Here is a 57,671-nt window from a genome sequence, read left to right as displayed (position 1 = left end):
TAGGAGAGCCGAAGCTCAGGCGACAATTCTCGGGTGCCCACCAGACGAGCACCAAGGTTCCGGTTCTGCAGCCGATAGCCCTGCACCGCGGGATCGTCCTGATCGATGAGATAGACGAAGCCGGTCAGCGCTCCGATCGGCGTGGCATACCCGAGTAGCGCGAAGACATTGTCCCCCGGGATCGACTCAGGTCGCGCGCCGTGGCCCTTGCGACCCATCGGAGTCCGAACGCTCCAGGCGTAGGTTACGTCGACCGAAAGGCGCGGTGTCGGCTTCGCCTGCAGCCGAACGGAGTCGAACGTCTGTTGGTTCTGGCGGAAGCTCGACGATCCCACGAAACGCTGGTCGGCCAGTTCGATCAGTTGCCGGCCAGCAGTGATGGAACCGTATGCGCCGTCGTAGCGGAGCGCGAGACGATTCAGCTCGAAGTTATCGGCATCCGGTATGAGCGGGAGGTTCGAACGGCCGTTGAAGCCGTCGTTGAAGCGCCGGTCGAGAGCGATGGTGGCTTCTCCCTCGACCACCGCGCTGACCGCGTCTCGCTTGACTATGACGCCCGGACGGGCGCGCACCGTAAGCGCATCGGCGTTCCTAGGGATGCCGTCCTGACTGATCGCTTCGAAGCGCAGACGGACGTTGGCGATCGGCGTGACGCTGGTTTCCTGCGCCCAGGCTGCGCCCGCAGGGGTCAGCATCAGGGCGCAGAACAGGCTGCCCCTGCCGACCATGCGGCGGGGATCGGCGATAGTCGGCACGGGATGGTCCTTTCTTGGTGCGGATCAAGCCGCGCGGGCGACGTCCGGGAGGACGAGCGCATCCTCTTCCGCCAAGAAGATGCCGTCGGTCGCAAGTAGCACCACGAACCCGTCGAGGCGGCGTACGACGCCCCGTATGTATTCGGATCGCCAGCGCACGCCGATGTCGGGCGGCGCCTCGATCTCGGCGGCGGGGAAGCTGCTGACATCGAGGACCCGATCCACGACCAACCCCAGAGTCAGGTTCCTTCCGCAGATGGGCACGTCGACCACCAGTATGCGGGTGGCGGGTGTGGCGTCCGCGCCGGCGAGGCCGAGGCGGACCCGAAGGTCCACCAGCGGCACCGCCCGATCGCGCACGTCGGTCAACCCGACCAGCCACGACGGTCCGTTGGGAATGGCTGAGGCGTGACGATGATCGAGAATCTCCCGCACCGATCCGGCCGGCAAAGCGAACTTCTCTCGTCCCAAGCCGAACACGACCGCCTGGACGTCTCCGGCAACGCTCATGCCACCCGTCCAAACTCAGCGTCCTCGCTATCCGGCCCGCCGGTGGCGAGGTCGAGAGCGAAACCGCGCACGCGCGATTGCTGATCTGCGACCGAGCCAGGCTTGGCCCTCTTGATCGTCGCCTTGGGCCGAGGCGCGCGCACCTTGATGTTGGGCGCAGTCCTGCTTCCGGCTGCGGGGGCGGGGCGGACGGACGGGCGGACGGCGTCGATCTGGAAGAACGCCATGCCCTCCTGCAACTCCTCAGCCTGGTTCGCCAGCTCTTCGGACGTCGACAAAATCTGCTCGGATGCCGATGCGTTCTGCTGAGTCACGGTGTCCAGCTGCTGGATCGCCTCGTTGATCTGGCTGGCGCCGATGTCCTGCTCGCGGCATGCAGCGCTGATCTCCGTCACCAGTTCTGCGGTACGGCGGATGTCCGGGACCAGTCTCGACAGCATCTCGCCGGCCTGCGCCGCCGCGGCGACGGTGTCGGACGAGACCGCACTTATCTCCGCTGCCGCGCTCTGGCTGCGTTCGGCCAGCTTGCGCACCTCCGAAGCGACAACCGCGAAGCCCTTGCCGTGCTCGCCGGCACGCGCCGCTTCGACCGCGGCGTTCAGCGCTAGCAGATCGGTCTGACGCGCGATCTCCTGCACGATGCCGATCTTCTCGGCGATCGTTCGCATCGCGCCGACCGCCTTTTCGACCGCGATGCCGCTTGCCTCGGCGTCCTTCGACGACTGGCGAGCGATCTTCTCGGTCTGCGCCGCGTTGTCGGCGTTCTGCTTTATGTTTGCGGCCATCTGCTCCATCGAAGCGGACGCCTCCTCGGCTGCGGCCGCTTGCTCGGTCGCGCCCTGCGACATCTGATCGGCGGTGGAGGAAAGCTGTTGCGTTCCCGAAGCGACGTTCTGTGCGGCGAGCGCAGCATCGCCGACAACGCCGCGCAGAGGATCAGCTGAATCAGCCAGAGGTGGGCGTCCGCGACCGCGGATACGTCGAGCTCCACTTCCGCCTGCGGCATGATCGCCGATCGCAATCGATCGGCGAAGTCAGTCAAACTCTGCGTCTCGGCGACGTCGCTGACTGACAGGGAGCATTTCGCCATGGCCGTCTTCCTAAAATAGTATTGGAGGCGCGCTTTTTCGGTCGCCGACAAAAGAGTCGTCGGGAATCAAATGCGAGCACGTTGAGAACTCGGATGGTTGACTTAGCCTTGCTCGTGGAGCAAGGGCCGTTGAATCTTGTGTATTTCGTAAATGTGAAAATAACACTAGGGCGTGTGGGGATTCACTCTAGTCGGATGTAGTTTGCAGTGATGGCAATCGCGGGCTCTAGGCTGCGATCGGCGATGCAGTTGCGGAAGGCGACGCGTTTGCATCCGTTTGGCTTGAGAAGCCGCTTTCCATAACGTGCTGCAATGTGAAGATTGCCGTGCCGGGTTCGCGTTCCTGTGAACGGGCAGGTTGCCGCGAGATGACGGTCCTCGCATCAGGGTTCTATCGTTCGGTGAATTGCGGTTCTACAGTTCGGCAACTAGGATGTTGATTTCCGACGCATCTTCAATCATCGATCCCGCGATCGCCTGGCCGCACCTCGACGCCATCGCAGCGCAAGCTCCTACTCCGCCAGGGCATCTCCGACGCGGCAACGGGTTAGGCAAAACGTCGGTTTAAACTGCAGTTTCGTCTTCATGCCGCATGTGAATTGCTCGAGGGCCTAGCTCTCAGCCCCCTATGAGCGCCCTGTCCGTAGCGGCGGACCTTGACGATCGCGTCATCGACCATGGCATATTCGAGTTCGAGCTCTTCCGACAGCGCGTCGAAGATCCGCCTGAAAACATCGGCTTCGCGCCAGTCCCGAAAGCGCCTGAACGCCGTGTTCCAGTTTCCGAACCGCTCCGGCAGATCACGCCATGGTCTGCCCGTCCGCACGATCCACAACACCGCCTCGACGAAGAGCCGGTTGTTCCTGCCGCTGCGTCCGGGATCAGAGCGTCTGCCCAGGCAATAGGGCTCGATCTTTGCCCATTGGGCGTCCGTCAAAACGTCCCGGTCCAATTACGTCCTCACAATTTTGTGAGCGCCCACGGGCTCCAATATTTGAATCAAGCGTGCGTAAGTAACAAGATTCGTGGGCTACGTATTTGCATCGGCAAAGCTAATAATACCCATCCGCACAACCAGCCTGCTGCTGTAGCGCTCGATTCTCATCGATTTAACCGATTTAAGCCGGCCTCACATGCCCCTTACAAGGTCATGTTGCAGGTGGCGGCGGAGCTGACATCGGCGCGTTGCTGTAGAGACTTGTAGATCGATCCAGCAGTACGAGTTATCCGGCCACGAAAGCGGACTTTACCGTTCACGGTCACCGTCACCGACTTGTCCAAATTCATCAGGTCGTCGGTAAGTCTGAGCGTTGTGCCATCCGGGATGGCGCCTTGGAGATCAACGTTCTGTCCCCGGATGACGGCGTCGATCCGGTCGCCAGGTTTAACGTTTGCTCGCGACGGGATTTCCAACCAGTAGAAGCGACGTTCCGGTACGTCGTCCTGTACCCAAACGACCCGCTTGGGCCACGTGTGACGAGTGAAATGGGCCATCCAAGGGATCGCCTCCGCATCTCGTCGATCCATCCAGTGCGGAAGACCGGGATAGATGCGGCTAATGTGCACGTATCCGGACGGATCAGCGCGTTCGAGCTCGTCGAGCACACGGGTCTTGGTGGCTGCCAAGACGTTCCGGTCGTAGGCCGTATCTCGGCCGCCCATGAAGATCGCGAAGGGTAGATTTCTCAGGGACGGTAGTGCCGCGTCACCTGGATGCCCCGCCATCGTGGCGGCCGCAGCGAACCGGTCGGCCATGCGGGGCGCCAGTTGCCAGACGCCGTCACCTCCCGCCGAATAACCCAGTATGTAGACCTTCTCCGGGTCGACGCGCTTGGTTGCGACTTGAACATCGATCAGGGTCTGCAGCAGACCGTCCATGTGGGCCTCGTGCCAGAGGTTCCACGTGTCGGTCGGTGCTCGAGGTGCGATGTAGACACCTTCCTCGGGCGTATAGAGGCGGATCTGGTTCTGCCACTGCTGATCGTTGACCTCTGACGGAGCGTTTCCTCCCCCGTGCAGCGAGATCCAAAGGCTGCGGCCGGTCTTCGGCTCGCTCCCGTATACGCGCTCCTCCCATCGCATCGTCCTGTCGCCGATGCTCAGACGCTTCGCCGACACATCGCTGGCATGGGCACGGATGAGCTGTTTCATCCGATCCGCAGCCAGCAGACGAACGGCCGCTTCAGCTGTCGGTCTGTCGAGGGGCGTCCTTAGGACTGAGTCATCGGGGCCACGCTGATCCTGCGGAAGGGTGAGCCAAAGCCTAAGAGACGTGAGTGTGCGCTCGTCACCTTGGTTTTGCACCGAGGCATTCGCGGCGCGGGGCGCAAACGCATGCAGTGCGGCAAGCATGGGCAAGCCCGCGAACATTCTACGGCTGACGAACATTCATTGATCTCCAGGCGTCCCACATGCCCCGCCCAGCGGGGCTAGCATTGCAGGTTACGCCGGTATGTACGGGTGCTCGGCGGCCGGATGGCAGCCGCCGAGCAATTAGGACGTCACAGCCGGAGCGAGACGCCCGCCACGATCTGTCGCCCGAGCAGGTCGTAGCCCATGATCGTGTTCGTTCGAAGCAGTCCGATGCGCTCGCGGCTGTTCGGCACCAGCGGCGGATCACGATCGAGGATGTTGTTCGCAATGATGCGGAACGTCATCTCCTTGGTCACGTCGACGCTGAGCGAGAGATCGAACCAGTTGAACGCACCGATCCCGGGGTAGTCGGTCCACTTCGTGTCGTCGGGTTGTGCGGGTACGCCGCGATCCGCCGGAGCATAGACGGCCAAAGGCATGCCGCCGCGATGGCGCCAGTTCAGCGAGAGATTCGTCTTGCGGTCCGGCGAGGTCCAGGTCGTACGGAACTGGTGCGCCCAGCGAGGCATGCTCTCACCGCAACCATAGCCGAAATAACCTACGCAGTTGCGCGGTGTCGCCGTCGGAGTGGATTGACCGCCGACATACGTCATCAGCGAGCCGTTCAGGTTGAAGTTCAGCTTTCCGACGTTGCCCAGCCCGAGGTCGTATTGCGCTTGGATGTCGATCCCCTCCGAGCGCGACCGGTAGGCGTTGCGAACGCCGCGGACGACGTAGCCCGTGGTGACGTTGCGACCGAATGCGCTGAACAGCGTCCCAGTGCCCGGATTGCGCACCACGCCCTGGCAGAAGTAATCCAGGCCGGAAGTGAGACACTCGTTCAGATAGTCGGTGGGCTGCACGAAGGCGAGTTCGTCGCGCACCTCGATCTTCCAGCGATCCGCCGACAGGACGAAACCCTTCAGGAAGCGCGGCCGCAGGACTACACCATAGGTGGTGGTGTAGCCGGTTTCCGGTTTGAGGGCGTATCCGTTCTGCCGGACGGTGCAGGTATCGTTCGCGCCCGGGCATAGAAGCGTGGCGCTGCCGTATAGATTATCGGCTAGGCCAGTGTTGCGACACTGTTCGACGGTATAGATGGGAGCCAGACGCGGTGCGTTCGGATTGCTCGGGTTGGCGCGCGGGGCGCACGGATCGGTGAAGAAGCCCTGCTCGGTGTAGATGTCCTGCGCTTCCGTCACCGTGCGCGCATCCGGCGCGCGCTGCGACTTGTTGTACGAGCCGCGGAAGGAGATGTCGTCGAGGGGCGACCACAGTCCCTCGACCTTCCACGTGTCGAACCTGCCTTGCAGTCGGTTGTACTTGGACAGGCGATAGCCTGCATTGACCTGAAGGAGGCGCGTCCACGACTTGTCCTCGACGAGCGGCGCCTGCACCTCGACGTTGGACTCGAGGATGTTCTGGGTGAAGCGCGATTCCGACCCAACCGCGGCCTGCGCCGCGGCGGCATTGCGGGTCGTGCGATCGAGTTCGGACCGGAACTCCGCGCCCAAGGCGACGGCCACACCTTGCTCGGCCAGCGGCGACGTGATTCCGTATTTGCCGAGGTCGCCGCTGATCGTCCCCAGGAATTGGAGCAGGCGCGGGGTTCTTATCGTGGCTGCTTGGTTGAAGTCGTTGAAGAGATAAGCCGACAACGCCCGATCGCTGCTGTACGGAACGAAGGCGTTGAAGGGCACGCATGAGCCACCGACACGGCAGGTCGGAACGCCGTTCACGTTCACAACGTCGAGAGTGTTGTTGAGCTGCGCATAGTCGACGTATGAAGTGCCGTAGTTTTCGATCTGCGAGCGCGATATCATCCCGGCGATGTCGTAATGCCAGATATTGTCCTTGGTGTTCCCACGAAGACCGGCGGAAATGCGATAGCTGGCGTTGACATATTTGGTGGTGACGGGATCAAGCCCGTCAAAACGATATCGCAGATCGATTGGCACGTAGGCGCCGGCTACGCCCGCCGATCCGCCGCACAGGTCACGAGATTGGGATCCCGACAGGAATGGGTTGTCGCAGTTCACGCGGTACGGGTTGGTGCCGTACGCGCCGAAGTTGAACGTCCTGTTGAGCGATGTGTTGCTGGAGGTGTCGCGGTAGGCGAGTACGCTCGCGTACAACTCGACCTCATCACTGACCTCCGCCGTGAGGAAGCCTCCCGTGTTCCAGCGCTCGAATTGGCGTTGGTACGAGAAGTCGTCATACGGGTTCGCCGAGGTGCCCGGTGCCGAGTTGATCGGGATGAAGGTGCGGGAGCCGTCGGGATTGTTGACGAGGAACTGGCCGGCGCGTGGCCCCGAAAGCGGAATGATCGTACCCGCACCCGTGAAGGTCGCCCGAAGGCACGTTGGGGCAGCCGTTCGGCTCGATTTCGAGATCTCGCACGCCGAATGCGACCGATTGGCGAATGGCAGCACGTCGGAATGGGCGTAGTTTAGATAGGTGGTGATGTTCACCCGGTCGTCGAAGAGACCCACGCCGGCGGCAAGGCTGATGTTGGCGCGTGCCCCGTCGTTCGCCCAGCCCTTGTTATAGGTGAAGCCCGCCGCGTCGGCTGCGTCCGCAACGACTCCATCGCGGTTGTGGTGGTTGAAGAAGCTGTAGTTGGCGTCCAGGCGAACACCCTTGAAATTCTTCTTCATGATGAAGTTGACGACGCCCGAAACCGCGTCCGAGCCGTAGACCGACGAGGCGCCGCCCGACAGCACGTCGACCCGTTCGGTAAGCATGGTCGGCACGATGCCGACGTCGATCGTGTTCGGCAGCCCGAAGCGCAGCCCATCGATCAGCATCAGCGTCCGCTCGTACCCCAGACTGCGCAGCTTGATGCGCTGACGCCCTTCGGACGAGTCGAGATTCTGTTCGACGTTGACCTGCACCTGGGGAAGCCGGTTCAGGACTTCCTCGACCGTCGTGGCTCCCTGCGCCGCGATCTCGGCCGCCGTCGTCGTAACGATCGGCGCCGCGGACTTGTTGTTCGGACGGACGATGCGCGTTCCGGTCACGATGACGTCGTTTCCAGCGGCTTCTCCGCCGATAGCGACAGACTTCAAGCGCGAGATCGAATCCAGTGATTCCGCCTCGCTGTCCGAAGCTTTGACATCCTGCGGCTGAATTTGCTGCGCGATTGCAGGCGACGTTGCGACCGCTACAAGGCATGAACCCGTCAACAGAACAATCGTACTTTTCCTCATCTCGTCCCCCGCTTGGCTTCTGTTTGTTGTTTATTGAATGTGAAGTCGCGCACCGGCACTGCGACACACCCAATTCCAACCCCTTTGATCGCTGGAATTAGGCGTTAACCCGATTGATGAAGCCAGCCGTCGGCAGCCGCCGACACTGTCACCCTCATCGTCATGCCCCTACCCAGCGCTCAAGGACGAAGACGGAGCCGTCGGCGGTTTGCCTCAAAGCTCTTGTCAGTTTTTACGGGATGGCGGGCAGAGAGTGCGGTGGGTGGTGATCGGTACCCAAGTACGGCATCATCACGTTGTGCGAACCCGCATTGCCTTTTTGCGCTTGCGCAGTCTGCCGATCATTCGGGATCTCGCTCTAAGGCGGTAGTTGCGGGTAGCAAAAGGAGGTTTAAACTCGAGTCTGTGCCAAGAAGCGACCTGCGCCCGACAACGGGCTAGATACACGTTGTGAGGTGACGACTCACGAATAATTCGCGTAAGAACGCCTTCGACGTCGCAATATACTTGAGAATCTATTGTATGCTCGGGTAAATTATATAAAAAAAGACCTTTAAATTGCAATATTCGATTTTTTTAGTAGGTGTTGCAGCTTCGGCTGTCTTTGCGATGTTCGGACCTGAGCATCGTCTGCAGGAGAGGGTGGTGTCTGCTCCAGAGTGGGCCGGATTGCAGCAATATGTACCACCGGGGCGCACGTGCCGTATTGCCAGGAAAATCAGTGATGGACATTATCCCGGCGCACGGAGCGGGTGGGAAAGTGACCAAAGTCGGGGCAGAAGGTGGGCAATTGACGGAAATCGAGGGCGCGTTTCTCGCGTTGCGACCAGTCCTCCTCAATTTCGTTCGCCGTCTTGGCGCGTTGGATTGTGCCGACGACATCCTGCAGGAGATGTGGATCCGGCTGCCGCGTGAAGAGGGAGTGGTCCGCACCGTCGAACCGTACTTGTACCGAATGGCGCACTCGCTGGTGATCGACTGGAAGCGATCGGCGATCCGGTCGGCGCATCGGGACAAGGCTTGGGCGGACGTCACAGATCAGTCGGAGCAGCCTCGCGCTGATCGCGCGTTGGAAGCTCGCGAGACGGCGACACGGGCGCTTGCGGCGATTTCGCTCCTCGGAGAGCGGGTGGTGCGAACGTTCAAGAGGCACCGGATCGATGGGTTGACGCAGAGGGAAGTCGCTGTCGAACTGGGCGTCAGCATTGGCACCGTGGAGGGTGACCTGAGGCGGGCCTACAGCGCGCTGGATGCCTTGGACGATCGCGGGGAACAGGGTTGAGGATGAGGGATGAAGCGCGTCGTGTCGTCATACAGGCATGAGCATCATGGTTGACCCTAACCGAGCGGACGCCATCGCCTGGGCGGTCCGGGTCGCGGATCCAGACTTTTCCGATTGGGAAGGGCTCGCGCGCTGGCTGGACGGGGATGCGGAGCGCAGTGACGCATACCTTCGTGCCACCGTCATGATAGACGACGCCGTGGCGATGTTGTCCTCCGGCACGGTCGCCGAGCCTGCGGAGATATTGGAGACCGACGCAGAAATCCTGCCGTTTGAACGGCCAGTGCGCAGGTGGCGTCTCTGGGCCATGGCCGGTGCGACTGCGCTGGCTGCCGGCATTTCGGGTATCTTGCTGCTCGCACCCGAGCGCGAGGTGCGCTCGATCCGCGTGATCGATTCAGTGGCCGGGAAGACGCGTCACGTCGTCCTGGGTGACGGCAGCCACGTGGAGTTGGCGGGAGGGACACGCCTGTCCTTCGATCCGCTTCATCCCCGCCAAGTGACGTTGGCGCGAGGGCGGGCTGTCTTCACGGTCAGGCATGACGATGCCGAACCGTTCTCCGTCGATGCAGGTGGGTACCGCATCGTCGACGTGGGAACCGCTTTCGAGGTCGTCCAGACTGCCGGAAAGACCGATGTCGCGGTGGCCGAAGGCGAGGTGATGGTCAGGTCCGACGCAAGGCCGGTCATGGTGAAGGCAGGGCGGGGCGTGCTCCTGCAGGCGGGGAGCGCGCCTCGCCTCTTTGACGTCGCGCCCTCTTCAATCGGTCAGTGGCGCAAAGCCCAGATGACCTACAGATCCGCTTCGCTCGCCCTCATCGCATCGGATCTATCTGCGGCTCTTGGCCATCCGGTCGCGGTAGGGGCAGGTCTGGAGGCCAGGCGCTTCACGGGGTCGCTGCTGGTGTCAACGGTGCGGAACCGGCCCGAAGAACTGGGTGATGCTCTGGACGTAAAGGTCACCGAAATAGGAGACGGTTGGACGCTCTCCGCCCGATGACTAAGCGCGTGCCGGCCTGCTTGGGAGGTTTGGCGATCGCGATCACGACGCCGCCTGCCTGGGCGACCGACCGTGCCGTATCCCTGCCGGCGGGACCGCTGGGGCGAGCGGCCGAGCTTCTCTCACAGCAGGCGGCCACGAACATCGTCTTGGACGGCGACGCCTTGTGGTCGCGGCCCGTAGTGGCCATCCGCGGCCGGATGACGGCGGACGCGGCAATTCGCGCGCTGGCGCGAGCGGCCGGTGTGCGTGCGATCCGCAATGGGCGTGCGACATGGCGGCTCGCGGCCCAGACCGTAAAGCGTTCGGCTCTTGCGGGCCAGACGGTCTCCCCAACGATCCAACGATCGGTCAGCGAACCGCCGCCGCCCGACGTGATCGTGATGGCCAGCAAACGCGGAACCCCTGCACGATACCTCGCCGGCAGTGTGGAGATCCTTAAGGCGCCTTCGATCGACTTTGAGGCGGGGACGCAGGCGCTCGTCACGCGCTCGACCATCATCTCCTCCACCTATCGTGGCGCAGGACGCGAAAAGCTGTTCATACGCGGGCTGTCGGACTCGAGTTTCTCCGGGCGTTTGCAATCGCTGACCGGACTCTACTTCGGCGACGTGCGACTGACCTACAGCGCCTCCGACCCCGACCTGCAACTGTACGACATTGAGTCGATAGAGGTGGCGCAGGGGTCGCAGGGGACGCTTTACGGCTCCGGGTCACTGGCCGGCATCATCCGTCTCCAACCCGTCATGCCCAAGCGGGGCGTTGCGTCGGCGACGATGGGCATTGGCGTATCCACGATCTCGCACGGAGGCTCGGGGTCCGACCTCGACGCGACCGTCAACGTTCCCATTGCGAACAATCTGTCGATCCGCGCCGTCGGCTTCGTCCGCAGCGAACCCGGCTACATCGACAAGCCAGCAGTCGGCACGGACGTCAACTCGGTGCGCATCGACGGCGCGCGCGCCATCGCGCGGTGGTGGCCTGGCCAAGGCTGGACGGTCGATGCCATCGCCATCGTCCAATCAAGCCATAGCGGCGACATCCAGTATGAAACGATCGGCGCGCGCCGGCTGACTGAGCTCGGTCCGGTTGCCGAGCCCTTCGGCAGCGATTATGCCGCGGGGCACCTCGTCCTCAACGGACATGTCGGCTCGGCCGCCCTCGTTTCCGCCACGGGCCTTTCGTCACAGCACTTCCAGGAACGTTTCGCCGGACAGACGCCGCTGGGGGCGACGGTGAACGATGTGATCCGTCGAAATTCGATGCTGACGCATGAAACCCGGATCAGCCGGACGGGGGAGAGCGGCGCGGGATGGGTCGTCGGCCTTTCCTATGTCGAGACGACCGGCAGGACGAGCAGTGTCCTTGTTGACGATCTGGTGCCCTTGGAACTCAGCGTGCATGACGAACTGCAGGAAGGCGCGGCTTTCGGGGAAGCGTCCGTTCGCCTGACGCCATTTTTGATGGCCAGCGCAGGCGCACGAGCGGTCCTGGCTCGTAGCAGGACCCGCTTCTTCTTCCCGTTCTATGGCGCGCGCGCAGGAAGACGCAGCGAACATTGGCTTCTGCCGACGGCCTCGATCGTCATCAATCCCTCGTCCACTCTCTCCGCCTACGTCCGCTACCAGCAGGGAAAGCGTCCCAGCGTCGCGCCATTGTCATTGAACGGCGAAGCCGACGCTCGTCGGGACGAGCGGATCGAAACGGTCGATGTGGGAGCTCGGTGGTATCCAGCCGGCGGCTGGGTGGCGAGCGCATCGGTGGAGGGCAGTCGCTGGCGGGATCTCCAGATCGACACCCTCGAGGCCTTCGTAGGTCTCGACGCCAGTGCCATCGGCGAGTGGCGGACACTGTCGGGCCATGTCACCATTGGCGGACCGTTGTCTCGTGCCCTTCGGATAGATCTCGCCGCAACTCTCAACAAGACGCGTGCCGCTCCAGGCAATGCCTTCGTCCAGATCGTTCGTCCACCCGACATCGCCGGGGTCGTCGCCCGCGCGGACATCAACTGGACGCGCGGGCTTGGACCGGCGGGCTCCCTCAACGTCAACCTATGGGCACGCTATGAAGGACGGTCCTACGGAACCTTTCAGCTGTTCTCGCCCTTGCCGCAGGGCGATTACACGCGCCTCGGTTTGCAGAGCCAGGTTCAACGCGGCGCCGACAAGTGGCTTCTGTCGATCGACAACCTCCTGAATGTGAGCGACACCCGATATGCCTTCGGTAGCATCTTCCGTGCCGGTTCGGTGCGCACGCCGGTGAGGCCGCGATCCATTTGGGTCGGATACCGGCGCTCATTCTGAGCGGCAGGGAAATCGGACGACAGCTCGCCGTAGATGCGGGTCCCGGGTCACCGGCGAAAAATAATTGAAATTCCCTTAAGGCGCGCGGTGATCAGCGACGTCTTGTTTATCGGAAGGCATGTAAGAACGCTGATCAAAGAGGTTCGTTCCTCACATCGACGTTGCCATGTCGCTCCAGACAGTTTCCGCAAGCCGGCCAAGGTCGGCGCTCCAGGGAGAGACCAACGTGGCGACCGATCTGCCTCTTCGCCGTGCCTACGAGTTCAAGACGGGCAAGCTCGTCACTACGGCATTCAATCTCTACGATCCGCTAAGCGTCGCAGGTGACTCGCTCACGGCAAAGCAGTGGCACCTGACGCGATTGGGTGACATGGATTCGGTCTGGGCCGATTTCACCGGCAAGGGCGTGCACGTCGGCATGTATGACAGCGGCGTCGACGTGAAGCATTGGGATCTCGCGGGCAATTACGATTCGTCGCTCGAGGTCACCATTGGTGGCCAGCAGATCAGCGGCGCGGCCGACGGCGACTCCCATGGCACCGCCACTTCGGGTCTCGTGGCGGCCGAGAAAAACGGAAAAGGCGGTGTCGGTGTCGCCTACGAGGCATCGATCACCAGTGCCGCCATCCTGACCCTCGGCGGCAACGCCATCTCGATTAATGGGAACGCGCAGGGGTATCTGGACGCCTTCCGGCAGGCCGCCGATCTCTTCGACGTCACGAACAACAGCTACGGTCCGTCGGTTCTGTTTCTGCCGCTCGCGAGCATGAATTCTCGCGGCACGGCGGGCAACGGGGCATCGATCACCGCCGAGATCATGGATTATCACGCCAAGTACGGCCGGGACGGCCTCGGCACGGTCGACGTATGGGCGGCCGGCAACTCCGGCAGCCTGGGTCAGGCCATCGGCTATTCCTCGGATCGACACGCGGTAACGGTCTCGGCCTATCGCGAGGTCGACGGGTCGTCTTCCTATTACAGCGAATACGGGCCGCACATCCTCGTCTCGGCGCCGTCCAACGACTTCGGCGTCCTCGGTGGAACCGGTCAGGTCACGACCGTTCCGACGAACGGCGTGAGCTACGAGGAGGGCGGCGCGTCCTCCGGCTACACCGACCAATTCGGCGGCACATCGGGCGCGGCGCCGATCGTCGCCGGCACGATCGCGCTCATGCTCGATGCAAACGAGAATCTCGGATGGCGTGACGTGCGCAACATCCTGGCCGCTTCCGCCAAGATGCCCGTCGCCTTTGAGACGGGTCAGACTGCGGTCAGGTATGAGGCCCCAGACGGCAGCATAAACAACACCGCGCTGAACGAGGACGTGTTCCACTTGAACGGCAAGAGCGCCGGCTGGAACGGCGGAGCCATGCACTACAGCAACGATTACGGCTATGGCGCCGTCGACGCCTACAATGCAGTGCGCATGGCCGAGGTGTGGTCGCTGTTCGGTGCTGCGAAGACGTCCGCAAACGAGCAGCATCTGACCTTTCGAAGCGATCTGAACCTCCGCATCGATTCCGCCAGCTTGTCGGACCCGTACAACGGACTGTTCTCCACGATGCGGGACTTCATCAATGCGCCGGTAAAGGTTTCCTTTGAACTTGGGGAGAACATCGACATCGAGCATCTCGATCTCTCGTTTAATTTCGATGCCTTGACGACATCGAATTACGCATATGCTGCGCCGGATGAGATTTCGAAGGTCCGCATGGGGCTGACTTCGACGCAATTCAAATTGACCGCCCCCGACGGCACATCCTCCTTCGTCACCGCGCGGGCAGGTGTTCCCGATGGGGAACTTAAGACGGTCGACGATGAGTTCACGTTCGGCTTCACCGGCTTCCACGGCGTGGAAAGCAAGGGAACGTGGACGCTGGAATTCGCCGGGTTCAAAGACCGTCTTCTGGTCGGCAACTTCTTCCCGTTCAACATCGTGGCCGATGTCCTGATCCAGAGCATGAAGATGGACGTCTACGGTGCATCGGCGACGAGCGACGACGTGTACACCTATACGAACGAGTTCTTCACAATGGCCTCGATCGCGGGCGAGACCAGCCGCACGACGTTGAGCGATACCAACGGCGGGGTCGACTGGATCAACGCGGCGGCGGTTTCGTCGGACATCAAGCTGTCGTTGGTGGCCGGTCAGGCGACATCGTTCGATGGTGAGCGTGCGTTCGCTCTCTCTCGCGACAGCGTCATCGAGGGTGCAGTTACGGGCGATGGAAACGACACCCTGATAGGCAACCGTTTCGACAACAAGCTGTTCGGCATGCGTGGTGACGACACGCTGAATGGCGGTGCTGGCGACGACATGCTGTTCGGCGGAACCGGCAACGATCGCTTCCTGTTCGACAACCGTGGCACCAGCGGTCGCGACACGGTCCTCGACTGGAGTCGCGGCGATCTGATCGGCACGCAGACGGCGCTTCGCGGAATGGGTACCGATGGCACCGTCAAGGTCGCTAGCAACGCGCAACTGCTGCTGGATGGCACGGCGTCCGGAGACAAGCTGAAGCTGAGCGAGAATGGCGGGGCGGTTCTGCAGCAGATGGGGCAGAGTGGCGGCTACTTCTGGTATGCATACATCTCGGGTGCCGATCTCGACAGCAACGACGTGATCCACGAGGCGGGCTATCAGCCGTCGAGGGTCGCAGCTGGCGCAGTGGCGGCGTTCGCCGCCAGCGTGGACTTCGACCATGCTCTTGGAAATGCCGGTGTCAGCACTACGGGAACGACCGGCGCCCAGGAATCCTTCTACCTCTACGACGCCATGGCAAGCACGATGTCCGGCGGCGTGCAGCTCTACGCCTGATCAAATCCCTCCCCTCTGCCCGGGCGGTTCTCCCACCGCCCGGGCTTTTTTCGCAGCTCGCATCTCGTCCTAATTCGAGACGATTTCTGACGAAGCAGCGAAGAAACGACAGCGCGACCTTGAGGTCTTCGAGGGTCGTCTCCGCCTCTAAGATGTGAGGGAGAGCAGAGCGGAGCTTCGCAACCCTGACGCAAGTGACGATCGTCGATCCTTCGGCGAGCCATGAAGATGGATGGCCCATTGGGCTGCAAAGAGAGGTGAAAGTGTTTCGCTTTGCCGGTGCGATCGCGATGCTTCTTGCCAGTGCCGCTCCGGCCAGCGGCGAGACGCTGGTTGATGCGATCGCCGAGGCATACCGACACAATCCAGCGCTTCAAGCTCAGCGTGCCGAGCTCCGCGAGTTGGACGAAAGCGTGGTGCAGGCTGGCGCACCCTATCGGATGAGCGCCGACGCGACCGCCACGATCGGCTACAATGACCGGCTTCAGCGAAGCGCGTTCGACGCCGGTTTCGCACGCTTCGAACAGCGTTCAATGGGCGCTTCGCTATCGGTGTCACAGCTCCTCAGCAGCGGAGGACGCACCGCTGCGCAGATTTCGGCGGCGGAAGCCGATGTGCTGGTCGGTCGCGAACGGCTTCGGGAAGCGGAGAATCGCACGATCTATCAGGTGGTCGACGCCTACATTTCCGTTCGACGCGACACCGAACTGGCCGCGATTCAGGCCCGAGCAGCTGCATCCTACGAGCGGCAGGTGTCGCAGGCGCGCGCGCGCGAGGGGGAGGGCGACCTCACTCGCATCGACATCGCCCAAGCCGAAGCGCAGTTGATGATCATTCGCGCCGCCTTGCTGCAGACGCAGGCGAGCCTTGAACAAAGTCGCTCGCGCTTCGCGGCCGTGGTCGGGCGCAATCCGGGCGATCTGGAGCCACCACCGCCGCTCCCCGGTCTGCCGCGTTCGGTCGACGTCGGCTATCTCATCGCAGGTCAGGAGAGCCCGAGTCTATGGCAGGCCATCCTCGGCGAGAAGGCAAGTCGTCACCGCATCGCGGCAGAGCGTGCCGAGCGACACCCGGTGATCAGCGCTCAGGGCAGCTTCGGCTACGTCAACCCGCTCGGCTACCAGGTACGCGATCTCGGGCGCACGGTTTCGGGGGGCATCACTGTGACCGTGCCTATCCTGACGCAAGGCGTAGTCGGCTCGCGCGTTCGTGCAGCCATCGCCGCGCAGCAATCCGCCGAGTTCCTCGTCGAGGATGCACGTCGCAGCGTCGATGCCGCCGTTCTCAACGCTTGGAACCAGTCGGTAACCGCTCGTCGTCAGATCGAGAGCGGTGAGGCTGCGGTAATCGCCGCGCGGACTGCGCTCGACGGCGTGAAGCTCGGCTTCGCCGAAGGCTTTCGTTCCAATTTCGAACTGATCGATTCCGAACAGCGCCTGTTGAATGCCCAGGTGATCGTCGCCAACGCGCGTTACGGGCTGTACGCGGGGCAGGCGACGATGCTCGCGCTGCTCGGCCGCCTCCAACTCGCGGCGCTCGTTCCGAGCACCCAGCTCTACGATCCAACACGCGAGTTGCGGCGTAACCGCGCACGGCAGATCGGCCCCTTCGAGCCGCTCGTTCACCTGATCGACCGAGCGCAGGTCCCTAGCGACCGTTCGCGGCCGTCGCCCGTCGTCACCATCAATAACGATCCCGAATTCGCGCCGGCAGGGTCCGCCGGCATCGATGGCCCACTCGCGCGGGAACTGCCGTTCCCGGTGGTCGGCAGCGTCCCAGGACCAATCACGCCGAAGATCAAACAAGGGAGATAGAAGTTGAAGATCATCACGCTGCTTGCCGCCGCCACTGCCGCGGTCACCGCCTTGCCTGCTTCCGCCGCGACGCTTTTCTACACTCTGGCTGGCCCCGCCGGCGGGTACACAGCCCAGTGGCAGCTGTCCGAAATGCCCACTCCCGATACCTTCAACATCGGCCAGGGTTTCGCTCTGGAGCGCGTTGCCGGGGTCTTTCCGGGATCGACGGCGGGTGATGCCTACATAGACTTCTTCGAAGCCTCGAACGGCGGCGGTTTGTCCATCTCGGATGCGGACGGGCCGAGTCTGCTGGTCTCACTTTCGGGCGCGCAGTTGTACCAAGGCGCCGAAGACATGCCGCGGCTGCTTCTTGGCACCTTCAACCTGACGGACACCGGTGGTCGCGGTGGCTACACGCTGACCGTCGCAGATGCCGCGGTGCCTGAACCCGCAACGTGGGCACTCATGATCCTCGGCTTTGGAATGGTGGGAGGCGCGATGCGTCTGCGCACCAACCGCATGAGCGTCCGCTTCTCCTAAGTTGACGACGGGTGTGGGTTTCCTCCCGCACCCGTCCGATCCGTCATCGCACGGGTCGATTGAAGGCTTGAACCTGATGCTTTCCTCCGGTCATGCTAATCCAGTGGCTGCCGCCCTTGGCTCGGCCCGACAGCATTTCGTCTTCGCCGCTCTGTTCAGCGGCCTGGTGAATGTTCTCTACCTGGCGCCTTCGATCTTCATGCTGCAGGTCTACGATCGCGTCGTTCCCACGCGCGGTGGAACGACACTGCTCTTCCTCATCATAATCCTAGCGGTTTCGCTCGCGGTGCTGTCGCTACTCGACATGGCACGCATGCGGCTGCTGCTTCGGGCGAGTGTTCGGCTCGAGAAGCGTGCGGCGCCTCCGCTGCTCGATCGCATCTTAGGAGCGACCAACGCCTCCGTCCCCGAACGAAGCGCGGCGATCCGCAATCTCGACACGCTCCGCGGGGTTCTCACGGGCCCGGCGATCCTTGCCCTCTTCGACGTGCCGTGGGCGCCCATCTACGTCGCCGTCTGCTTTCTGCTGCATCCCTGGATCGGTGCCTTCGCGCTGCTGTCGTCCGCGCTCCTGATCGCAATTGCGCTCGCGGGTGAGCGCTCGACGAAGCGCGGCGCAAGCGAGGCGCAGGCCATTGCTTCGACCCAAGCCCGGATGCAGGACTACTCGGTCCAAGCCGCCGAGGTCGCTCGCGTGCTCGGCATGCGTCGTGCGATTGTTCGCGTCCGACTGGAGGAACGTGCCGATCTCGTGGAGCGTCAAGGTTCGCTCGCGCAGACCTCCGGCGCCTTCCTTGCGACGACAAAATTCCTCCGCCAACTGTTCCAGTCACTCGCGCTCGCCTTGGGAGCGCTTCTCGCGATCCATCAGTCGATTTCCATGGGCTCGATCTTCGCCGCCTCCCTGCTGATAGGTCGTGCCCTGGCTCCCGTGGAGCAGATCCTGAGTTCCTGGAAGAACGTCCTCGCCGCCCGCGCGGCTTACTCCGGCTTGGCGACCTTCCTGCGATCGCCGGACGAAACCGTGGACCGCACGCAGCTGCCCCGACCACGGGGTGTCGTTGAGCTGACCAATGTGACCGTGAAGGCGGCGCACAGCGACCGGCGTCTGCTCGACAAGGTGAGTTTGAGCGTAACGCCGGGGCAGATCGTAGCGTTGGTCGGCCCAAGTGGTGCGGGAAAGTCCACGCTGCTGCGCACCATCGCCGGCGCAATCACTCCCGACGAGGGGGAGGTTCGGATCGACGGTACCAGTCTCAGGGATTGGGACCGCGAATTACTTGGTCAGGCAATCGGGTATACTCCTCAAGCACCTACGCTCTTCCCCGCCACCGTGAAGGCGAACATCTCGCGGTTCGCGGCGGCGAACGGTGCCGATCCACGGTCACTCGACGCTTTGGTGGTGGACGCCGCGAGGCGTGCGGGCGCCCACGAAGTGATCCAGCGCTTCGCGCAGGGCTACGACACGGTGCTGAGCGTTCGCGAGGCGGGAGGCATCTCCGCTGGGCAGCGCCAGCTGGTCTCTCTGTCGCGAGCCATGTTCGGCAATCCGGCTCTCGTTCTTCTGGACGAACCGAACGCTCACCTCGACGTGAACAGCGAGGCGGCCCTGATGAACACCCTCAAGACCCTGCGCGCGGAAGGAGTGACGATCATCGTCTCGACCCATCGCAACGGCCTCCTCCAAGCCGCGGACCGGATGCTTCTGGTACGTGACGGTCGGGTCACGGAGATCGAACGGAATGACGGGCCTTTGAGCTCGGTCGCACCTGTTCAGAAGGGAGGGCGGGCAACATAGTCGGCGAGCGCGCCGAACGCATCTACGTCGAGTTCGCCGAGGAGCGGCTTTCGAATCTCGGGGTGTCGCCGAGGAACATCTTCGACGCTCTGGCTAAGCAGAATCTTATCACTCCCGCCGGATCGATCGAGGCGAAGGGGCAGTCGATCGTCGTTCGAATCGACGGCGGTTTCGACGAACTTCAGCGGATCCGTGACGTTCCCGTGGTCGCCGGCGGCAAGACGTTCCGGCTGGCCGAGATCGCGAAGGTCGAACGCGGCTACGAGGATCCTGCGACCTTCCTCGTGCGAAGCCAGGGCGAGCCCGCGCTGTTGCTGGACATCGTCATGCGCGAGGGTTGGAACGGCCTCGATCTTGGCGAGGCGCTGAAGGCGGAGGTCGAGAAGATCAATGCCGGCCTCCCGCTCGGCATGTCGCTGACGCGCGTGACGGACCAATCCGTCAACATTGATGAAGCCGTCAGCCAGTTCATGCATACCTTCTTCGAGGCTTTGGCGATCGTCCTCATCGTGAGCCTCGTCAGTCTGGGCTGGCGCGTCGGGATCGTGGTCGCGGGCGCGGTGCCGCTCACGCTCGCCATAACGCTGATCGTCATGTGGGCGACAGGCCGCGCTTTGGACCGCATCACGCTCGGCGCCCTAATTCTTGCGCTTGGCCTCCTGGTCGACGACGCGATCATTGCGATCGAAATGATGGTCGTGAAGATGGAGGAGGGCTACGACCGCATTCGCGCTTCGGCCTACGCGTGGAGCCATACCGCCTCACCGATGCTGGCGGGTACGCTGGTCACGGTCATCGGATTGATGCCAGTCGGCTTCGCGCAGTCGACCGCCGGCGAATACGCCGGCAACATCTTCTGGGTCGTCGGCTTTGCGCTGATCGCGTCATGGTTCGTGGCGGTCATCTTCACGCCGTACATGGGCGTCAAGCTGCTGCCGAACATCAAGCCCATCGAGGGTGGGCACGAGGCGATCTATCAGACCGAGCGATACCAGCGGGTGCGCAGCGTCATCGCCTGGGCGGTCAGGCGCAAGGTGCTGGTGACGTTGGTCGTATTCGGCACGTTCCTGACCGCCGGCGCCGGTATGGCACTCGTCAAGAAACAGTTCTTCCCCGCATCCGATCGGCCCGAAGTCCTGGTCGAGGTGCAGATGCCGAAGGGCACCGCGATCGACCGAACCGCGAGCGCCGCGCGACAAGTCGAGGACTGGCTTCGCAAGCAGCCAGAGGCGAAGATCGTGACAAGCTACGTCGGACGCGGCGCACCGCGCTTCTTCCTGTCCTTGTCTCCTGAGCTAGAGATCGTCCTCATGATCGATATCGAGCTCACCGAGGACGGTGACGCGCTCGATGAGATTATCCTGTTGGCCGGCAGATCCCGCCTTCTCGCGCACCAGATGCTCTAGCCCGCGCAGCCGAATGCGGGTCTGCGGATCACCGGGAGCGCTCCAGTTGGCGATTTCTCGCCGTAGCCCCTGACGTGCCTCCTTCAGGCTGCCTAGCCGCCCGAGAGCAACAAAGCGTTGGAAGAACGCGCGGGCATCCACACCCGCAGCGGCGAGCGTTTCCCGCAGTTGCTCGGCCTGCGTACCCGCATCCCCCGTGACGACTGTCTCTAACGCCAGCGCTGCTAGGGCGAGCATCAGGTTCTCGTGAATCGGCCGATTGGTCGCGAACTCATAATGCGCGCGTCGAGCGATCTCCTCGCCGAAATTATCAATCCGCTCGGCCTCGCCTTTCGCGAACTTTGCCACGGTTGCCCGTAGATCGCTGGCGCGAAGCGGTATCTCGGCACTGGCGATTGAGTATTTGAATTGGACGACCTCGATACGGTCGGCTTCAGCGACCGTGCGCCCGCCATAATATCGCACCAAATCCGCGACTTCTGTTGCCGTCTGGCTGTGGGCGCCATCATCTTCGCGGCTGAACCCCTCCATCGCGATCGCAACGAGATTGGTGTCTGGCGGCAAGAGCGCCAGGGCACTGCGGGCAGCCCAAGCCTCGTGGAACTGATGCCCGTCGCGTGATGCACGAACCGGATCGACCCGAGCAGCGCCGCGCGCGCTGACGTCCATCGGCCCCGTCCAATCCCTCAAGCCTACCTCACTACCCCGCTCTGCTCTCCGACGATATCAATTCGTTGTTAGCTGTTCAATCTTTGTTCTCGTCGACGATGCGACTTCCTCCGGCGTGCCGTTATACTGGCCATCTGCAAAGACATCTCGAAGCGAACACCGTCGCGTCCGCTTTTCGCCGGCTCAATCCCCCCCGTCAGCCAAGTACTGCGCGGACCTAGCCGTGAAATGCTCATCCATGTCTATCAACGGCCTGCCAACGACGACAAGATGTGGCGGCGAGCCCAGTTCAGCCCAGAACTGCATGAAGACGACGATCAGACCGCCCGCGTCGCCGAGTTCTGGCGGGGTCTGCCCAAGAGTGATTTTGAAGCTGTGCCCGGTTGGGCCTTCGAGATTGGCGACACGCGGCATGTCGCCCACGAAGTGCGCAATGTCGTCGGAGGTGTTGAGGATAACGTCCCTTAGGAAGGGCTCGAACGAATCGACCCCCAGTTCGGCAACGGCATAGGCGTGGGCGGTCTTCGCCAACGAGCGAAGATAGTCGAGGCGGTTCACAGGTGGCAGGACGATTCCGACCCGCTCGACACCTTGCTCGTCAGCCACCGCCTGTAGGATCGGGTCTGCCCTGGACGATTCGATGAACCGCCAGGGGCCACCATCGGCATTCGCGGGATCGATCGTTTCGCCAAGGATGGACGGCGGCGGAGACTGCCACAGATTGAGAATCAACGGTCCTTGGGCAATGGGAACCTCGCGCATTCCCAGATCCCGTCCAGCGGTGCCGCTCGCTACGATTTCCACAAGCGGAAGCCGGATCACCTTCGGCCGATCCTTTTTGTTCCGCGTCGGGGCTTCGACCATTGCGCGGAACACGCCCAGCTGATGCCTGAGAACGCGCTGCTCATAAGGCTGGATAATCTTCTGGCAGTTCTCGCAGCAGGCCTCTTCGAGGATCGTCGCATTCTTGCCGATGGCGAAGGGAATGACATGCTCCTCGTTGAGCTTCACCCCAGTCGCGCCGCAGTAGATGCATCTGCCAGGCGACGGCAGCCGGCGCGCCGGGCTTTCGTCGATGTCATATTCCAAAAGTATCATGGTCCAGCACGCTCGGCCTGAAAGTCAAAACTAGAGCTACCCTTTTCCGATCTCCGACTGCTCACTCGCTCCCGTTCGCAAGCTCGGTTGCGATCAGCTGATACCGCGCCTTCAGATCGCCTCCGGTGGCAAACACCAATAAATCTTCTTTTGACAGTATGCCGTCGCTGAGGAATTTGGCCAGGTAGGACCGGCAGAACTCAATGGACAGCATCGACTGATCGATCCGCCCGAGGACTTCCTCGCAGTTCTTGATATTGCGTTCGATCAGCTTCCGGATGTCCAACAGGCGGTTGATTTCGCTGACTACCCTGCCGATCAGCAGGTCGAGAATATTAGTGTCGAGATCAACCTGTCGATCAGCGACCGCAAGGTCTCGCGCTACCAGATAGGCGAGACCGAGATTAGAAAAATCGCCGTGCAGCATGTCGATCACGACGATGAACCCGAAGCCGGCGCGATACGCGACATTATCGACGCGCTTTAGCAATGAAGGATTGATCGAGGACCGATCGAAAACGATGATCGCTTGCGCACTCCTGCGATTGACCTGCGCTTCCAGTAGCTGATTGAGCGCCGTATCAATATTCTTCCCGTACCAATCGCGCTCGTTGGGATCGCCCAGACTGATCGTCTTGTCGAATTTGCATTCGATGACGATGGACCGATCATCGCCGTCGTCGATGGAGCATAGAATATCGCCTGTCTTGTTCTTTGCCAGCGCGCCGGCAACGTTTCCGGTCGGCGAGATCGTATCGCGGATGTCCTTCGCAGCGAGAAATTCGCCGAGATATTCCGCTACTGCAATCTCGCCGGCGATACCCTTCATCGAACTTTTCGAGAAAATCTCAGTGCTCATGTCGAATCGGATTTTCAACGATTCCAGTTCGGTGCCGAGCTCGTTCTCTGTGCGGGCGAGAAACGCCGAAAGGCGTTCCTGGCTTAGCGCAAGCACACCGATATGAAGCGCCTTCGCGAACACGCTGTCACGCTGATCGGCGGGAATCCGGTCGAAGTAGTCGAAAATTAGATTATTCTCCAGCTCGATACCGGAGACTTCTAGCCTGCGAAGGCCGTGATTGAGCTTGATGGAAGGCATGACAGTCCTGAATTCTATCCATTAGACCTTACTGTAACGATAGGTGCCCTTGACCTCGGCATTCAGGAATACACCTTTCGACTCCGCAAGTTTGAAAGCCTCCCAGATGTGCTGCGGGATATCGAAATACTGATAGTCTGAGCCATTGTGGAACGACACCTGCAGCGTCAAGGTGTCAGCATCATACTTCAGCGATGCAATGTTCGAGGATTCGAACGCGTCATAAGTTTCCATTTGTTATCCTTGCGCTTCATCGAGATTGACCAATGCGGATGTGAACGGGGTCTGCTGCCGCCACAACGCAACGACTTCCTCATAGTTAGGATCTGCCTCCATCGGGATACCCCAGCCACCGGGAACCATCGAGTCTTCGGGGCTTGTTTCGTCACACACCACCGGGTCGGCGCTGTCGGGTCGCTTGTCCTTCGGCGGTGGCTCAATCATCGTGCGCATTGGGATGCCGACGCCTTCGCCAAGAATGATCGCCTCACCCGTACGCAGGATGGGCAACATACTAGTGAGACCTTCGAGATTCTCGGAAATTGCGCCCGTGATCTTCGACCGGTCGTTGCCGTTGGACAGGCGCAACGCAAAGAAGGTGCCGCATTGCGACAGAATCGTCGAATTGATCTCGGAGGGGCGCTGGCTGACGATCATCGCACCAATCCCGTATTTTCTTCCTTCCTTGACGATGCGCTGCACCACGGTTGAAGCACGCCCGCCGATGTCACCATTGAGGTAGGTATGGGCCTCCTCGAGCACCAGCAGCAGCGGGCGCTCGCGGCCGCCCTGCGACAGGTGACGCGCCCAGAACAGGCAGTCGTATATCAGCCGAAGGAGAATACCGATCACGTCGTTGGTGATTGCGCTCGGAACGCCTGACAGGTCGAGAATGGTGACCGGCCGGTCCGACCCGATCCACCCTTTGATCAGCCTTGCCAACGTCTCATCGGTCTTTCCCTCCGGATCGGGATCCCATGCGCCAGGTCGCAGAAAGAAATTATACCGGGGGATACGAAGCTTAGCACCAAACGCCTCGAGCTGCGCACGTATGTTTAAGGCCTCGGGCAGATAGTTGATCTTCTCGTCGTCGCCCGCCACGCTTTTGACCTCGCGAAAGCGCGGAGGGAGGCCCTTTGACGCGTCACCCTTGATCGGCTGGCCCTGTGCATCAAGCTTGTATGCCCAGTTTTCCTCGACCGGGAGTTTGCCCTTACCGGAGAAATAGGTGCCGAACTCCTGGCAATACAGATCGTACCACAGCTTCTTGATATCGAACGGAATGGGCGAATCGGCGTTCACCGCCTCTGGATCGATGTCGCTGTCCTCATCCGCTTCGACCGTCGCGACCTTCGCTGCGATGATGCGCTCCATGATGAGATTTCTGGCCTTCGAATCCGCCGGAAAGGATCCGAAGGTGAGGCTCATCAGTTCATCAAATTCCATCGCCCAGAACGGCAGGCACAGCCGTTCCTGATCTGTCTTGCTGGCGTCAATGTTGACCTTGTAGACATGAGCACGATCCGCAAACGCGGCTTGATATTCGCCATGGATGTCGAGGATCAAGATACGCGACGACGGATAGTTTTTCGACGACGACAGGCATCGTACGACGCTGGCTACGGTGGTTGATTTTCCCGAGCCCGTCGTCCCCACCACCGCGCTGTGCCGAGTGACTAGTTTGTTGATATCCACGAGCGCGTCGATCGACTGAGATCCCGCGATGTGGCCGACCTTCACGAGGTGATGCTGCTTACCGCGCCGTCCGTAGATCCGCTCGAGATCGCGTTGCGACACCAGATGGACGTCGTCATCGATAGTTGGATATTGCGAGACACCTCGCCGGAACTGACCACCGGCCGAACCCTCTCCGATGAGCTGGACCTTGAGCCAGCGATATCCGGCGCCTCCGTTGTCCGCCAAAGTCTCGGGAATGGCGCTTGCGCCGACTTGCGAAACAATGCCGAACAGATCGGCATAGCCGACCGGGATGCGTACGAAGCTACCGATCTGGCCGATTCGATATCCCTGACCATCAACGAAGGTCAGGCCCGAAAGCTGTGCGCCGGTAAACGCGACACTGACCGAAGTGCCATTAACATCCTGAACAGTTCCGATGAGGGTTGGCGACATGCTATTCATGAGCTGTGCTTTGCAGTTCGTCGCGGCTCAGCGAACGCAGCAGCAAGCCCAGATTCGCAAAATCGCCAAGGTTGAGCTGACAGGGAATTCGGCCCTCATTCTCGTCGGTTTCCACGCCAAGAAGGTGAATGACCTCCTGCGCCAGCCCACCTGGCTCCGACACGCCGACGCTAATCCAGCCCGCTCGCCGGCGGCCGATGATCGCCTCGTCCTGCGCAGCGATCACGAGATTGGGGGTCTGCTGCCCGCATGTGATGGCCTTGGCATAGCCTGCGCCTCCCAACGAGCCGAAGAGAAAGGCGTGCACCATCGCGGTCGGATTGTTCTTGAGGCTGCTCACGATGATATCGTTGATATGATCGTCGCTGAACGAGTATCCAGACATGAATAGAATCGAAGAGGGGCAGCTGATAAAATCCTTCAATCGATCCATCAGAGCCAGATACGGCATCTTCCGGCTCTGATCGAACTTCAGATGCGACGGATAGATCAAGTGCTTCTGTCCAGGCTCGATCTTTTCTGAACGGATGACTGATCCAGCCGCGGCATTCTGCGAGGGCTTCAGTTTCCAGTTAATCGACCCATGTATCTTCCAGAGCCTGAGCCAGCGCGGACCAATCAGTTTTTCGTTCTCGACCGCGCCGAGATCGAAGAACGCATTTCGTGATCCGATGAACCCGTCGAAATAGGGTGCGCTCGCGTCCTCGAGCGCTTCTTCCATCAGCAAATCGTAGTTGGTGGTGAAAATGTGCACGGGTTTGTCGCGGGACAGCGACCGCGCCCATATCGCCAGGTCGTGATAAGGACCTTCTTTGGTCGGAAGATTTCTGTCGACAATGTCGGAGATGATCTCGCAGATCGACCGGTCGAGCTGTTCAAGCTCCGCTGCGTTGAATCCGCGCACCGAGCCCTTGCCTGCGACTTGCGACATTGAGCGGATCATCGATAACGCATCTTCGATATTAAACTGCGCCTTTTCGTCCTCAACAAACAGCTTTGCCAGGCGGTCGTACAGGCTCTCTTTAGCGCCGGCCGGTGTTTTGAGCTTCGCGGCAATCATGTTGGTGAGGCCGGCAACGTCCGGAATGATCGGTTCGTTGACGGTTTGCCCACCTTCGAGCTGGCGCTCGACACGGACGGCCAGCGGGCACCCTGCGCCGATGAAGAAACCAACATGTTTCTTGTTCTGCGACAGCGACTGGCGAATGTAGTCGAGTTGCCTCGACGCGTCGTGATAGGTCACAATACCCCCCTGGTGTCGACTTCCTATTCATCATGCATGGGGTCAAAAGTCGAGAAGCGCCCGCTAAATTCCACCGTTCCGGTTCCGAATCCAGCCTCGTTGGTCTAACCGATCGCCGCTGGCTCGCGCAGGTCATTCGAAACGGTCTGCTTGACCTTGGCACGGTCGAACCGGTGGGCGGTCCGTTCGCGATCAACGAAGCGGCCAGTCTGCTCCGTGGCCCTCTTATGTCGTTTTGCGATACCGGTCGGGAGAGCGTTGAACGATAGCTACCGATAACAGCTGCCATTCAAATTGCTGCATGTGAACGGCAGCACTTTCTTACGCTTCACCGTTCCGCGTCGTCGACACGTCTCTCACGGCCACCAGACAGTCAACATGAATGGGCGACCGAAGCGGAGAGTCGAGCGGGGCGGCCAGAACGTCCGATTCTGGGTCTTCCTCTCGGAGAAGCTGCCGAGTTGGTGACGACCCAGTTGGGTCATCCGCCTTTCGGTCGTGGCAGACGACCGGCCAGCAGCTCGGCCATTTTGCCCATCGTCTCGGCCATACCGGCGTTGACCTCTTCAATCGCTTCGAGGCCGCCCGGGTTTGCGGCGCGCACTGCCTCCACGTGGGCGCGCCAAGTCTTCAGGTCGTGCATGATGAAGCCCGAATCGGCGACGCGGCTTTTATGGAATCCGCGGGCCGAGGTGCTGAGATGTTGCGCGGTGCGATACGCCTGAAGCCGCGTCATGCGATCCCGCCTGAACATTTGGCGGGCCCGCGCGCGACCTTCGGCCATCGTCGCGTTGATAAGCACCGCCCCATAAAAAGGTACGTCGGATGTCGGCGTTTCACCATGGTCGGCCCACGACAAACGAGAATGCGGGTACCACAAGCCGTCTGGCATCTCGTAAAATTCGACGGGCTTGAGCAAGAAATCGTCGGGCGAGGCGCGGACCTCGACGTCGAAGCTAGTCTCATGGCTGTCGAGCCAAGAGATGGTGAGCGCTTGTACCTGCGTGTCGTCAAACATGATCCCGTCGGGACCGCGCAGACCGTCGAGCACCGCCTTGGCGTAATTGTCGACGTCAGCGGTGTCCGAGGTTTCGAGGATCGTCTGCACGTCCATGAACAGGGTTATGGTGAGCTGAATCTCACCGGAGAAGAAGAAGCGATTTGTCACCTCGCCCCGGATTTGCTCGCGAAACGCACGCAGCTTCGCACCGCCGTCGCGGTACGGCACGGGCGCGAAAGCAAAGCGATGCTGCCAGTCGCCGAACATCGGATTGATACCAGCGTCTGCGCCGCGCCGCTCGAAGGCCAAAGCATCATCATCCATCATCGGTGCTTCCTAAGGGGTCGGCCCCAGCGTCGGCAACTGTTGGCTGAGGCTCGCCGAAGCTGTCGTTCTGCTCATGTGAATCGGCGGCAGGTCGCGGGGAGCGGCAGGGGCGGCTGGGATTTGGTCTCGGTCGCCGTAGGTGGTTATGTGCCACGCTTTGGTTTCCGCGGCTTGGGTGGCGGCAGCTCGGCTGCCGTAACGCGCAGCAGCTCGCCTAGCCATTCAGCATCGTCCCATCGATCGGCCGCGATAAGCATCTGCGGTTTGGCCCCTCGATATGGCGGCGCATCCGACACCGGCTCGGCGTGAGCGCGGCCCGATACCGTCGGCTTAACGAAGAGCTGATCGTCGCAAACCGACCCGATCATTTTGCCGTCGACGTAAACGCCGTACTCACCGAACATCGGCTTGGCCGTCACCGCGCCGGCACCGGTCACCTGTTCAAGCAGGAAATCGACTGTGCGTCGCTGCGTGGCCATATGACGAATCTAACGGGCGAACGTCGCTATGGGCAACAGACCGGCTATGGTTTCTGACGCCGGACGCCGTGAACGAACGGCCGCTTTCGGGCACGGTCAAGGCGCCGCTGAATGGCCGAAAGTGGGTCTTGGCTCAGATTACGATGCTCGAAGGTGTCCATTGCGGCACCTGTTGATCCTGCCACAGCCGGAGCCGCCGCCATTCCAGTGCATCATACACTACTGCGCTGTTCTGAGCGCTGCTCAAGGGTAGTGCAGCGGCGGCCTCACGTAGGAAGCGGGGCCGTAGGGCATCATCGTCCAGATAGGCGGCGTCCCACCATCGAATAATCCGATCGCGTGCGTTGGCCATGGCTGCGGCCGAGGGCAGCCGATCACGCTTCTCATGTTGGTTGACGCGAGTGAGGGCCGGCATAAGGTTCCAAAGGTCGGCGCACGGCCAGACCGACCACGGTAAACAATGGTCTATGTCGAAACAGTTCGGTTTGAGCGGTCGTCCTGTCCAGACGCACGTCATCGGTAATCCACGATCAAGCAAGCGTCCTGCGATGTCGCGTCCAAGAGACGTGGACCTAGCCGGTTCAACCCAGGCCAGTGCCGTTTCAGCGACTCCCGGGGGAACAGCCAGGCCCATGCGATCGGCATAGGTGCGCATGAGGCGGGACCATTCCGCGACAAGCATTGGTTCGATCCAGGAACCGAAACGGGACATGGCACGCCACAGGTGGCCCGGCACTTCGATTAAACCCCAGCCACGTAGCGTCTCGATGTCGAGGACGGTCACGAGTGCAACCGTCCGTCGTGGACGGGTAACCCCGAACACCTGCGCGTCGCTGTTGGGATAACGGGTAAAGGTTGCGGGCATCCTGGCAATGATATGCGCTGCCCTCGAAATGGCGGAGGTGACTGCTCGGGCCTGCTCCCCGGCGAATGAACTACCGACCCGCAGTTCAATTGGCGCTGTACCGAAGGCCAGCAACGCTTCGAAACCGTCCTTGGCAAAAGCCAACCGCTCGGTGCCGACGTTGCCGGGCATCTGCGGAAGCCTTGCCCGTACCAGCGGTAGATACATTCTCAGCCAGTTCAGGGCGACAAGGCCGAGCGGTACCTCAACCGCGTCGCGACCGTCAGGTACTAGCGTAGCTGCGGCCGGCGCATATTCGGCAATGCGGGCAACGGCGCGAAGCAACGCGAGTTTGTAAGTGGACGACTTTTCGTCCGACAGGACGATCCCGCGAACCAGCGGAAGCGCGCCGGTGCCGTCATCAGGCATGCGCAGCGCCATGATGTGCCACGTTACGTCGGCGCGGCCGCCCTGATCTTCAGAGGCAGTCACCCGAAGCACTTCCAGTCCGTGCGCCCGAGCCAAGCCTTCGATCTCGCCGGTCGAGGTAGGATGCATCTGCATGCCGGATGGAGCAGTGCCGTGACGTAACGTCATCACCAGCACGCCACCGGGCTTCATCAAGGTGGCAAGTTTGCGAAAGGCACGGGGGCGGTCGAGAGGCGCAACATGCTGCCAGACAGCCGACATCAATATGAGATCATAGGCTAGCCCCAGCGCATGAACATGGTCGAGTGAGGGAAGAGCGTCATCGATCCACCGAATGCCGCTGCTTCCATGTGTCTTCGCTGCTATCTGGCGCATACCCCCAGCGGGCTCGGCAGCTACGACGTCATAACCGAGCGAGGACAGCCATGCGGCGTCACGCCCAGTCCCGGCACCAACGTCGAGGGCCATTCTGCCGCTACTGCCAGCAGAGATAATCGGCAGAACTTCCGCCAGCATCCGCTCGGAGGAGACCGCCTCGTATCGCTCGGCCAGCACGTTGGCTTTACCGTCATATGCAGCGATGACATCAAGGTAGCTGCTCAAGCGTCAAGGCCAGCAAAGCGGGCACGATGTCGGGCGACATAGTCGGGCCGGGGATGCAGTCGTGGATTCAACGGTAGGCGGACCCGCTCGCCCGGTTGCGGGAACAGCCGGATGAGCTCGGACGGTACCTTGTTGTGCGACACCAGCAGCCGGCACTCGTCATCCAAGCTGATAAGATGGCGGTCGAACAACCAGTGCGCGGTGGCCGATAAGGCGATGCCGTTCTGCACGGTGTCCGGTCCGCCGTCGGCGACGCTCCAAATATGCGCGGCTTGCGCCTCGGCTTTACCTCCGCCATTGACCATGCGCAGGCCGGTCACGGCGCAGCGATTGTCATAGGCATCGAGGACGTGGCCGCGGAATGCAGCACTGCGGATTTTGCGATTGACCAGTAGCTGCGCGACGCGCCGTTCATCGGGCGGTGAGGCCAGTAGGGCGGCGGTAGGAGCGTCGATATACCGAGGGTCAAGCTCGAGCCGGATCGCATGATCAGGTGACAGGGTGTCGGTGAGACCGCGGTTCACGATCGCTGCAAAGTCGACGTCGTCCATTGCGCGTACCGAGCGGCCGCGTAGCGTTCGACCAACGATAGCCGGGTCGTCTAGTTCGCGAAGCATGCGCTCCAAGAACCGGCCGTCCGGATCACGGTACGGCACCGGACGATCGAACTCGATGAAGTCGCTGATACGAGCATAAAACAGCCTGCGGTCGGCGGGATCAGGGTCGATGCTTTGCACGATACCCGCTGCCACATAGGATTTGCGCCCACCTGCCGAGCCCGTTTCACGATAGACGATCCAGTCGCCAAGGCACGCCTCGGCTGCACGCAGGTAGATGCGCGGGAAATGGTACCGCTCTGCGATCAGGTCGTCGTAGCGCGATGCCCCGCTGATCTCGAAAACGCCCTTCATGCCGCAATCGTGAAGCCGTTCTCAAGCTAGCGCAATCTCGCAGATCGTATTGAGCAGCCATATCTTATGGCTCAGTCTCTTCGTGAACGAATGTCTGGAGTTGGTACGCGGGGAGGGGGCCGGAATGACCGCATGTGGGTCAGGCCGTACCTATCAGCGGTGTGCCTTCAAGCGCGGCGAGCGTGCCGGTAACGCCTCGGTCGATGATGACCAAGAATACACGCTTCGCGGCCTGAACGTCGCCCGTACGGCTGAGCTCGGCGTGCGCGCGAAGGAACGCCGTGCTCCACGCTGAGGCGATCAGCCCAGCGGCTAAATGTGCGAGGGCATTATCGTCCCAGTCATGATGCTCTTCCTGGAAGAGGGCGGCCAGATCTTGAACGAAATGGTCGCGCATCTGGCGTCCGCGCGCCTTCAACGTCTCGCTGGCCAGGGCCGTCTCGACGAAGGCCTGCGTATGTTCAAACAAGGGAAAGGCCTCGGACGGCTGTTCGATCATCTGGTGGGCCAGTGCGCCCAGCGCTTCGATCGGCGAGGTTCCTGACGGGCGCGAACGGATTGTGTCGAACGCCAGATTGCGCGCTTCCTCTTCGCGGTCGAAGAACATGTCCTCCTTGCGCGGAAAGTGATTGAACACCGTCATGCGTCCGACATCGGCAGCGTTCGCGATCTCGTCGATCGTCACCTGATCGAACCCACGATCCATGAAGAGGCGGGTCGCGACGTCGGATATGGCTTGGCGGGTCGCAAGGCGCTTCCGGGTCCGTCGATCCATCCGAGCATCCTTCGCTGTATTGCTCATTATATTATACTCGGTATATACTTATGTCATATCCATTTTGGAGATGCCCTCATGGTTCCGTCAACCCGCGACGTGCTTAACTCTCGTTCCGACCACGGTGCCGTCCTCATCAGCGGTGCAAGCTTTGCCGGTCTAGCCACCGCCTATGGGTTGAGGCGGCTTGGCTATCGGGTCATCATCATTGAGGCGGCACCGGGGTTGCGACGTGGTGGCACACCCGTCGACATCGAAGGTGAGACGATCGATATCCTGAAGAGGATGGGCCTCATCGACCGTGTCAGGGCCAAGGCGCTGCCGTCTCGCCGGTTTGCGTTCAAGAATGCGGATGATTCCATCCTGGGTTCGATGGGAGTTGGAGGCGATCAAGCCTCGGAGGTACGGTACGAAATCCATCGCGATGACCTGCTGGACATCTTGTTCAATGCGGTGGCGGACGATGTCGAGCTGCTGTTCGGCCGGTCGATCACGGGGCTCGTCGAGCGCGCGGACGGGTACCGTCAAACCAAATGCACCGGCTGGTAATTGGGTGATCGTGGGGTAGGGCAGGGCATGCCCCGTCCGCGCAAGCCTGCTTCGCCGTTCCGCTACTTCAACTCGTCGCCAGAGGTGATCCGGCTGGTAGTGTTGATGTACGTGCGGTATCCGTTGAGCCTGCGGAATGTAGAAGACCTGCTGTTCGAGCGTGGGATCGACATCTGTCACGAGACGGTGCGACTGTGGTGGAACAGATTTGGTCCGCTGTTCGCCGGTGACATCCGCCGCCAGCGGGTGAGCCGGATGCGCGGCTTTCGTCACTGGCGCTGGCATCTCGACGAGATGTACGTGAAGCTGGACGGCGAAATGGTTTACCTGTGGCGGGCGGTGGATCACGAGGGTGAGGTGCTGGAAAGCTATATCACGCGCACCCGCGACAAGGCGGCTGCGCTTGCGTTCATGAAGAAGGCGCTGAAGCGCCACGGCTCACCCGAGGTGATCACGACCGATGGTCTGCGCAGCTACCGTGCCGCCATGAACGACCTTGGCAATGCCGAGAAGCAGGAGGTCGGTCGCTGGGCGAACAACCGGGTGGAAAACAGCCACCTGCCGTTCCGACGACGGGAGCGGGCGATGCAGCGGTTCCGGCAGATGAAGACGCTGCAAAAGTTCGCCTCGGTTCATGCCAACGTCCACAACCACTTCAGCCTGGAACGCCACCTCATCGATCGACAGACCTACCGGGAACGACGCTCTGCCGCACTGGCGGAGTGGCAGGCGCTCGTCAGCTGAACGTCGCCGTCAAAGACCTAAATGCATCGTGTAGAGACCGGTTCGCATTAGACTGACAGCACCGGGCGGGCATCACCGACTTCGACGTGATCGGCATCAGTTATTACAAGAAGTGGTCGACCCGCTCCATGAAGCAGCTGGGCGCGACGATCGCGCGGGTGCGCCGCCGCTTTGGCAAGGACGTGATCGTGGTGGAGACCGCCTATCCGTTCACCAACGAGAATGCCGACGCCTCGCCCAATCTACTCGGCCCCGACACGTTGGTCGCCGGCTATCCGGCGACACCGGACGGGCAGCGTCGATACCTGATCGACCTGACGCACACCGTGGTGGACGGCGGCGGCGTGGGCGTGGTCTATTGGGAGCCGAACTGGGTATCGACCCGCTGCGGCACACGGTGGGGCAAAGGCTCTAACTGGGAGAACGCGGCGTGGTTCGACTATCGCCGCACCGAGGCGCTTCCGGCGTTCGATTTCCTAAGCCATCGGTACATGCGTTAAAGGTGGAATTTCATGCCGCCTGAATGCGAGTGAACGCGGCGACACATCGTCAACATCGTTCGCGCGTCAGTAGAGCATGGACGGCGCGACATTCAGCGGCGCTCTTGCTGAATGGAATGAGCGGCAGGTCTGCCGTAGCAGGAATTCGGTCGCTCCTGTCTGGTTGTGGGTCGCCCTTGTCATATGGCCTTCGCCTTTCAACAGGCGGGAGCTTCATCAAACCCGGTGAAATTGAACGCAACGCGATTTCGTCCGCCCGCCTTGGCCCTGTACAGCGCACGATCGGCGTCGCCATACAGGGCAGCGAAGGGTCCGCTGGCAGTGCCATGAGCCACACCGATGCTCACGGTCACCTCCGGGTGAATACCGTCATCGCTGGTTCCGATTTCTGTGCGCACGTGATCAGCGAACCGTTCAAGAGCGTGGGCAGGAATGCCGCTGATGCCGATCAGAAACTCCTCGCCGCCAAGTCGGCCGGCTAAACAGGTGTAGCGATCTTCCAACGCGCGGAGGCGCATACTCATTCTAACCAGTACGGCGTCGCCTACCTCATGGCCGAACTGATCGTTGATGCTCTTGAACCTATCGACATCGATCAGCAGCAAACCAAATGGCGTTCGATGTAATTGGCCGAACGCCTGCTCGCAGCGACGCACGAAACCCCGCCTGTTGAGGAGGCCAGTCAGGGCGTCACGATCCGCCACTTCCGCCAGAATCATCTCTGAGGCGATCGCGGCATCCCGTTCGATCCGCAACACGCCCAGGCGACGCGTCGTCAGCGCAGAAAGACAGATCGCCTGGAAAGCCGATGCGAACAGCACCGCGATCTGGGCACCGCCACCAAAGAGGCTCGTACTAAAGTCGAAGACCTGCGTTGCCGCCAGCATCAGCATAGGGACAGCCCACGCTACGAGGAGATCACGTGCGTCCCGTTCGCCCCGCCGGTAGCCAACGACGAGCCCCGATCCGATCGTCGCCAGGATCGATAGCGTGAGAATCGCAAGCCCAGTACCAATCATGGCTAGATCTGCGCTCGGCAGAGCCGACCACACACCAAGAATGACGACAGCAACGGCGGCATAGGAGATTGCGTGCCGTATCCGGCGTGGCAACACGTTCTTCAAGACACTGGTCGCACTGAGGTTCGCGAAAAGGATTGCAAGGCAGGAAAGGACGGTTGCAAGCTGGCTGGATGAAGTGCCGGCGAGTTGTGGGAGGAGGAAAAGCGCACCCTGCGACCAGACGATCCCCCAACAGACCATCATGGTCGCCCATAGTCCATGCCACAGAAAGAGCCGCCGGCGGACCGCAACGGCGAGAGCGAAATTGTAAAGGGCGGTGACTGCCAACAGGGCTATCGCCGCGCCAATCAGGGCAGCGCACAGCTCGAATTGGCGTGGAGTCACATCGGCCGTAACGAGGCGAACCCTGAGCAAGCCGTAGCTCTGAAGGCGGTCAATCTTCAGCCAGACACTCGTCATAGGCACTATGTGCCGACGCGGCTGAAACTCGATTTGGCCGCCAATCCGCCAATGATGCGCGAATGCTCCCCGTCGCACTTCCTGGGTTTCATCTGATCCATCGGCGAACGCGAAGATCACCTTCAGACGGTCGAAACGGGTCGTGTGTACGAGGACGGCCGTAGGGTCGGGCCAGCTGCCCGTTGGCAAACGCAGCCACAATGTCCCCCCGTCATATCCAGAGGGAACTCCGGCGCAGTCCATCACGGAAGGTGATCGATCACCTGTACCAGCAGGAGTAACGGCGAAGCAGATGTTCGCCGGTGGCGACGCCAAGGCTTGAGGACTGACTGTGGCCACCACCAGAGTCGCCAGTGCGCGTCGCACAACCCGTCCGATGGCACCTTTGAACATCGAGCAGCCCACGCTTCGCAACCTCAATCTCGGGTCCGTGGCACGCAACCGATGTGATTATCAACTCTCCTGGCTGCTGGGACCGTTGCCCGGAACGATCCGGTTTAGATGGGGAAACTAAGATATAACCGGTTCTAGGATCAAAACGGCCACTTGCTTGTCGATCGAAGGTGGTCATTCAATGCTGTCCCGGCTATCATCCAGTCTTGACGAAATACGCCTAAATATTGAACCAGTTAGCGGATTGCCGTCAAGTCTCGATGCATGTATGAAGCCAATTGCAAGCTATCGGAGATTTGCCCGAAAACGCTCTGCTTTTGATTCGAAAGGCTACCAATTTTCATAACCGGGGCGAGGTGGCGGGGCGTTCCACGATCGGGAGTTAACGATGCTCTGGTGGCGGCACGCGGAGGCGACCCTCCACCCTCTTCGCCGCCGCATCCACGCGGATCGGGAAGGGGACTGCCGTTCGTCTTGGGTCAGTTCAGAATGTTAGCCTTTTGATGTCTGAACGGGCGTCGATCCGGTGCGCTCAGTCAGCGATCGGTGTGCGCCGATCAGGCCAACTCAGGAACAGGAGAACGGCAATCATCACGATGTTGAGAAGGATTGGCGGGAGGTTGGCCCAGTGACTGACCGGAATGGGGATGAAGGGGCTCACGCCGAAGACGTAGGTCGCCCCTGCCTCGGCGGCAGCTAGATTCACGAGGCCGGTCAAGGGCACGATCGCCAGAGTGATCGGACGATCCGTGCGGATCAGACCTCCGCGTGCGAGGAGCAGAACGGTCAACAGGCAGTAGACCGCGAACGATGCTGTGGTGAAGGGAACGCCCCATCCCCACAGGCGGACCTCGATCGGTCCGCTCCGCCGCATGACCTCCTCGTACGCGTCGGATCCCGTCTCAATACCTCTCAGGTTGGCGATCCGGGTTCTCCAGGAGACCGCCCGCTCACCTCTTGCTGGCGGTTCGCCAGCACCGGTCCAGGAAAGATAGACCGTCGCCCAAACCGTGTCCCCGGGATTGATCAGCGATGCCGCGGACGTGAATTCGCCATCGTTCACGCGGGTCCACTGCAGCTGGGGAGCGGCGCCCGCAAGGAGTGGCTGGTTCCCAACTCCGACAATCCTCCAGTTCTTCTCGGACTTGATCGACAACGGCTCTACCATATCCGCGGGCAAAATCGGAGTGGCTCCGGTGTTTTCGAGAGTGGCCTGGATGATTCTGAGGTTGCGAACGGGTTCTCCTCCACTGAGAACGGTCACTTGGACCGTCGAGCCTCGGCTGAGATCGTCGAGGGGATCGGTCGGCCCGATGTAGCTCGCCTTCAGACGTTTCGGGGGGACGCCACCCCAATTTGCGGTGTCGATCGTCGCGCGGAGCGCGACCCATCCTACCAGCAGCGTCGCCGCTATTGAAAGCGCCGCGATGGTCCTATCGATCGTTCTGCCTACTGCCATCTGTCGCCTCCCGGCTCTCCATCGCCGATCCCGCGCCGCGATGCCAGCTAGCCGGTCGGCTGCACGTACATCCAAGTGCGGGAGCGGAGGACGTAGCCGCTCATGCTGGCGAAATAATGCCGTCTGCCTTAGCTGGCGGATGATCGCGCATGCGCTTCCATGTCGAAAATCGTCCACAATGGTGGGCGCAACGCGGCGCGGCACGGCATGACGCTCGCCCGTCGATGGTCGCCCCTCGTTGTGCCGGTCGCGATCCTCCTGGCGTCCCTACTGAGTGCCGGGCCTTTGCTTTTAAGTGAGAGCGGACCCGGCGGAGGCATAAAATTTGACCGAGATCGTGTCTCAACTTCATCCCGGCTGGTTGTCGAGGGAGCCTGTTCAATTGCACCCATGGCTCGAGTCTGGCTGGTTCGGGTTGATTCCACTCAGGTGATCTGGTCTTCTCGGACGAGCGAAGAATTGATTTCGCGGATGTCCGAGGCAAGCGCATCGATGCGTGAAGGCAGGGCGTCCCAGGCGAACATGAAGCGCGCACCCCCGCCGATGAAGGTGTAGAAGCGCCATCCGCGGACCCGCAACTCCTGCAGCAGCTCCGCAGGAGCCGTGAGGAAGACCCCATTTGCCTCTACCGGGAAGAGCAGGTCCACGCCCGGCAAGCCCTCGACTTGCCTCGCGAGCCTCTTCGCGCAGGCGTTGCCATGTCGGGCGTTGTCCAGCCAGGCGCCGCTTTCCAACAGCCCGACCCAAGGTGCAGATAGGAACCGCATCTTGGAAGCGAGCTGTCCTGCCTGCTTGCAGCGGTAGCCAAAGTCTTCGGCCAAGGCACGGTCGAAGAAGATGACGGCCTCGCCTACCGCCATGCCGTTTTTGGTGCCGCCGAAGCAGAGCACGTCGACGCCCGCCTGCCACGTGATCTCGCAAGGCGCGCAGCCAAGCGTTGCGCATGCGTTGGCGAAGCGGGCGCCGTCCATGTGAAGCTTGAGTCCAAGGTCCCGGCAAACCGCCGAAATCGCCCGGATCTCATCTCGACTGTATACCTGACCGTTCTCGGTAGGCTGCGTGATCGTGACGACACGCGGCTTCGGAAAGTGGATGTCGGAACGACCGGTCGCCATGGTCCGGATCGCATCCGGCGTCAGCTTGCCTACGGCTGAAGGTGCCAGCAGGAGCTTCGACCCGTTCGAGAAGAACTCCGGGGCACCGCACTCGTCGGTTTCGACTTGTGCGATCGAGGAGCAGATCACGCTGTGATAGGATTGGCACAGGGCCGCTAGCGCCAATGAGTTGGCCGCCGTGCCATTGAAGACGAAGAAGACCTCGCAGTCGATCTTGAAGAGCGCGCGGAAGAAATCCGCAGCACGCTCGGTCCATTCGTCGTCGCCGTAGGCCACCGCCGACCCGCCATTGGCCGCCATCGTGGCTTCGAGAACTTCCGGACAGGCTCCTGCATAGTTGTCGCTGGCAAATTGCTGGTCGGTGTCCGTCACGTCTTCACCCCGTCTCGAGCCTTGGCATCGATCCAGTCGGACGAACGACGAAGTGGCGCATGATCCCGTTTTTGCCGGTCCGGCCACATCCTCCTGTTACCAGGAGCGCCACCTTGCCCGGGAGCAGGTTGGCGTCGGCGTTCGAGCCGACTCTTGATGCTTGAGCGCCCACTACTTAGGTCTTGAGAACCGGTCAATCAGAAGCTCCACGGATCGTTGCACTCATCTCATCGTCTGCATGTGGGGGGGCGAGGTGATCCACGCTTGTCAGCAGCGGTGTCGCGCAGTTCGCCACGCAGCTGCACAGGGCGCCCCGAGCAACGTACAGCGGAATTGGGATGATTCGCGCTCAGGACCATTCCGTTGGGCGGTCCCTGTCGCGACGTGAAGACTGGGCACATCGAACGCAAGCGACTATGATGGTAGATGGCCGCTAGCGGCACCAGTCATGGAAGCGTCATGTGGCGGACAATGGTTGGCGGGGGAATTCAGTGCTGCGGTAGGCGCGACCGCTGGCTGCGCAGTTCGCCCCAACAGCATGTGACCGTGCCGAGACGCTTGATCAATGCGTCGGCATCCAGAGGGGCGACCGGGCGCTTGTCCGGGATCGTGATCGAAGCCGTGGTGCAGCGACATCCTGCGGTCTTGAAAGGACCTTCAGCCAAATTAGCGAGGCCCGTTGCTACAGCAGCCCCGACGGATGCATCCGGGCGCCGCTGGCGGTCGCCAGCCGGTACGAACTAAACTGGTAGGAAACATGTGCCGCAGGCCCGGGATCCAGACGCCGAAGCACCATGGCGATAAATTCACCTGGAGCAGTTCACGCGCAGGCTAGATGAAAGCTTTGGAGATGTTCCGCTGATTACCTTCCCGCAGTGCGCATGGAATCAAGGCTTTGGGTGAGCGTTCAAGCTAGTTGATTCTAACTTCAAATCCTCGTGCGGGTTGCGGTATGGGAGTGATGGTCGCACAGGAGCAAACATGGAAAACGAACACAACATCACTCTCGCCACCGAATTGACCGTGGCCTGGCTCTCGAACCAGAACACTCGCGTGAGCAGTGAAGACGTTCCTGCCTTTCTTCGCTCGATGTACGAGGCGATAAGAAACCTGGATGAACCGGTCAGCGCCGAGCCAGTGAGCGTAACTCCGACGTACGAGCCCGCCGTGAGCGTACGCAAGTCTCTGGCGAGCAAGGATCATCTGATCTCGTTGATTGACGGCAGGCCATACAAGACCCTTCGTCGGCATCTTTCCGGGCATGGTCTGACGCCTGACGAGTACCGCTCGCGATATGGCCTCAAGCCGGACTATCCTATGGTTGCAGAGAGCTACTCGGAAGCCCGTCGCGACATGGCGAAGAAGATCGGATTAGGGCGCAAGCCTGGAGAGAAGGTCGTCAACGTAGCGAAGGCAGTCGGCACGAAGGCCAAGCGCGGATCGAAGGCTGCCCTTGATGCTGCCAAGCAAGCGCTTGGAACGGATGACTAATCTCCGGAAGGACGCGTCGATACGGACTCGTTCGATCATTGCCCTTCGTTTCATGACGCCTTCGTGCGTCATGAAACGAAGGTGGTCTAATTCAAGAGCATGCAGCGACGCATCGTCGTCAAGGAGGTCTACCGCCCGCCTCGACGACGCATCGGCATCGCATCTATCGTCTTCCGGAGTTCGGACGCAGAGATTGGGCGAGTTGCGCGCAGCTTGGTTGCGCCATCCTTGCCAATGAGCAGGGCCGCGAAGCCGTTGCTTGGTAGCCTGAAGCGTGCCCGCAGCTTCAATGCAGCGTCGCCAACGCCCCTTACCTTGTCGCCGACGATCTCGATCACCTTGAGATCGCGATTTTCAACCCCACGGGCCATTGAGCCATGATGTCTCGCTGTCTTTGAAGGGAGGCATCCATCTTGTCGCATGTCGAGACGAGAAGGATCCGCTTATTCCACTTGAGGTTACCCCGGTCTTTCATCCAGCGGCAACCAGAGACCATGGTTTGATGAGCTGCTACCCGTTCCTGGACCACTTGGCTGGGCGTCATCCAGCATCTGTGAGCTGCTACCCGTTCCTGGACCACTTGGCTGGGCGTCATCCAGCATCTGCCGGCAGCGGCGGGCCATGTGCCGCTGACCGGTTTACCAGAGATATCGGCGTTTTGTTGCCGATCGCGCTATGTGGTCTCACCTCGTTGTAGTCTCTGCGCCAAGCCTCGCATTTTCGTACCGCGTCGTCGAGGCTCATGAACCAGTGCTGGTTCAGGCACTCCGCCCGGAACTTGCCGTTGAAGGACTCGATGAACGCATTGTCCGTCGGCTTGCCCGGTCGGCTGAAGTCCAGCGTGACACCGCGGGTGTACGCCCACAGATCCAGGTCGCGCGAGATGAACTCGCTGCCCTGGTCAACGCGGATCGACACCGGATAGCCCATCTCGCCGCAAACTCGTTCAAGCACCTCCACGACGTCCGGCGCCCGGAAGCTGAACCGCGGCACCACCGCCGGCGAGAACCGGCTGAAGGTGTCTACCACCGTCAGGATACGCAGCTTCGGCCCCGTCGCGAGCTGGTCATGGACGAAGTCCATGGCCCACACCTCATTCGAACAAGACGCCGCGCAGCGGCCTTCTCTCAGCTTCGCCTTCACCCGACGCTTCGGCGGTTTGTGCCGCAGCTGCAGCCCCATCTCCTTGTAAAGCCGATAGACACGCTTTGCGTTCACGTCCCAGCCCTCGCGCCGGAGCAGCACATGGATGCGGCGATAGCCATACCGCACCCGCGTCTCAGCAATCTCCTTCATCCGCTTCTTCAGGTCGGCCTGATCCGCGCGGCACCCACGATAGTGGTAGCTCGACCGCTCCGCCCGGAGCACTCCACAGGCCCGCCTGATGCTGACCTGCCATGTGCTCCTGACGGCGTCGACGAGCTGCCGGCGCCGGTCAGGCCTCAGAGCTTTCGCGAGACGACATCCTGCAACATCGCCTTGTCGAGGCTCAGGTCAGCGACCAACCGCTTCAGCTTGGCGTTCTCCTCCTCGAGCTGGCGCAGCCGCCGCATCTCCGACGGCATCAGACCCGCATACTTCTTGCGCCAGGCGTAGAACGTCGCTTCGCTGATCCCGGTTTTGCGGCACACCTCACCGACGCTCGTGCCGTCCTCGGCCTGCTTCAGCACAAAGGCGATCTGCGCCTCCGAAAACTTCGACCTCTTCATTGTTCGCTCCGCTTCCTTGGCCCTCCATCATAACTGGAATTTTCCAGCTTAAAGCGGTCCAGGAAACGGGCAGCAGGTCAGTTGTAATCACGCCGCCACGCCTCACATTTTACCCGTGCGTCGTCCAAGCTCAAGAACCAGTATGCGTTGAGGCATTCGGCCCGCACCCGGCCGTTGAACGCCTCCGCAAACGCGTTGTCGGTCGGCTTTCCAGGCCTGCTGAAGTCCAGCACCACATCATGCTGGTAAGCCCACAGGTCGAGATCCTTCGAGATGAATTCCGGGCCATTATCCAGACGAATACGCTTGGGACGACCGTGTACCACGGCAATGCGCTCGAGCGTCGCACTGTTCTCGTTCGTCATGTTCTTGTCCTTCCTGTTCCGGTGGTCCGCGCGCCTTTCGCCACGCAGGTCTCGTGATGGTCGGACGACACCGCGGCGACGCGGCAGGTGACGGGATTGAAACCATGGTCGTGTTCTCCTCTCGGCAACAACTAACCTATTTGGTTCTTGTGTAAAGATCTAAAGGTGGTTAACGTTCTTCCATGTGCAACACGTCGTTTGGCGGTCTTCGGCGTGCGCCATGAGGGAGAACGTGGATGATCACCGCGGCGCAGCTGTATGACCATGTGTCCTGCCCACGGCGTGTGGATTTGGACGTGCACGGCGACCGCGAGCGTCGGGCCGAGTTGAGCGCATTCGTGAAGATGCTGTGGCAGCGCGGCGCGGCGCACGAAGCGACTACGTTGGCGCGGCTACCGATTGGTGCGGTATGTCTAGATGGGCTTCCGGCTGATGCGCGAGAGAGCGAGACGTTTCTGGCGATGGAGGCCGGCGCGACCATCATCCAGGGAGGTCGCATATCGGCGGATGACCTACTCGGCGATCCCGACCTGCTGATCCGGAGGGGGAACGGATACTTGGCGGCCGACATCAAGAGCGGGCGCGGCGAGGAAGGTGGCGATGACGAACAGGATGGCCGTCCGAAGGCGCATTATGCTGTTCAGGTGGCGATGTACTGCGACATCCTCGAGAGGATGGGCCGTTCGTACGGGCGCGTGGCGGAGATCTGGGACATCGAGGGTAGGCGGGTCGAGTACGACCTCGAGGCGGCGAGGGGGCCGCGAACGCCATCGAGCTGGTGGGACCTGTACATCGCGACCCGCGAGGCGGTGCGCGCGATCCACGCCGATCCCCTTTCCACCCGAGGTGCCCTCTCCGCGACGTGCGGTCTTTGCCACTGGCGTGCCCATTGCGCCGAGGAGCTCGGCGATGCGGACGATCTGACGCTCATCCCGCAGCTGGGTCGGGCGGCGAGGGACCTCATCGGAGGAAGCGTCGGCACCGTTCGCGCTCTGGCTCAGTGTGATCCCGAGGCGTTCATCGAGGGTCGCAGGACGGCGTTCAAGGGGGTCGGACCCGATCGCCTGCGCACCTTCGCCGCGCGGGCACGTTTGCTGTCGACCCCGGGTGCCCGTCCGTACCTCACCGCACCCGTCGACCTGCCGGCCGCCGAGGAGGAGATCTTCTTCGACATCGAAGCGGACCCCATGAGGGGGCTGACCTACCTTCACGGCTTCGTTCACCGACGTGACGGCGATCCGGCCTCGATGCGGTTCGTCTCGTTCACGGCGGAGCAAGCGACCGCAGCGGCCGAGCGTGATGCCTTCGCAGGAGCGATGCGACACATCGCCGAATACCCCGGTGCCACGATCTACTACTACAGCCGCTACGAGCGGACGACGTACCGGATGCTGCAACGCCGCTATCCGGAAGTCTGCTCGGTCGAAGAGGTGGAGGCTTTGTTCACCCCGCCGAGGTCGGTCGATCTGTACTGCGACGTCGTCATGAAGGCGACTGAATGGCCGACACGCAGCCATTCCATCAAGGTGCTCGCGAAATATCTCGGCTTCGCCTGGCGGGATACCGATCCGAGCGGCGCCGCGAGCATAGAATGGTACCATCGCTGGCTGGAGACCGGAGATCGAGCGGTCCTCGAACGCATCAAGACATACAACGAGGACGACTGCATCGCCACGGCGGTCGTACTGGACGGCATCCGCACTTTGCGATGAGGACATGTGGCCGGACCACCACGCATCGGGACCTTCGGCACGGGACGCTGTGACGAGCTGACGTCTGGTCGAACGTGAGCAGATGGCCAAGTGTCACCGACACCGTAGATCTCCAGCATGCCGTTCGACGACGCTCCACTCTTCGAGCCGCAATAACGGCCGCGTGCAGCGTCCTTTATCAGTTGGCCTTTCGCCTACCAGGAAGCTGAGCTGCACGCGCGATGACTGCGATTGGACAACGCCCGGTGCTGACCAGCCTGACGCCATGATCCAGTTTTTGAACGACGGTTTCTATAAGTCCGAATGAATGCGATACCGCTAATCTGAGTTTGCAATCTGGGGTGGGCGGCCATGCGACACGTACTGGTGATTGAAGACGATCGCAGGATAGCGGATCGGGTCACCGATCTCGTCGTTGACGCTGGAGCGTCCTCGGTCGACGTAGTGAGCGACGAGGCGGCAGCCGTTGAAGCCGCAACGCGTCATCGTCCAAGCGTCATAGTATCGGATATCGATTTGAGAGAGGGGGGTAGGGGACCCGACGCCGTCGAACGAATTCGAGCGCTGTATGGCGCCGTCCCGACGATCTTCGTTACCGCAGATCCGAGCGGTCATCAGGTCGACGCCTTATCCGACACGATACTGATCAAGCCGGTGAGCGCCAACGCTTTCGCCTCGACCTTCCTTGCGATCACAGGCGACCTAGCACGTTGGCGAGAGCTGGCGGAGAGCCGGGCACTGGTTCCGGCACAGGGAACCTGAAGGTGCTCTCGCTGGCATTGTGGCACCAACATCAGCAATCCGGAACGTGTGCCTGTATTCCGCACCCGGCGGTCAGACGAGGCGTCGCAGGTAAGTGGCCTGCAATTTCATGATAAAGCGACCTTCACGCTGGACGCCAAAGGTTAACAGTTCATCATCCTGATCTGCGCCGCAAACCAGTTCCCGCCGTCCTGCCGATTTGAACCTGTCGGTTTCTCAAAAAGCCACTCAGCGAGTGAACGCGACTTGAAAAGTGCCGGAGCCCGGTGATCGTGATCCGGACTGGAGCAGCAAGGGGGCCAAGGATTGCCTTCGGGTAAAGTAGCAGCGGAAGTGATTGCGAATCAGAGATTCGATTCCGCTTCTAGGAAGCCGAACGTCGGAACAGTGAATCGGATCGGCTGCGGATGAAGGTTGGCGTTGAGCCGAATCTCTCACAAGGTGGCCATAGGCCGAGTGAGCGGGTCGATGATTGGAGGACGATGGAATGAAGAGGCTGATCTTCTGCTTCGACGGGACGTGGAACAAGCTGAACGAAAACACTCCCACGAACGTCGTGCTCACCGCGGCCAGCATCCTGCGAACCGCTCCCGATGGCCCACAGCTGATACATTACGACGAGGGCGTGGGCACTGCGCGCCTGGAACGTTGGACCGGCGGCATCTTCGGGTCCGGGCTGATGCAGAACGTCCGCGAGGCTTATCGCTTCCTCATCTTCAACTACGACCCGGGTGACGAGATTTTCGTCTTCGGCTTCTCGCGCGGAGCGTTCAGCGCGCGGACCTTCGTCGGGCTCCTTCGACATGTCGGGCCACTGCGTCGACTGCATGCCGGCCGTATCGACGAGGCCATCGCTCTTTACGAAAAGCGCCTGAAGGGCGACGCGGACGCGGGCAGAGCACTGCGGGAATTCCGCGCCACGTATGCGGGCGGGGTCTGCATCGGGGCCGAAGACGACGCCTTCCGCTGCCAGTTCGTTCCAGGATATGCTTCTGGGGAGGCACCCCAGTTGAAGATCAGATACCTAGGGGTGTGGGACACCGTCGCAGCGATGGGCGTTCCCGCGAACATCTGGGGTAGCGGCTGGATCAATCGAAAGCATCGGTTCCACGACTCCACCCTCGACGATTTCGTCGAAAGCGCATGGCACGCGGTTGCCCTCGATGAGCGGCGATCTATGTTTCCGCCGACGCTCTTCGGAGATCTCACAGAGCTGAACGCCGCAAAGGGCAAGACCAACGACGACGTGCGTGCTCCCTATCAGGAGCGCTGGTTTCCAGGCGTTCACGGCTCGGTCGGAGGCGGCGGCGACATCCGGGGACTGTCGGACGGTGCATTGGCTTGGATCCTGAAGGGCGCCAAGCTCGCCGGGCTGAAGTTGGACACCTTGGCGGGAACGCGAATCCACGCGTTTCATCCCGATCCGATGGCGCCGCTCATCAACGTCAAGGATCACCGCAAGGGCTTCACCGACCGGTTCACCACGGATCGGGTCGGGCCGGAGCACATGTGGCAGCTGTCCTCGGCGGCGCAGCGACGATGGGTGACCCAACCTGCCGCCGGGGCGACGACCTACCGTCCGGCGAGCCTCAAAAGGATCGCTGGAAAGCTGAGCGAGCTGCCGACATGGTCCTTCACGCCACCGGACGATCTGATCGACACGGTCAAGGTCGGAAACGACGACACCCTGAGCGGGCTGTCGCTAAGGTTCTACGGCAAGTCCAAGCATTGGCGCGAGATACATCTGGCGAACCTCGACACGATCGAGGATCCCGACGAGATCTTTCCCGGACAAATGGTGCGCATCCCGAGATTGGGTGAAGAGGAGACAACATCCTCGTCCGTTCACCCGGCGCCACCTAGCTGAATCCGATGGATAGTTGGCGTCGAGATGCGATGGCCTTGCCGCAGTTCGAGATGCCACGCCAAGTCCGTCGGCGCCGGCGGCGTTTCGAGTTTCAGCAACTCTGATGGATACCTGCAGCTTGCCGCATGACGTGACGTGCACACGGAACAGGAACGGCGGAGCCGAAAACAGGTTACCTCAGCGAAAGTGAGTTGAACGTCTCCGTGACACCGCTCACGCATATCGCCCGAAGAACGAAGTTGGCGGGTCGCCGCGATCCGCCTTCGAAGCGCTTCAATAAGGAGACCACCATTGCTCGATCAGTTGCCGGCCCTGATAGATGCCGGCCTGTCGGCCCTATCGAGTAATCGCAGCGACATCGGAATGACGTTCGAACGCCGTCGCCGAGAAGTACGCATCAAGATCGGTGGGATGGACTTCCGGTTCTGCGGCGACACCTCGTCGGATTTGCTCGCTTGGGAGCGTCTTGCCGATCGCATACCAGCGGTGGTTGAGCGTGCACGCCTGCAAGCGCTGCAGCGCGCCGCGGGCGAGGACCAGCCGGAGGCATGGTCGGTCCATACGTCGGCCACCACTCTCGCGTGGATGACTTGGGCGTCCGGTGGTAATGACACGTCGGCGTGGCATGCAGCCATGGGCACGATCCTCGCCGCGGCCGAACGTAATAGCGATGTCGCGATCACTCCCAAGAGCGGAGGACGACCGATCGTCGGCGTCCTTCGATCGCGCCGGCTCTTGGCGATGATCCCGGTGGCGGCGGGAATCGACTACATGGATTCGCAAAGCGTGTTCCTCGCCCGGGAACAAATACCCCAAGCCGCGTCGATACACGGGCCGGGCTGCGACGTCACCGCGATCGTGGGTGCGTCCTGGCTCACCGGAAAGAGAGTCACGATCAAGACCGTCCACGTCGACCAGGCAGGTACGTTGGTTCGGGTGAGGCAGCCCCTTTTCCCGCTGGCGCCCATCCCGCGAGACGCTCTGCAGTTCGCCCGATCAGGAGGTCCGGCGTACGCACCCTGGATGATCACCCGCGCAGAACGCACGGCCTTTGACGCCGTCGATGCCACGGCCCATGAGGTCGTTTAGACACACCCAGCTTACGCCAGAAACGCTAGTCGCAGGCGTTTGCGCCTTCGTCGGAGACGGGTGCCGGCGCAGTCCATCCGACCGCACTCGCTGATCGTCTTCGCAGCATCTGCCCCTCAGCCTGTTCCGGCCGCACTTTGCCGCAGTCTCGTCAAAGACTCCCATATGTCTTCGGGAACCTGCGCCCGAGCGACGATGGCCTCGTAGATCGCGGGCATGAACCGTTCGGCATTCAGGTAGGTGGCGGTATCCGGATCGAAGCCTTCGACAGGTTCGATCGTAGGAACGACCCGGACACTGATCTTCGGCAGCGGCCCGCCGCTACGCGCGGCTTGTGCCGTTTTGCGACCAAGCTCTGCGAGACCGTTGCCTTCGATGAACGCGTGCGGGCCGGATCCCGCTGATCGAAGACGGCGGAACCGATCCGGCAACGCATCGCCGATCCCGGCGAGCACGAAGGGCACGAATTCGGACCACGCCTCGTCGGCGAGACGTGCCGCCACCGCCGGCGGCACACGCGCCTTCATGAGTGAGATGGCCACGGCGAGTTGAGCCAGTTCGGTGACGCCGAAGCGATGGCGTTCATGTGACGTCTCGCGGGTCAGCGAAGTGACCCCGAGCTCGATGAGTTGCCTGATGCGCGCGCGCAACGCAGGTTCCGAATTCTCGTTCAGGTGGCAGGCCGTCCGAAGAGTGGCGACGGCATCGCCGGGCGCCATAAGGATCTCAGCCATCTAAAAACCTTTCGCCGAACTCGGCAAATGCGTTGACACCCGCAGCAATCGATGGCAACAAAAATTACAAATATGCTAAACTTAGCAAATAGACTTGCGGAGTGGTGATCGGGTGCGAGAGGTCGGTTTTGATGAAGGTCCGGCGCGAAGCCAAAAGGCAAGAAGCTCGCCTCAGGCCAAGGCCATGGATTCTGCTGCGTCGGATCGAGTCATGACGACGGCGGAGGCAAACGCGTACCTGCGACGTGCGAAGGGATTTCTCGAAAAGCGGCGCTGCTCTGGGATCGACTCCCCTCCATATCTGCAACGGACCAAACGAGGGGCGGTCCTGTACCGCGTGGCCGACCTCATCGCTTGGGAGGACGAACGCATGCTAACTTCGTCGAGCGATCACGAGGGTGGCTTCGCGACAGGCGATCGCCATCAGCGGCGGTGATCCTCCGCTCTGTCGTCGCAAGCGCGATGATCTTCCGCGCTGGCGAACGCCAATTCCTGAGCTTGCTTGATCGACTTAATGTAGCGGCCCGCGACATCCACGCGACGATGATCTCCGCTTGCAGCTACGAGGTGCTTAGGCGCTCACCTTAGGTCGTCTCGCAGATCGGTGTTCGACCGGCGAGGAGCTCCGACGACATGCCGCGGCGCCTCTCCCGCGTCCTCTATCTGCGATCGGCTACGAGTCTCTTAGTTCATCAAGGAAGTTCTCCGCGACGCCACGCAACCTCCGAGCTCGCTCGGCGACTTCCTGAGACGTAAGACGCACCTTGGTCGCCATTTCATCCACGGACTTCACGGTTGCCGACACGATCTTCATACGGCCTTCAAGTTCCGCGCTGTTCGCCCCGATGTGACGTGTCTTCTCTCGAAGAAAGCTGGCGGCACGCTGCTGCTCTTGGATGGACATGGAAATGCCTTCGGCCACGTTCGCGGCTTTGGAGAATTGCGCCTCGATCCGTTCGATGGCTATCGAATTGTCGTGCAAGCGGCGGCATATGCCGTCCGCCTGGTCGGCGACCTTGCTTGTGGCCTCCCCGGCACGCAGAGCCAGCGACTTAACTTCCGCTGCAACAACGCCGAAACCTTGCCCGGCGGTGCCGGCACGAGCAGCTTCGATCGCCGCATTCAAGGCCAGCAGCCTCGTCTGTTTCGTCAGGCCGCCGATGATGTCGGCTATGCCGCGCGCTTGGGCGGCCTCGTCCGCGACCATCCTCATATTCTCGGAACTGTCCGCGGTCATGCGGCTCGACTCGTCACACAGCGCGCTGTGCTCGTTCACGCGCTGCTGTATCGAGGAGATGCTGGTGAACAGGTCCTCCGCGATCTCGACCAGGGCGTCGATCGCATCGGCTGTCGCACGGGTTCGGCTGAATGCCTGGCTGACCGCCTCGGAGGAGACGTGAACGGCATCGAACAGCCTGCTGGCCGCCTCGATGAGCGTGTCCATCGCTGCCGCTTGTGCTTCGACCATCGCAATGACGCTGCCTTCGAACCCCTCCGCGATCTGGATGATTATGGCACGGCGCGCCTGCTCTGCTGTGCGAATACCATCCGCCTTGATGAGGGCCGCCGAAGCGCGTTGTTCAGCCGCCTCGCGCGCAGCCGTTTCGTGCAGGGCTTGCCGCTCCGCGTGGGCCTGATGAAGATCCGCCGTTGCTTCCGCGGCCGCAACGAACAAACGGCTCTGCTGAACAGCGAAGAAGCACATGATGGTGAGCAAGGTCGCCAACAACGGGTACATCACGAAAAGGCGACCATGAGCCGCGCCGATGGCGCTGAGAAGAGGTACGCATATGGGAAAGGAAAACGCTACGAAGGCGAGGGGAAGGTTGAGGTAGAGGACGAAGCCGACCGCTATCATGGCAACCTGCAGAGAGGCTACAAACATTGCCATCTGCATGTCCGCCCCCTGCATCATGGAGGACGTCAGGACGGACCAACTGCAGCTATGCACGAGGGCGAGGGCGGTTATTTCCCGCGCAACCTTGGGAGCTGTGGCCGGTGAGACAGATCGTGGAAGTCTCGCGAGTGACCAGACGCCAACGGCTGTATCGGCAAGTTCTCCGATCAGCATGGCGGTCTGGTTGGCGGTGCTCCAGAATAGTAGGCATAGCCCTAAGGTGGTGAGCAGGGAAAGCCAGGAGATCCAGCGAACGGCAGTCGCTGTGGCCGCCACCTGCTGGCTGAAAATGCTTCGCTTCGCTGCATCCTCCGCCGGAGCATCAAGCATGGCGAGATCAGTCAGGAACTCACGGACCCCGGATCGGATCTCTCCAGACGAAAGTACCATCGCCATTGGCCACGCCCCTCCCAGCCGGACGCCCGTAATCGTCTGATGTTAAGAGCATCTAAATGCATGGAAGGCAGTCAAAGGCGACCATCAGCGCGGTCGACGGCTGCAGCTCTTTGAGGCGAGCAGTCGCTTCATTGATATGCTGCTCCCTATGTCGATCCTAGGGAAGGTCAGCCGACGGGCATCACGCCGCATGCGGCCTGTCGTTGCCGCCGTCTGCGGCTATTGCGACGGTAGCTGCAATTCATCGATCGACCCGAAGAGCGACGCCGCCGAACCGTGTTGCCCACGAGTGCGCTGTCCGCATTGCGGGCTTGCCACCCGTTCGTGCATTGGCCACCAGCTTTGACGGCGACGGTCCGATATCCCGGCGGATTGCTACCGGGACGATGACCGCCGAACGCAGCCGGTCGCAAGGCAGAGAGCGTGATGGGCGGCGGTCGACGGTGATGGGGAGGATCGGTGATGGATGATTGGATCGGAACCGCACCGGCAGTCACAGAGGTCGATCCCGGCACGGCGCGGTCCTCGTTCGCGGATCTGCTCGACGCAGCCCGGCCCGTCGTCGTGCGGAGTCTGGTGACACACTGGCCGTCGGTGGCGGCATCCGCGGGAGGCGATGCTGCGCTGGCCGCGCATCTGCGCCGGTATGACGGGGGGCGTCCGCTCGGCCTTCTGGCGGCGGCATCGACGGTCGGCGGTCGATTCTTCTACCGCGACGACATGGACGGCTTCAACTTCGAGCGCGCGCAGATCCTGCTACCGGTGCTGCTCGATGCGCTGCTCCGCGAACGCGCCGATGCCGCGCCGCCCTCGCTGTATGCGGGCGCCAGCACCGCGGACGATCATTTCCCCGGCTGGACGCGCGACCACGCGCTGCCGCTGCCGGTCGGCGATGCGCGCGCGCGACTGTGGATCGGCAACGGCAGTCGCGTCTCGGCGCATTTCGACATGGCCGACAACGTCGCGGTGGTGGTCGCCGGGCAACGCCGCGTCGTGCTGTTCCCGCCCGCGCAGGCGGTGAACCTCTATGTCGGTCCGCTGGACGTGACGATGGCGGGCCAGCCGACCAGCATGGTCGACATCGAGCGCCCCGACCTGGCGCGCTTCCCGCGCTTCGCCGCGGCGCAGGAGACGGCGTGCGTCGCGCGTCTGGCGCCGGGCGACGCGATCCTGATCCCCGCGATGTGGTGGCACGAAATCCGCGCGACCGGCACGTTGAACGTGCTCGCCAATTACTGGTGGACGCGCGGGACGCCCGATTCGCCGTTCGCCGCGCTGATCCATGCGATCCTGGCGGTGCGCGACCGGCCGGCCGCGGAGCGTGCGGCCTTGCGCGACTGGTTCGACCTATACGTCTTCGCGGAGGATGCCCGCGCGGTGGCGGATCATCTGCCGTCGGCAGCGCGCGGGATCCTGGGCCCGCCGTCGCCGACGCGCGACGCGCGAATCCGTGCCTATCTGCGTCAGATGCTGGGCGACGGCTGAGCGCCGGCGAGGCGATCCAGCGCCTCGCCGTGCGGCGGCAGCCCCGCGACCGCCGCAGCGGTGGCGCCACGCATCTGGCGCAGCGCGGCGGCCAGCTTCCCCTCGTCCAGCGCATCGACGATCGGATCGTAGCCGGCCGGGATCACGCCCTGTCCGAACATCACCGCCACCCAGCTCGGCACCGTGAACAATTCGTCATCGTAGCGGAAGATGCGCCCTTTCTGCCGGAACAGCGCGATCTTGCGCGCCAGCGTGTCGGGGATCTCCATGGTGCGGACGTGATCCCAGAACGGCGAATCATCGCGGCGGGTGGCGTGGTAATGGAGGATGATGAAGTCGCGGATCGAGCGGTAATTGTCGCCCATCTGCCGGTTGTACTCGTCGCGTTCGACCGGGCAGAAGCTCGTGTCGGGGAACAGCGCGAAAAGTTTCGAGATGCCCTGCTGGATCAGGTGGATGCTGGTCGATTCCAGCGGTTCGAGAAATCCGCCGGCGAGCCCGAGCGCGACGACGTTGCGCTCCCACAGTCGCGCGCGCTGCCCGGCGGTGAACGACAGGCGGCGCGCCGCGGCGGTGGGTTCGGCGTCCAACCGGCCGAGCAGCAGGCGCTCGGCCTCGTCGTCGTCCATGAAGCGGCTGGCATAGACCACGCCATTGCCGGTGCGATGCTGCAGCGGGATGCGCCATTGCCACCCGGCGCGATGCGCTGTGGCGCGGGTGTAGGGGACGGGCGCGGCGACCCGCGCCGTCGGCACCGCGATCGCGCGGTCGCACGGCAGCCAGTGCGACCAATCCCCGAACGGCACGCCCAGCGCCTCGCCCAGCAGCAGGCTGCGGAATCCCGAACAATCGACGAACAGGTCGCCCGCGATCCGGCGCCCGTCGTCCAGTCGCAGCGCGGCGACGTCGCCGTTGTCGCGCCGCTCGACAGCGACGATCCGCCCCTCGACCCGCACGACGCCGTCAGACTCCGCGCGGCGGCGCAGGAACGCGGCATAGAGCGTCGCGTCGATATGATAGGCGAGCGCCAGCCCCGACAGCGGCGAGCGCGGGTCGGCGACGGGATGGCCGAACGCGCCGGCGGCAGCGGCCAGCGTCGTCGCCGAATAGTCGCCGATCGCGCCGATGCCCGGTAGGTCGCGCAGCTTCAGCCACAATTGGTGAAAGTTGATCCCCTGGATGTCGCGGCCGAAATGCCCGAACGGGTGGAAATAGCGAGCATCGGGGCGATCCCAGCCGACGAATTCGATGCCCAGCTTGAAGCTGCCGCGCGTCGCGCGCAGAAATTCCGCCTCGTCGATGCCCAGGAAGTTGTTGAAGCTGGTGATCGACGGGATGGTCGCCTCGCCGACGCCGACCGTACCGATCGCATCGGATTCGACGAGCGTGATCCGGCGGCGGCCGTCGTCGAGGAAGCGCCCCGCCGCCGCGGCCATCATCCATCCCGCGGTGCCGCCGCCGACGATGACGACATGTTCAATCGGGGGGGCGGGGGTCATGATGGTGTGGCGATCCTATCGGGGAAGCGGGCGGCGATATCCCGGGCCAGCGCGACGACCACATCGGCCGCCCTGTCGGGTGACAGCGCCGTGGCGATCGGGTCGGGGCGCCGCGGCGTCAATCCCTGGCCGACCAGCACCGCCAGCCACGCGTCGCGCGGCACGCTGTCCTCGTCCGCGGTGACGAGCAGCCCGCGTTGCGCGAATTGCTTGAGCACGTTGGCTAGCGAGGGCGGCGCATCGCGATCGATGGCGATGCCGGCGGCGCGATATTGTGCGCCGAGGAAGTCGCGCAGCCGGTCGGCGCGCAGCCCCGCGCGGCGATTGTATTCCGCGCGCAGCAGCGGCTCATCGGCGCGCGCGGGCAGCAGCTCCAGCGCCAGATCGAGCTGCGCAAGCGCCAGCGTCATCCCGGCGAGGCCGAGCGGCCCGGCCTGCGCCGCCGCATCGCCGAGCGCCAGCACATTCCCCGCGAACGGCCGCGCCAGCCGTCCGGGTGCGATCGGGATCGCGTCCGCCGCCGCCCCCGCCGCCACGTCGCTGCCGCCAGCGACGAACCCGTCCGCGCGCAATCCGCGCCAGCGCGCCTGCCACCCGCCGGCGGTCGCGCGATAGTCATCGCCCGCAAGGGCGCCGGAGTCGCGATCGATGGCCAGCCTCAGCCGATCGCACGGCAAAGCATCGTGCCACGGTAAGAACGCGTCGGCCACGCCGGGGGCGACCAGCCGCGGCGTCGGTCCGCTGGCGTCGACGAACAGGTCCGCCGACGCCGTGCTGCCGTCTTCCAGCATCAGGGCAGCAACGTCGTCGTCGGCGTGACGCACCGCCAGCAAAGGGGCAAGCACCGCGACGCCGCACTGTTGCGCCAGCCCGGCCAGCGCGCGCGACATGCCTTGCGGATCGATGTGCAGCGCAGCGTCGCCGTCCGGATCGTCCCGCCCGGCCAGCGCGGCGACGCAACCGGGGATCAGCGCGTGAAATGGCGGTATCCGCCGCCCGCTCAGCCGCGCGCGTTGCCACAGATGATGCGGCGCCACCGGCCCGGGGACGGCGGCGGCATCATCGCCGACCAGCCACGCCTGGCGATCCCCACCCGACGGGAGGAAGCGACTGGCCTGCCGCCGCGTCGCCAGCCCGTGCGCGGTCAGCCGCTCGGGCGCGAGGCCGATCCGCGCCAGCATGCCGTGCGACGACGGCAGCGCCAGCGGCAGTCGGTCCGCCAGCGCATCCTCGGGCACCGGCGCGGGGATCAGCGACACGCGCGCATCGGGCAGCGCGCGCGCGAACGCCACCGCCGCCGCCAGCGCGACCGGCCCGCCGCCGGCCACCGCCACCGATTGCAACGGCGCGCGGGTGTTCATGCGGCGGTCGCCCGGATCGTCGCCAGCGCCGCATCGTGCGTCGGCATCGCCGCGACGCGCGCGGCGATCGCCCCGGCCAGCGTGGACAGCGCGCGGTCGAGCGCGGCGGGGTCGCCGATGTCGGCACGAGGATCCCAGCCACGCGGCATCACGCGCTGACCCAGATAGACCGCGACCCAGCTCGGTTCGAGGAACAGGCCGTGGCCGTACTTGGTCACATGCCCGCTGGCGCGCCACAGCGCGATCTTGTCCGCCAGCGTGTCCGGGATCGCCATCGTGCGCACATGGTCCCAGAACGGCGAATCGTCGCGCTCGGTCGCGTGGTAATGCAGGATCAGGAAATCGCGGATGCGGTCGTATTCGTCGTCGATCACGGCGTTGAACCCGTCGCGGTCGACGTCGGCGACGCGCGCGGCGGGAAAATGCTCGACCAACGCGGTGATCGCTGCCTGCACCAGATAGATGCTGGTCGATTCCAGCGGCTCGAGGAACCCCGACGCCAGCCCGATCGCCACCACGTTGCCCACCCAGGAGCGGCGCCGCCGACCAGCACGAAAGCGCAGGAATCGCGGCTCGGCCAGCGGCTCGCCGTCCAGCGACGCGCGCAGCGCCGCCGCCGCGGCATCGTCCGAACAATGCGCAGCGGCGTAGACGTAGCCGTTGCCGACGCGGTGTCGCAGCGGTATTCGCCACCGCCACCCGGCGGGCATCGCCGTGGCCCGGGTGAACGGCTCGGTCGCGGCGGCGGGGCTGGCGCACGGCATCGCCACCGCGCGGTCGCACGGCAGCCAGTGCGACCAATCCTCCCACGGTTCGGCCATTTCGACCCCCAGCAGCAGAGACCGGAAGCCGGAGCAGTCGACGAACAGGTCGCCCGCGATCCGCCGCCCGTCATCCAGCGCGACCGCAGTGACGCGCCCGTCCGCATCGTCGCGCTCGACGCGGACGACCCGCCCCTCGATGCGGGTCGCGCCGCGCGTCTCCGCCCAGTCGCGCAGGAACGGCGCGAACCGGGTCGCGTCGAACTGGTACGCGTAGCCGAACGATGTCGTCGGATCGCCGGGGTCGTCGCCCGGTTGCGCGAAGCGACGTTCCTGTGCGGCGACGACCCCGGCGGAAAAGGCGCCGATCGGCGGCACCTCGCCGCCCGGGGCGCGGCGAAGCCAGTAATGGTGGAAGGCGACGTCGTTCAGCGGCTGGCCGAACGTGCCGAAGGGGTGGATGTACCGATCGCCGATCCGTGCGAAATCGCGGAATTCGATGCCCAGCTTGTAGGTCGCCTCGGTGGCGGCCATGAACGCCCCCTCGTCGATACCCAGCCGTTGCAGAAACAGGCGGAGGTGCGGCAGCGTCGCCTCGCCGACGCCGACGATGCCGATCTCTTCCGACTCGATCAGCGTCACTGTGCAGGCGGCGGGCAGCAATCCCGCCAGCGCCGCGGCGGTCATCCATCCCGCCGTGCCGCCGCCGACGATCACCACTCTGACGCCGGCGTCCTGCACGCTCCGATTCCTCTCCCCATCCGGCGTGACAGCGCTATCACCGGTGCCGCAAAGCCACACCCACGCTGCCCTCGGCTTTTAATTAAATCAAGTTGACATATTTTCCTTGTCTTGGTCCCGAACCGGACGTATCCGATGGTTTCGAGCCGCAAAACGCGGACGGATAAGCGCCGTGGGACGGCGGATCAGGGGTGGGGATGATGAAGGCATTGCTGATGACGGATCGCGCAGCCGCTGGCTCGGGGCGGCGTTCCCATTGGGCCGCGACGGTGTCTTTGGTAGCGTTAATGGCAGCTTCGCCGTTCGCCGCGCCCGCCGCGTTCGCGCAGACCGCGCCGGCGCCCGCATCGCGCGACGACGAGTCGCGGCCGCAGACCGACGCCGCGCCCTCGGCCGCGCAGGGCGGCATCCCGGCCGGCGCCAGCGCGGGCAAGCGCCCGCTTTCGAACAGCAACTCGATCGCCAACCAGACCGCGCCCGACCAGTCGAACGTGACCGCCGCCGACGTGCAGACGCCGGCCGCTGATGGCGCGGGGGCGGACGACATCATCGTCACCGGGCTGCGGCAGTCGCTGGCCAATGCGCAGTCGATCAAGCGCAACGCGGATACGGTCGTCGACGCGATCACCGCCGAGGACATCGGCGCCCTGCCGGACCGCTCGGTCAACGAGGCGCTGCAGCGCGTGGCGGGCGTCGCCATCACCCGCTTCG

The 57,671-nt window shown here is 62.5% G+C and carries 44 protein-coding genes, 2 pseudogenes and 1 riboswitch (2 of these 47 running past the window's edge); of the genes and pseudogenes, 18 read left to right on the top strand and 28 right to left on the bottom strand.

Annotated elements, in window-relative coordinates; genetic code table 11:
• The 6 genes and pseudogenes from PGN12_01765 to PGN12_01740 all read right to left on the bottom strand — a co-directional run.
• A protein-coding gene (locus tag PGN12_01765) for an alginate export family protein (GenBank protein ID MEH3102619.1) crosses the window boundary here: on the bottom strand, positions 1-755 show its 5' portion. The gene continues 484 nt to the left of window position 1, outside the view; only the first 755 of its 1,239 coding nucleotides appear in the window; it begins with the start codon at positions 753-755; the stop codon falls past the left edge of the window.
• 24 nt (positions 756-779) lie between these two features.
• Positions 780-1,265 carry a chemotaxis protein CheW gene (locus tag PGN12_01760; protein MEH3102618.1) on the bottom strand — a complete coding sequence of 162 codons (486 nt, stop codon included), beginning with the start codon at positions 1,263-1,265 and terminating at the stop codon, positions 780-782.
• Positions 1,262-2,197 (bottom strand): annotated as a pseudogene (locus PGN12_01755) (methyl-accepting chemotaxis protein). The gene PGN12_01760 and the pseudogene PGN12_01755 overlap by 4 nt, the downstream one beginning before the upstream one ends.
• Before the next feature lie 741 nt (positions 2,198-2,938).
• A complete protein-coding gene (locus tag PGN12_01750) occupies positions 2,939-3,307 on the bottom strand; it encodes an IS5 family transposase (GenBank protein MEH3102617.1) in 369 nt (122 codons plus the stop codon).
• Positions 3,308-3,495: 188 nt separating this feature from the next.
• Positions 3,496-4,743, bottom strand: a complete 1,248-nt coding sequence (locus PGN12_01745) for a hypothetical protein (protein MEH3102616.1) — start codon at positions 4,741-4,743, stop codon at positions 3,496-3,498.
• A gap of 113 nt (positions 4,744-4,856) precedes the next feature.
• On the bottom strand, positions 4,857-7,916 hold the full coding sequence (locus PGN12_01740) for a TonB-dependent receptor plug domain-containing protein (protein MEH3102615.1): 3,060 nt from the start codon (positions 7,914-7,916) through the stop codon (positions 4,857-4,859).
• A gap of 724 nt (positions 7,917-8,640) precedes the next feature.
• Here PGN12_01740 and PGN12_01735 point away from each other — a divergent pair.
• The 8 genes from PGN12_01735 (at position 8,641) to PGN12_01700 (ending at position 20,859) form a co-directional block, all read left to right on the top strand.
• Entirely contained in the window at positions 8,641-9,198 is a 558-nt protein-coding gene (locus PGN12_01735; protein ID MEH3102614.1) for an RNA polymerase sigma factor, read from the top strand.
• Positions 9,199-9,235: 37 nt separating this feature from the next.
• Positions 9,236-10,198 (top strand): FecR domain-containing protein, encoded by a 963-nt coding sequence (locus PGN12_01730; GenBank protein MEH3102613.1) that lies wholly within the window; start codon positions 9,236-9,238, stop codon positions 10,196-10,198.
• A complete protein-coding gene (locus PGN12_01725) occupies positions 10,195-12,501 on the top strand; it encodes a TonB-dependent receptor plug domain-containing protein (protein ID MEH3102612.1) in 2,307 nt (768 codons plus the stop codon). The genes PGN12_01730 and PGN12_01725 overlap by 4 nt, the downstream gene beginning before the upstream one ends.
• Positions 12,502-12,727: 226 nt before the next feature.
• Positions 12,728-15,319: a S8 family serine peptidase gene (locus tag PGN12_01720; GenBank protein MEH3102611.1), complete on the top strand. Its 2,592-nt coding sequence runs from the start codon at positions 12,728-12,730 to the stop codon at positions 15,317-15,319.
• A 194-nt stretch (positions 15,320-15,513) separates the two neighbouring features.
• Complete coding sequence (locus PGN12_01715; protein ID MEH3102610.1) at positions 15,514-17,133, top strand: TolC family outer membrane protein; 1,620 nt, start codon at positions 15,514-15,516, stop codon at positions 17,131-17,133.
• A 3-nt stretch (positions 17,134-17,136) separates the two neighbouring features.
• Positions 17,137-17,655, top strand: a complete 519-nt coding sequence (locus PGN12_01710) for a PEPxxWA-CTERM sorting domain-containing protein (GenBank protein ID MEH3102609.1) — start codon at positions 17,137-17,139, stop codon at positions 17,653-17,655.
• A gap of 76 nt (positions 17,656-17,731) precedes the next feature.
• Positions 17,732-19,453: a type I secretion system permease/ATPase gene (locus PGN12_01705; GenBank protein ID MEH3102608.1), complete on the top strand. Its 1,722-nt coding sequence runs from the start codon at positions 17,732-17,734 to the stop codon at positions 19,451-19,453.
• A 20-nt stretch (positions 19,454-19,473) separates the two neighbouring features.
• The gene (locus PGN12_01700) at positions 19,474-20,859 is read left to right on the top strand and encodes an efflux RND transporter permease subunit (GenBank protein ID MEH3102607.1); all 1,386 of its coding nucleotides are present in this window, start codon (positions 19,474-19,476) and stop codon (positions 20,857-20,859) included.
• Here the strand turns inward: PGN12_01700 and PGN12_01695 are convergent.
• The 11 genes from PGN12_01695 to PGN12_01645 all read right to left on the bottom strand — a co-directional run bounded on the left by PGN12_01695 (position 20,749) and on the right by PGN12_01645 (position 32,478).
• Positions 20,749-21,528, bottom strand: a complete 780-nt coding sequence (locus PGN12_01695) for a hypothetical protein (protein ID MEH3102606.1) — start codon at positions 21,526-21,528, stop codon at positions 20,749-20,751. The genes PGN12_01700 and PGN12_01695 overlap by 111 nt on opposite strands.
• Positions 21,529-21,711: 183 nt before the next feature.
• Entirely contained in the window at positions 21,712-22,626 is a 915-nt protein-coding gene (locus PGN12_01690) for a hypothetical protein (protein MEH3102605.1), read from the bottom strand.
• Positions 22,627-22,687: 61 nt separating this feature from the next.
• A complete protein-coding gene (locus PGN12_01685) occupies positions 22,688-23,725 on the bottom strand; it encodes a hypothetical protein (GenBank protein ID MEH3102604.1) in 1,038 nt (345 codons plus the stop codon).
• A gap of 21 nt (positions 23,726-23,746) precedes the next feature.
• Entirely contained in the window at positions 23,747-23,959 is a 213-nt protein-coding gene (locus tag PGN12_01680) for a KTSC domain-containing protein (GenBank protein ID MEH3102603.1), read from the bottom strand.
• A gap of 3 nt (positions 23,960-23,962) precedes the next feature.
• Positions 23,963-25,867: an ATP-binding protein gene (locus PGN12_01675; GenBank protein ID MEH3102602.1), complete on the bottom strand. Its 1,905-nt coding sequence runs from the start codon at positions 25,865-25,867 to the stop codon at positions 23,963-23,965.
• Positions 25,860-27,110: an SIR2 family protein gene (locus PGN12_01670; GenBank protein MEH3102601.1), complete on the bottom strand. Its 1,251-nt coding sequence runs from the start codon at positions 27,108-27,110 to the stop codon at positions 25,860-25,862. The genes PGN12_01675 and PGN12_01670 overlap by 8 nt, the downstream gene beginning before the upstream one ends.
• 481 nt (positions 27,111-27,591) lie before the next feature.
• Positions 27,592-28,437, bottom strand: coding sequence for a RusA family crossover junction endodeoxyribonuclease (locus tag PGN12_01665; protein ID MEH3102600.1), 846 nt, complete (start codon positions 28,435-28,437; stop codon positions 27,592-27,594).
• A gap of 143 nt (positions 28,438-28,580) precedes the next feature.
• A complete protein-coding gene (locus PGN12_01660; GenBank protein ID MEH3102599.1) occupies positions 28,581-28,916 on the bottom strand; it encodes a TfoX/Sxy family protein in 336 nt (111 codons plus the stop codon).
• A 133-nt stretch (positions 28,917-29,049) separates the two neighbouring features.
• A complete protein-coding gene (locus tag PGN12_01655) occupies positions 29,050-30,792 on the bottom strand; it encodes a methyltransferase domain-containing protein (protein MEH3102598.1) in 1,743 nt (580 codons plus the stop codon).
• Complete coding sequence (locus tag PGN12_01650; GenBank protein MEH3102597.1) at positions 30,789-31,703, bottom strand: HNH endonuclease; 915 nt, start codon at positions 31,701-31,703, stop codon at positions 30,789-30,791. Before PGN12_01650 ends, PGN12_01655 begins: the two co-directional genes overlap by 4 nt.
• Positions 31,704-31,842: 139 nt before the next feature.
• Entirely contained in the window at positions 31,843-32,478 is a 636-nt protein-coding gene (locus tag PGN12_01645) for a TetR/AcrR family transcriptional regulator (GenBank protein ID MEH3102596.1), read from the bottom strand.
• Between the two features lie 78 nt (positions 32,479-32,556).
• Between PGN12_01645 and PGN12_01640 the strand changes: the two genes are divergently transcribed.
• From PGN12_01640 to PGN12_01630, 3 genes are all read left to right on the top strand, one after another.
• Entirely contained in the window at positions 32,557-33,027 is a 471-nt protein-coding gene (locus PGN12_01640) for an FAD-dependent monooxygenase (GenBank protein ID MEH3102595.1), read from the top strand.
• A gap of 27 nt (positions 33,028-33,054) precedes the next feature.
• Positions 33,055-33,771 carry an IS6 family transposase gene (locus tag PGN12_01635; protein MEH3102594.1) on the top strand — a complete coding sequence of 239 codons (717 nt, stop codon included), beginning with the start codon at positions 33,055-33,057 and terminating at the stop codon, positions 33,769-33,771.
• 86 nt (positions 33,772-33,857) lie between these two features.
• Entirely contained in the window at positions 33,858-34,271 is a 414-nt protein-coding gene (locus tag PGN12_01630; GenBank protein ID MEH3102593.1) for a glycosyl hydrolase 53 family protein, read from the top strand.
• A gap of 197 nt (positions 34,272-34,468) precedes the next feature.
• Here the strand turns inward: PGN12_01630 and PGN12_01625 are convergent, their stop codons facing one another.
• The 3 genes from PGN12_01625 to PGN12_01615 all read right to left on the bottom strand — a co-directional run bounded on the left by PGN12_01625 (position 34,469) and on the right by PGN12_01615 (position 39,091).
• A complete protein-coding gene (locus PGN12_01625; protein ID MEH3102592.1) occupies positions 34,469-35,953 on the bottom strand; it encodes a diguanylate cyclase in 1,485 nt (494 codons plus the stop codon).
• A 724-nt stretch (positions 35,954-36,677) separates the two neighbouring features.
• Positions 36,678-37,604, bottom strand: coding sequence for a hypothetical protein (locus PGN12_01620; GenBank protein ID MEH3102591.1), 927 nt, complete (start codon positions 37,602-37,604; stop codon positions 36,678-36,680).
• A 425-nt stretch (positions 37,605-38,029) separates the two neighbouring features.
• A complete protein-coding gene (locus tag PGN12_01615; protein ID MEH3102590.1) occupies positions 38,030-39,091 on the bottom strand; it encodes a low specificity L-threonine aldolase in 1,062 nt (353 codons plus the stop codon).
• A 57-nt stretch (positions 39,092-39,148) separates the two neighbouring features.
• Positions 39,149-39,256, bottom strand: a riboswitch (SAM-I-IV-variant riboswitch).
• Between the two features lie 816 nt (positions 39,257-40,072).
• Between PGN12_01615 and PGN12_01610 the strand changes: the two genes are divergently transcribed.
• Positions 40,073-40,582: a MucR family transcriptional regulator gene (locus tag PGN12_01610; GenBank protein ID MEH3102589.1), complete on the top strand. Its 510-nt coding sequence runs from the start codon at positions 40,073-40,075 to the stop codon at positions 40,580-40,582.
• A gap of 128 nt (positions 40,583-40,710) precedes the next feature.
• Here PGN12_01610 and PGN12_01605 read toward each other — a convergent pair whose 3' ends face one another.
• From PGN12_01605 to PGN12_01595, 3 genes and pseudogenes are all read right to left on the bottom strand, one after another.
• A complete protein-coding gene (locus PGN12_01605; GenBank protein MEH3102588.1) occupies positions 40,711-40,953 on the bottom strand; it encodes a DUF4174 domain-containing protein in 243 nt (80 codons plus the stop codon).
• 220 nt (positions 40,954-41,173) lie between these two features.
• Positions 41,174-42,291, bottom strand: a protein-coding gene (locus tag PGN12_01600) for an IS3 family transposase (GenBank protein MEH3102587.1) whose coding sequence is annotated in 2 segments (ribosomal slippage) — positions 41,174-42,030 and positions 42,030-42,291 — 1,119 coding nt in all. Because the reading frame shifts where the segments join, the coding sequence is not laid out codon by codon here.
• Positions 42,215-42,635 (bottom strand): annotated as a pseudogene (locus PGN12_01595) (integrase core domain-containing protein). The gene PGN12_01600 and the pseudogene PGN12_01595 overlap by 77 nt, the downstream one beginning before the upstream one ends.
• A gap of 257 nt (positions 42,636-42,892) precedes the next feature.
• Between PGN12_01595 and PGN12_01590 the strand changes: the two are divergent.
• The 4 genes from PGN12_01590 (at position 42,893) to PGN12_01575 (ending at position 48,086) form a co-directional block, all read left to right on the top strand.
• On the top strand, positions 42,893-44,368 hold the full coding sequence (locus PGN12_01590; protein MEH3102586.1) for a TM0106 family RecB-like putative nuclease: 1,476 nt from the start codon (positions 42,893-42,895) through the stop codon (positions 44,366-44,368).
• 351 nt (positions 44,369-44,719) lie between these two features.
• A complete protein-coding gene (locus PGN12_01585) occupies positions 44,720-45,130 on the top strand; it encodes a response regulator (GenBank protein MEH3102585.1) in 411 nt (136 codons plus the stop codon).
• A gap of 487 nt (positions 45,131-45,617) precedes the next feature.
• Positions 45,618-46,997 (top strand): DUF2235 domain-containing protein, encoded by a 1,380-nt coding sequence (locus PGN12_01580; GenBank protein ID MEH3102584.1) that lies wholly within the window; start codon positions 45,618-45,620, stop codon positions 46,995-46,997.
• A 291-nt stretch (positions 46,998-47,288) separates the two neighbouring features.
• Positions 47,289-48,086 (top strand): hypothetical protein, encoded by a 798-nt coding sequence (locus PGN12_01575; protein MEH3102583.1) that lies wholly within the window; start codon positions 47,289-47,291, stop codon positions 48,084-48,086.
• 116 nt (positions 48,087-48,202) lie between these two features.
• Here PGN12_01575 and PGN12_01570 read toward each other — a convergent pair whose 3' ends face one another.
• A complete protein-coding gene (locus PGN12_01570) occupies positions 48,203-48,820 on the bottom strand; it encodes a hypothetical protein (GenBank protein MEH3102582.1) in 618 nt (205 codons plus the stop codon).
• Between the two features lie 673 nt (positions 48,821-49,493).
• Positions 49,494-51,113: a methyl-accepting chemotaxis protein gene (locus PGN12_01565; protein MEH3102581.1), complete on the bottom strand. Its 1,620-nt coding sequence runs from the start codon at positions 51,111-51,113 to the stop codon at positions 49,494-49,496.
• Positions 51,114-51,575: 462 nt separating this feature from the next.
• Here PGN12_01565 and PGN12_01560 point away from each other — a divergent pair, with 462 nt between their 5' ends.
• Entirely contained in the window at positions 51,576-52,598 is a 1,023-nt protein-coding gene (locus PGN12_01560) for a cupin-like domain-containing protein (GenBank protein ID MEH3102580.1), read from the top strand.
• Here PGN12_01560 and PGN12_01555 read toward each other — a convergent pair.
• From PGN12_01555 to PGN12_01545, 3 genes are read right to left on the bottom strand one after another with little or no spacing between them, the layout of a single operon-like run.
• Positions 52,577-54,097, bottom strand: coding sequence for a tryptophan 7-halogenase (locus tag PGN12_01555; protein MEH3102579.1), 1,521 nt, complete (start codon positions 54,095-54,097; stop codon positions 52,577-52,579). The genes PGN12_01560 and PGN12_01555 overlap by 22 nt on opposite strands.
• The gene (locus PGN12_01550; GenBank protein ID MEH3102578.1) at positions 54,094-55,458 is read right to left on the bottom strand and encodes a tryptophan 7-halogenase; all 1,365 of its coding nucleotides are present in this window, start codon (positions 55,456-55,458) and stop codon (positions 54,094-54,096) included. Before PGN12_01550 ends, PGN12_01555 begins: the two co-directional genes overlap by 4 nt.
• Positions 55,455-56,960 carry a tryptophan 7-halogenase gene (locus PGN12_01545; protein ID MEH3102577.1) on the bottom strand — a complete coding sequence of 502 codons (1,506 nt, stop codon included), beginning with the start codon at positions 56,958-56,960 and terminating at the stop codon, positions 55,455-55,457. The genes PGN12_01550 and PGN12_01545 overlap by 4 nt, the downstream gene beginning before the upstream one ends.
• Positions 56,961-57,247: 287 nt before the next feature.
• Here PGN12_01545 and PGN12_01540 point away from each other — a divergent pair, with 287 nt between their 5' ends.
• Positions 57,248-57,671, top strand: partial view of a TonB-dependent receptor gene (locus PGN12_01540; protein ID MEH3102576.1) — the beginning only. Its footprint extends 2,828 nt past the window's final position; 424 of the gene's 3,252 nt are visible here — the first part of the coding sequence; its start codon is at positions 57,248-57,250; its stop codon lies beyond the right edge, outside the window.

This window comes from Sphingomonas phyllosphaerae (assembly GCA_036946405.1).
In the GTDB taxonomy this organism is placed as follows: Bacteria; Pseudomonadota; Alphaproteobacteria; order Sphingomonadales; family Sphingomonadaceae; genus Sphingomonas; species Sphingomonas phyllosphaerae_D.
This window is presented reverse-complemented; position numbering and strand designations above follow the sequence as displayed.

What these genes read in the sequence shown, in the direction of transcription:
- PGN12_01690 (MEH3102605.1), bottom strand. Translation starts at nt 22,626, where the DNA reads ATGATACTTTTGGAATATGACATCGACGAAAGCCCGGCGCGCCGGCTG.
- PGN12_01735 (MEH3102614.1), top strand. Translation starts at nt 8,641, where the DNA reads ATGGACATTATCCCGGCGCACGGAGCGGGTGGGAAAGTGACCAAAGTC.
- PGN12_01675 (MEH3102602.1), bottom strand. Translation starts at nt 25,867, where the DNA reads ATGAATAGCATGTCGCCAACCCTCATCGGAACTGTTCAGGATGTTAAT.
- PGN12_01705 (MEH3102608.1), top strand. Translation starts at nt 17,732, where the DNA reads ATGCTTTCCTCCGGTCATGCTAATCCAGTGGCTGCCGCCCTTGGCTCG.
- PGN12_01590 (MEH3102586.1), top strand. Translation starts at nt 42,893, where the DNA reads ATGATCACCGCGGCGCAGCTGTATGACCATGTGTCCTGCCCACGGCGT.
- PGN12_01650 (MEH3102597.1), bottom strand. Translation starts at nt 31,703, where the DNA reads ATGAAGGGCGTTTTCGAGATCAGCGGGGCATCGCGCTACGACGACCTG.
- PGN12_01555 (MEH3102579.1), bottom strand. Translation starts at nt 54,097, where the DNA reads ATGACCCCCGCCCCCCCGATTGAACATGTCGTCATCGTCGGCGGCGGC.
- PGN12_01610 (MEH3102589.1), top strand. Translation starts at nt 40,073, where the DNA reads ATGGAAAACGAACACAACATCACTCTCGCCACCGAATTGACCGTGGCC.
- PGN12_01560 (MEH3102580.1), top strand. Translation starts at nt 51,576, where the DNA reads ATGGATGATTGGATCGGAACCGCACCGGCAGTCACAGAGGTCGATCCC.
- PGN12_01550 (MEH3102578.1), bottom strand. Translation starts at nt 55,458, where the DNA reads ATGAACACCCGCGCGCCGTTGCAATCGGTGGCGGTGGCCGGCGGCGGG.
- PGN12_01745 (MEH3102616.1), bottom strand. Translation starts at nt 4,743, where the DNA reads ATGTTCGTCAGCCGTAGAATGTTCGCGGGCTTGCCCATGCTTGCCGCA.
- PGN12_01685 (MEH3102604.1), bottom strand. Translation starts at nt 23,725, where the DNA reads ATGCCTTCCATCAAGCTCAATCACGGCCTTCGCAGGCTAGAAGTCTCC.
- PGN12_01760 (MEH3102618.1), bottom strand. Translation starts at nt 1,265, where the DNA reads ATGAGCGTTGCCGGAGACGTCCAGGCGGTCGTGTTCGGCTTGGGACGA.
- PGN12_01570 (MEH3102582.1), bottom strand. Translation starts at nt 48,820, where the DNA reads ATGGCTGAGATCCTTATGGCGCCCGGCGATGCCGTCGCCACTCTTCGG.
- PGN12_01660 (MEH3102599.1), bottom strand. Translation starts at nt 28,916, where the DNA reads ATGGCCACGCAGCGACGCACAGTCGATTTCCTGCTTGAACAGGTGACC.
- PGN12_01695 (MEH3102606.1), bottom strand. Translation starts at nt 21,528, where the DNA reads ATGGACGTCAGCGCGCGCGGCGCTGCTCGGGTCGATCCGGTTCGTGCA.
- PGN12_01620 (MEH3102591.1), bottom strand. Translation starts at nt 37,604, where the DNA reads ATGGCAGTAGGCAGAACGATCGATAGGACCATCGCGGCGCTTTCAATA.
- PGN12_01680 (MEH3102603.1), bottom strand. Translation starts at nt 23,959, where the DNA reads ATGGAAACTTATGACGCGTTCGAATCCTCGAACATTGCATCGCTGAAG.
- PGN12_01730 (MEH3102613.1), top strand. Translation starts at nt 9,236, where the DNA reads ATGAGCATCATGGTTGACCCTAACCGAGCGGACGCCATCGCCTGGGCG.
- PGN12_01725 (MEH3102612.1), top strand. Translation starts at nt 10,195, where the DNA reads ATGACTAAGCGCGTGCCGGCCTGCTTGGGAGGTTTGGCGATCGCGATC.
- PGN12_01635 (MEH3102594.1), top strand. Translation starts at nt 33,055, where the DNA reads ATGCCCCGTCCGCGCAAGCCTGCTTCGCCGTTCCGCTACTTCAACTCG.
- PGN12_01580 (MEH3102584.1), top strand. Translation starts at nt 45,618, where the DNA reads ATGAAGAGGCTGATCTTCTGCTTCGACGGGACGTGGAACAAGCTGAAC.
- PGN12_01565 (MEH3102581.1), bottom strand. Translation starts at nt 51,113, where the DNA reads ATGGCGATGGTACTTTCGTCTGGAGAGATCCGATCCGGGGTCCGTGAG.
- PGN12_01665 (MEH3102600.1), bottom strand. Translation starts at nt 28,437, where the DNA reads ATGATGGATGATGATGCTTTGGCCTTCGAGCGGCGCGGCGCAGACGCT.
- PGN12_01605 (MEH3102588.1), bottom strand. Translation starts at nt 40,953, where the DNA reads ATGGCCCGTGGGGTTGAAAATCGCGATCTCAAGGTGATCGAGATCGTC.
- PGN12_01640 (MEH3102595.1), top strand. Translation starts at nt 32,557, where the DNA reads ATGGTTCCGTCAACCCGCGACGTGCTTAACTCTCGTTCCGACCACGGT.
- PGN12_01645 (MEH3102596.1), bottom strand. Translation starts at nt 32,478, where the DNA reads ATGGATCGACGGACCCGGAAGCGCCTTGCGACCCGCCAAGCCATATCC.
- PGN12_01585 (MEH3102585.1), top strand. Translation starts at nt 44,720, where the DNA reads ATGCGACACGTACTGGTGATTGAAGACGATCGCAGGATAGCGGATCGG.
- PGN12_01740 (MEH3102615.1), bottom strand. Translation starts at nt 7,916, where the DNA reads ATGAGGAAAAGTACGATTGTTCTGTTGACGGGTTCATGCCTTGTAGCG.